This is a genomic window from Anaerobacillus sp. 1_MG-2023, assembly GCF_030547345.1.
Classification (GTDB): domain Bacteria; phylum Bacillota; class Bacilli; order Bacillales; family Guptibacillaceae; genus Guptibacillus; species Guptibacillus hwajinpoensis_B.
On record NZ_JAUORD010000011.1, the window covers coordinates 115344 to 171889 of the forward strand.

Below are 56546 nucleotides of genomic sequence, written 5' to 3' on the forward strand. Positions count from 1 at the left end.
TTATTTTTGCGAACGATCAATTAGCTTCGCTTGAGAAGCAAATCGAGTTAAGTAAGGAGCAGGAGAAAACGATCGCTCATTTGCAGGAAGAGTTGAATTTATTAGAAAAAGAGCTTGAAAACCAGGCAAAAGAGCATGTGCTTATTAAGGAAGAAGTAGAAGAGAAGAAAAGTATTGGGCAAGATGATGTAAGGATACAAGGATATGAAAACCTTCTTGCAGAGATGCAAATAGAGATCAATGAAAAAGACAAGCGGCTTCAGCATTATCAAGGAAAAGTGAAAAACCTTGAGAAGCGGGCGCAGTATCAAAAGAACGAAGAAGTATCAGAGTCAGTCAAGGAAAGAGATGAAATAGCTGAGACTTACGCTGTGAGCTACTTCAATACTTCTATAATTATTAGCGATAAGCAGACGGTTATGATTCGTGGAGATTTACAAATTGAAAATTGCGGAACAACGAAATTGCGTAATCCTCTTGTTTGCTTCCGCTTTTTGCCGAGAGAAGCAGCTACCTTAAAAGGGCGTATTTATTCCATTGATGATGTAGAAACAAAAGGTGTTGATGCAAGCGATCGAATTCAGTGGGTATTTCCTGATCATGATTGGTTAGAGAAATCAAAAGAGAAGGGGGAAATTTGGGTTTCTCCGTTACACCCAGTGATATTGAAGCCTGGAGATAAGATCGGGATCGAAAGTTTTCAAATCCCAATTAAATCTGAATTTAAAGAGCCTGTTATTATTGAAGGGTTTGTTTATTTTCAAAAAGAGAATTATAAAATAAAAGTTTCAAATCAAATAGCCTTGAGCTACTAATATAGATGGCGCCCATACCCACTATCCTCCTTTTGCATAGGATAATGTGAAGTAAGAGGATAAGAGGGGGAGGATTTAGTATGTCTGAGAAGAAGAGAAAACCACAGATCATTCATGTAGATCGTGTTATCATTAAAGCGAATGAAGTCATTATTAAAGAAGATCGAGATGATCATGAGTATCAGACTGATGATAACCGGAGTAATCGTCGTGATCCGTGGGGGTTTTTCTCATCAAACGAAACTGGTGGAGAAAATGAACGTAGAAAAGAAGAAAGAGATAATGACGATGATAACAAGGGATTTTCTTGGTTTTAAGAGCAGCTCTTTCTGCTCTTTTTTTTATGTTTTTACTTTTTGTAGAAAAATCCCCTCGTCTTGCTTCCATTCTAAAAGCAGTACTTCATGGTAGTGATCAATGTGTTCCTCTTCCAATGTCTTTTGAAGCCAATCCTCATTAAGACCAGCTTCCTTTAAATTTCCCCAATCCACTTCTCCATCAGAAATAATGGAGTAAGCAAGATAGCCTCGTCCCGTTTTAAGATTAAAATCTTGCTTAGTGGGTTCTTGATAGTTTGATTTCTTCAAAACACTAATACTTCCATTTGTTTCAAGAATAGCAAATTCAACCTCTTTCATCGAGAAAACATCTTTTTGTCGCAATAAATTTTGCAATTGATTAATATCAAGCTTGTTCTTCTTTAATTGCACACGGTTAATCTGGCCGTTATGAATGACGATCGATGGACTTCCTTCGAGGAAAGAACGCGTCCCGCGAAATTTTTGAGTAATCCATTCAACAACGTAGATCAATATGCCCCAAAGAAAAACGGAATACATGATGGAAAAAATATTTACATGCTTATCATATATTGCATTCCCCACTAGCTCTCCAAGGACTAAAGAAGAAATAAAATCAAATGGGGTTATTTGAGTTATTTGAGTTTTTCCTAGTGCTTTCGTTAAAATCAATAATGCAAGAAAACCGACCAGTAGTTCCAGCGTAATTGATCCAACATTCAAAGGATCACCTTCTCCATATTGTTTTGCCTTCTTAGGATGTACGAAAAAGGAAAAAATAAATGAAAAAGGGAAGGTAAAATTTATTTTGTATTTGAATACCCGGTGCATAGTTGTTTGAGAGGAGTAGGATGACAATAAAAAAGACACTGGTGAGCACCAGTGTCAAAAGTTTTTTGTCATTGTAACGTGTGGAATACCGGCATCCATAAATTCTTCCGAAACCGTATGGTATCCAAGCCTTTCATAAAAACCTACAGCTGTTAATTGTGCGTTTAGCTTCATTCCTTTAAGATTCATCTCACTTGCATGCTTCTCAATTGATTGCATAAGTTGTTGGCCCATTCCCGTTTTGCGATATGCGATCAGAACGCATATACGCTCTACTTTAGCCAATTGATCCTTAATACGATAACGGCCAGCGGCTACGGGGGAAATCTTGTCATATGCCACAAAGTGAGTAGCTTCCGCTTCAAACTCGTCTATTTCTAGTTCAGCTGGAACGTTTTGTTCTTCAACAAATACCTCATATCTTACTTTAAAGGCATCATCTTTTTCTTTAGCAGTTTCAACAACTTTTACTTCCATTAGCGAACTTTGCCAAGATGGAACGTTTCATAAACGGTCCACATACCATTTTCTAATTGATAAAGAAGCTGGAAGCGATCAATTGTTTCTTCGTGATTAACATCTTTCATTTGCAAACTACCATAGACATCAGAATGTTCATCATCTGAAAGGTTCTGTGCGATCGTAATGTGAGGGACAAAGTTGTAGTCACGTTCCGAAAGTGCCTCTTCAGGATTTAGCTTTCTATGCAAATCATCAAGAACTTCATTGTCTTTTACTTTAAAATAAATCACGTTGTTAACAGGATTAAAAGATCCTACTTTATAAACATGCATTGAAAAAGGTTTAGACTCATCAGAGATTTTGTGTAGCACAGGTGTTAATTTCTGAATTTCTTCTTCCGTTGCATCAAAGCCCTCGCGTAAAGTCAAATGTGGTGGAATGAGCGCATAGTGCGGATCATAACGTTTTCGAAAGGAGTTAGCAACGTCTGCTAGTTTTTTCGATGGGAAAATTGCAATGCCGTATTTCATATTCCATTCCCTCCTGGTTGATATACTCGATTGCCATTAATAGACAAGTCATATAATGTTCCATTTATAATTATACCAAAAATTCGAAAATAAGAAACGATTGACTCACTTAGAGTTTAAACATGTGTAAAAGAGAGCGTTTCATATCCGGTTGCCAGTTCTTCCAAAGGTGACCGCCTTCGAATTCATCATAGAAATAATCAAATTCTTTTTCCTTTATAATTTTATTTAATTTACGGTTCGGATTAATAAAATTTTTGGTTTTCCCATCTGTTGTAGGTACTTCTGTTTCTTCTGTTCCAATAATATGGTATAGAGATAGCAGCTCAGGTTCAGCAAAGTCCTCTACCTTATTCATGATTGCCTCATCTACATATGGTGAATGAAGGATAGCCCTACCAAACGTTCTTGGATAGTCAAGAGAAGCGCGCAAAGCGACTGTAGCTGCTAAAGAGTCACCAATTAATCCTCGACCATAGCCAAGATGGTAGGTAGCATACTGTTCATCTAAATAAGGAACAAGTTCATTCGCAAGAAAACGAAGGTAATCATCTGACTGTTCTCCGTCTGGGTGATATTTTCTCCAGCGATCTTCCACACTTTTATAGGGAATCCCTACAATAATGAGCTCTTCAATTTCGTCATTTTCAATTAGTTCATCGGCTGTGCGGCCAAGTCTTCCTAATTTAAAATAATCGCTCCCATCATTAGCGATAAGAAAAGAGTATTTGTATAGTGGTGAATAATTATATGGTAAATAAACTTGGAAAGGAATTTCTTCTTTTAAATAGTGACTATAGATGCTTTCATCTTTGTATGTACCTCGATTCATTGCAGTGCCTCCCGTAAAATTGTTGAAATAGTTTGATTGTTTGACAATATAAAAAACATTAGTGATATAATGATTCTAACATATAATTATTTATCGTTTACAGAGAGGGGTCTTATTATGAAGAAACGCATCCATAGTAGAGAAACAGAAGCAGCAGCAAAAGCCCTAATAAAAGAACGTGGCGTTACAATTGAGGATATTGCAGAAATTGTTTACGAAATGCAATCCCCTTATGTAGATGACCTTTCCATGGAGGACTGTGTCGAAAGTGTTGAGGCTGTTCTCACAAAGCGAGAAATTCAGCATGCGGTTCTAGTTGGAATTGAACTAGATAAGCTAGCGGAACAAGGGAAGCTTTCTGAACCACTTCAATCCATTGTTGAGACGGATGAAGGGTTATTTGGTGTTGATGAAACAATCGCACTTGGTGCTGTATTCGGCTACGGTAGTATAGCTGTTACGACATTCGGTCACCTTGATAAACAAAAATTTGGTATCATCGAAAAGCTTGATACAAAAGTAGGGGAAAGTGTTCATACCTTCCTTGATGATCTCATCGCAAGCATTGCGGCAAATGCATCTAGTCGCCTAGCGCATCGTCTGCGTGATCGAGAGGAATCCCTTGATAAAGAAGAGCGTGAAAAGCGAGATAAAGAAGAACGAATCGGATAAATGAAAGGGCATCGTTTCGGTGCCCTTTTTTCTAATATTTTCCCATGAAAGGATTGACAGTTCTTTAGATCTTCATGTATATTTATAAATGTCCTAATTGATCCGTTAGCTCAGTTGGGAGAGCGCTACCTTGACAGGGTAGAGGTCGTTGGTTCGAGCCCAATACGGATCACCATACATCAAACATTCCAAGCGACACCTCAACTTCATTGAGGTGTCGCTTTTTTGCATTGGTTCAAGAAGGGAATGGAGGAGTGAGATCGGACATCCTTAAAATTCTGGTAAATGATCGAAATTATTTTCTTTCGTACCATCAGGCTCACTTCGAATAATTTCTCTACCATACTTTTGAAATACATCTACTCCCGAAAGTTGACCATTCTTTGCAGCGTCTAAAGCCTGGACATAATCTAGCTCTTCTCCCGTGTTTGTTTTAAAAGCAATTAAATCTCCATCCTCATTTTTGCGGACGGCCGTAATATGGGTGGAATTTGCCTCTGGTGGAGTATAATATGCCTCACTATTTTTAACATACTCTTCATAAGCTTGTTCAAAACGATCCATTTATGCCACTCCTTGTTAGTCTTTTGAAATTTCGAGTAATTTTGGTATTTCGAGTTGCCATTTGTTTGTGATCGGATCTTGTCGTGCAGTGAAATCAATCGTTGTTGTAATAACACCAGCATCTTTTATATAAATTTCGACTCTGGTTTTGACTTGTTGTTCAGCTTTGATCACTTCCCATTTTGTAAACGACAAGCGAGAGAGGTCGATTAATTCGTTCTCAGATAAAGGTGTAGAAACAATTCTTCTTAATAAAGAAGCATCTGTGTTATTGATCGCTAGCATAAGAACATCAACGAGCTGTTCAGGGGTCCGCTTCATTAAGTAGCGATCTAACTGTCCTCCTGCTTTTAGAATCATTAAGTGATGCGCGGGATCTGGTGTAGGGGTGCGATGAGTCGTGCTATTTAAGAAGTGAAGGCAAAAGTGTCCGTTAAATCCATTATCTAATGCGCCAGCTCCATGAGGCATTCCATTCATGGAAGCCGCAATCATTTTCCCTTCGTATAGCACAATGACAGCCCTTCGCTTCCAACTCCATTCTTCATAAATCGCTTTTAGAACCTTTGTGTCTTCTCGCGTTAACGGTTGTATATCTGCGTGCTTACTACCAGCTCTCCGTTGAACTTGAAACGACTTCCCGCTTTCAATATCAATCATTGTAAAAATCGATTTCCGAGGGAGGAGCTCATCTGCTTTTTCCCATGGCAGAAGTTTGATTTCACTATCGATAGGGAGAAGGTGATCAAAAGGTTCGGCAGCTATAGCGCGTGTAGGAATGACTAGCGTACATAATAAAATGAAACAAGTGAATAAACGCTTCATTAGCTCCCCCCTTGTGTATAGTCATCATAGTTATTTTGCTCAAGCGATTCTGATGTATGCTATTTTATTAATCCCTAAAATGAAGCATACTACGATCGAGTTCAGAAGGGGGAATGGTAAAGATGCATTTATTTCTAGCTTTGACTATAGCGTTTTCAGCGCTTTCAAACCATCACATAACGATTCACCACAAAGGAGCAGAGACTTATCAGATTAAGAAAGAAGAGTTGTTTTCAAAAGACCTTGGTTATCCTTTTTATGAAGCAGATCGGGTGGAAGAATTAATGGATGAAGTAGATGTAACTATCTCAAAGTCTCCAGTAAATGCCTTCATTGATAACCAAGGAGCTATTGTCGATGGAGTCAATGGATACACGTTACATCGAGACGCTTTTCGAGAGAATTTGCTTCATAGTCTATACCGCAATAGTTCAACTTGGCTTCAACCAGATCTCACCATTCTTTATCCAAAAGTAAACGCAGAGCTTTTATCATTCATTAGAAAAAAACAAGTGGGAGGTTTTGTTACTTATTTTAAGAAAGGAAATCTGGAGCGAACGAAGAACATTATGTTAGCGGCTGAGGCGATTAACAATACTGTAGTATTTCCAGGGGAAACGTTTTCTTTCAACCAGACAGTTGGAAAAAGAACAAAAGAGAAGGGCTATTTGCCAGCTCCAATCATTGTAAGAGGTGAGTTATCTGAAGGAATTGGTGGGGGAATTTGTCAAGTGTCATCTACTCTTTTTAATGCAGTAGACCAGGCGGGCGTCCATATTTTAGAACGCTATTCCCATAGTAGAAGTGTTCCATATGTGAAACCTGGTAGAGATGCCACCGTGAGTTGGTACGGACCAGATTTTTCCTTTCGAAATGAACTTAATCAGCCGATTCTTATAAGGGCGAAAGTGATCGAAGGTTCAGTAGTCATTCATGTCTATTCATCTGAAGATATGTAAATGGCAGAGTTTTACAAGATAAAGGAAAAGGTTATTTAATTCGTCTAGTAAAATGATGAGTCTAGGAGTTAAATACTATGTTCAATGCCCCGAGATGGTATAATGAGACTATTACACATAAAAGGAGACCGCGTATGGAATATAAAAAAACGAATCAGCAAACATTTTCCATGCTTGAAGCCGGCTCTGAAATGGAAAAGAATGATCTTCACCTCGAATTGATTGAAAAAAGTCGAAAGCTTGATCACATTTTCAATCATTCTAGAGACGGCATGACGCTTTCGAATCAAGAGGGAAACTTGATTGAAATCAACCAAGCATGCTGTGATATTTTTGAAATTGATATGGAATCGATTCAATCTATGAAACTTGGACATCATGTTGCACCTCAGGGGCTTGAAACATTGGAAGAAATGAGAAAGAATTTGATTGAAAAGGGGTATGTAGTGGAAAAGCTTCCTGTTCTCCTTATGAATGGCAAACGGAAATCCATTGAATTATCGATAACATATAAAGCTTATCGAGATTACAATTTATCAATTATTCGCGATGTTACCGAAGAGCAGGTATTGTTTGACCAGTTGATGGAGAGCAAAGATAAATTCACGAACATTTTTGAAAATGCGCTAGATGGTATTTTAATTTGGGACAAAGATCGGATGATCGTAGACGCGAATCCTGCTGCTTGTCAGATCTTTAAGGTCAGTTTAAATGAAATGAAAACGTATAATTTGTTTGATTTTCTTGAAGGCGTTGATATTAAGGCGGGAAAATCGTTTCAAAAAACGTTAGAAGAACAAGGTGAGATTAGAGGCGATCTTCAATTCACAATGCTCGGCGGAGAAAAGAAACAGCTTGAGTTTACAACGAAGAAAAGCGGATATGGAGATTTGTATTTAACCATATACCGTGATATTACAGAGAGAAAACAAATGTTCTCAGAACTAAAGCGAAGTGAAGAGCGGTTTCGTCAATTGTTTGAAAGAGCTCTAGATGGTATGGCTATCCTAAATGAAAAAGGAATTATTGTAAAAGTTAATGGTGCATTTTGCGACCTATTTCAATTAAAGGAGAATGAGGTCGTTGATAAGCATTATTCTTCATTAGAAAAAGAATGTGATATTGTGTGGGATCATCCTGCTGAATTAGGTAGAAGCGGTGAAGGAAAAATAATGAACGAGCAAACAGGTGTCGTTCAAACATTTAGTTTTACATTAAGCTACCACATCTATCCTCAGCATCACCTTGTCATTATTCGAGATGTGACTCAGATTAAGGATGCGGAAGAACATCTGCGTAAGACGGAAACAAGCCACGTTCTTGGAGATCTTGCGGCAGGGGTAGCACATGAAATTAGAAACCCGCTATCAACAGTGAAAGGTTTTCTTCAAATGCTTGATGGAAATGAAGCAGTTAATCAAGAACTTCTTAAAGTAGTTGGGGAGGAAATGGAACAGCTAGAGGAGACGATAAATGAATTTCTTCTTCTATCCAAAAGAGAGTTTGTTTCGTACGAAACGGTTCATATGAATCAACTAATGAGAGATTTAATTGAGCGCCTATCTAAAAAGGCTGCTGAGTATAGTATTGATATAATTGAAGTTTATAGTCATACGGATATTCAGTGCGTTTGTATCAGCTCACACATAAAGCAGGTCATTACGAACATTATGAATAATGGCATTGAAGCCATGCCACATGGCGGTCAACTTAGAATCAGTCTTTTAGAAAATAAGGAAAAAGAAGTAATTGTGGAAGTGGAAGATCAAGGCGTGGGAATACCTAAGCATTTGATTAATCGGCTGGGTGAACCTTACTATCAAACTTCAGAAAAAGGAACTGGGCTAGGATTAATGGTAAGCTATAAAGTAATTAAGGAACACGGCGGTCGCATTGAGGTTACTAGCCATGAGGGCGAAGGAACTGTTTTTCGAATTATCTTACCTTCAAGTCAAAAGTTAGGTAGTAATCAAGAGAATCAAGAAGTAAAGAGCGGGAGGAACGAAATTGATTGAAGTGCAGCAAATTCATCATGTTAGTTTGGCGGTAACAGACCTTGAACGGGCAAAAAAGTTTTATAAAGATATATTATGCTTGAAAGAAATAAAACGCCCAAATTTTGACTTTCCAGGCGCCTGGTTTCAAATCGGTCAACAACAGCTTCATTTAATTGTATACCCTGATGCTAATACGCTTCGGGGTTCAACATCATTGTCATCGAGGGAAGGGCATTTCGCTTTTCGTGTTAATAGTTATGATAATACGTTGAAATGGCTGCGTGAAAAAAAGATAGAAGTTTATGAGAATCCAACGAGTAAAAGTGGTTTTGCTCAAATTTTTGTTTCTGATCCTGATGGCAATCTGATTGAATTGAATACAGAACAATAACAAAAGGACGCCTTCCAATTGGAAGGCGTCCTTTTGTTATTATTTCGATGAGAATTCGTTGTGTTCTCTTTGTGGATTGGCGCTTTTTTGTGCTTCCTTCACAACTTTTTTGGCTTTCTCGGCACGGCGCTGATCTTCTTTAGCCTTTTCTTCAATTTGTTTAATATCTTTTCGAGAGTGATCCATGATAATGCTCCTCCTTATATTTTAATTTTGATAATAAGTACCTGTCTGATGAAAAAGATGTTTTTCGTAACATAACCTAGTTAGAAAAAAGAATCAAGTAATATCTGTTTATTCTAACATTTTAGTGCATTTACCATCATAAAATGGAAAGAACCGCTTAGGGGGGATTCGATGGTAGCTGTACTATTATCATTAGTCGCTTTATTTCTTGGACTTGCTTTATTTATGATAGTTGTGTGGAATGCTATTAAGACAGATTCTTCTAAGTCTGATCTTGAAACGTTCTGGAAAAAGTATGAAGAGATCATTCGTAAAGAAGATGTGCTTTAGCCCTAGTGAATGGGCTTTTTTTTATGCTGAATTATTGTTGGACATGCGTCTAAACAGGATAATTGAAAAACTTTTCGTGTTTTCAATTTATTAAATTAGGGTATTTTAGAAGAGAATTGAGGTGGAATCAAATGAGGATTCGTACAAAACTTAGAAGAAATCGAACTCAAAAAAAGGGAATGCCCCCAGGCTCGCTTGTTTATATAGGAGATAAGCAAACGGAGGAAGTCACTGTTTCAGCTATCGCATTTGACTCTAATGGAATGGAAGAGTTTGAAGATGTTTCGATAGATAAAATAAAGACATTGATTGACTCTGATCAAGTAGCTTGGATTAATGTAAATGGCGTACATAATGTTCAGTTGGTAGATCAGATTAGTAAGAAATTAGGACTTCATCCTTTAACGACAGAGGATATTTTAAATACGGATCACCGACCGAAAATAGACTTTTTTGAAGATCACTTACTTTCGATTGTAAAGATGCTTGATTTATCACCTGAAAGTACTGATCTTGACATCGAACAGGTGAGTTTTATTTTGATGGAAAACACAGTCGTCACTTTTCAGGAAAAGCGCGGCGACTTATTCGATCCAGTTCGTTTACAACTGCAGGAAAGCAAAGGAAGAATTCGAAAGAGCGGGGCGGATTTTCTTTACTATTCCTTACTTGATGTAATCTTTGATCAATATCTGATCATTATGGATGAAATGGACGATCGTATAGCTGAGTTAGAAGGGATGATCATGGAGGATCCTGATAATCATTCATTGCAAGATATTAATCAATATAAGAATACTATTCTTCAGCTTAAGAAAACGGTTTGGCCAGTTAGAGAAGTCGTAAACAAATTAATTAATCGAAAAGTCCCTTACATAAAAGAAGACATTTCCTTTTATTTGCAGGATATTCACGATCATATTGTACAAGCAAATGATATGGTCGAAACTTCTCGAGGACAACTTTACGGTTTATTAGATGTGTACTATTCCAGCTTAAGTATGAAAATGAACGAGATTATGAAAGTATTAACGATTGTTTCGACAATTTTTATTCCGTTAACATTCATAGCAGGAATTTATGGAATGAATTTCACAAACATGCCGGAACTTAGTTGGGAATGGAGTTATCCAGCCGTTTGGATTGTCATGATTATCATAACTGGATTAATGCTCGTTTATTTCAAACGTAAAAACTGGTTTTAGGAGGTTATTTGATGCAAAAAGTCGTTGTAGTAACAGGTGCTGGACATGGGATCGGTAGGGGAGTTGCGATTGCTTATGCCGATAAAGGCTATCGTGTTGTTCTTGCCGATGTGAATGAAGAAGGTTGCAAAGAAACAGAAAAATTAATGCATGGAGGTTATGGTGACACTATCTTAACAGATGTAAGTAAACCAGAATCCATTAAACAGCTTTTTCATAAAGTTGAAGAGAAGTATGGGCGACTAGATATCTTAATCAACAATGCTGGTCTAACAGCATTTAAACATATGGATGAACTAGGTGTAGAAGAGTGGGATAATGTCATCAACACCAATTTACGAAGCGTATTTCTAGGGTCTCGTGCCGCAGCTCATCTTATGAGAAGAAATAACGGTGGCTCAATCGTCAACATTGCCTCAACGAGAGCGACGATGTCAGAACCGAACAGTGAAGCATATGCTGCTACTAAGGGAGGAATCGTAGCGCTTTCTCATGCGCTAGCAGTGTCCCTTGCAGATGATCATATTACTGTCAATTCAATTAGCCCGGGTTGGATTGAAGTAGAAGACTATGAGGCTTTACGTGACGTGGATCATGAGCAGCATCCATCCCAAAGAGTTGGAAAGCCATCAGATATTGGACGTGCCTGTCTCTTCCTAACGAATGAAGAAAATGATTTTGTCACAGGTGAGAATTTAGTTGTTGATGGAGGTATGACTCGAAAAATGATTTATGAACATTAATCGAGTAACAGTTAACGGACAATCCCCATTCATGTTACTATAATAAGAGACCTTCATTAGAGAATAATTACAGGGCGAATCATGCTTGAGGGGACGTTTTAAATGGCAAAACATATGGAATTACCTAATTTGTATGAAACAGGAATTGAAGATCTTGTGATTTCAGCAGAAAAAGTAGCACATGTACAGCTGACGAATCCTTTGGAGCACGCGATGCTTATTTTGATTAAATCAGGCTATTCATCTATCCCAGTATTAGATACTGAATATCGTCTAAAGGGATTAATTAGTCAGCCGCTCATCCTTGATTCGATTCTAGGCATCGAGCGAATTGAATTCGAGAAATTAAGTGAATTAGTTGTTGAAGAAGTTATGAATACAGAAATACCTTGTATTAATGAAAAGGACGGCTTTTTCAAAGGGTTAAAGCTAGCAATTGATCATCCGTTTCTTTGTGTAGTCGATGATGAGAATATTTTTAATGGCATTCTAACAAGAAGAGCGCTTCTTAAGTTTGTTAATCGTTATTTGCATGAGTCATCAGTTAGACAGTCTTAAGCATTTATCCCGGTACTATTACCGGGATTTTTACATATGGGGATGAATAAAATGAAATCGCTAACAAATCAAATCACATTAAGTATTCAAAACAAGGAGACCAATCGACCATTCGTACTTGGAGCCATTATTATTGGAATGTTCATGGCCGCGATCGAAGGAACAATCGTTTCAACAGCGATGCCTGGTATTGTGAGCGACCTTGGCGGATTCTCGACGTTTAGCTGGGTTTTCTCAGCTTATTTATTAATGTCTGCGATTACGGTCCTTATCTTCGGTAAACTTTCAGATCTCTTTGGTAGGAAGCCGATCTATTCGATCGGTATTGTCATTTTTTTAATAGGATCTTTATTGTGTGGATTTGCGGAATCGATGGAGGCACTTATCCTTTTCAGGCTTATTCAAGGTATTGGAGCAGGAGCCGTACAACCAATAGCGCTTACGATTGTAGGCGATATGTATTCGATGGAGGAGCGGGCAAAGATTCAAGGGTATCTTGCTAGCGTGTGGGGAATATCTGCAATTGCAGGCCCGGCTCTAGGCGGTATTTTTGTTCAGTACATTGATTGGTCATGGGTATTTTGGATGAACATTCCTCTCGGAGTTCTATCGTTAGTTGGCATTGTTCTCTTGCTTCATGAATCGATTGATAAAGAACGAAAATCGATTGATTACTCTGGGGCCATCCTTTTGCTTGTTTCGATCAGTGCATTGATGGTCGTCTTGATCGAAGGAGGCGTTCACTGGAAGTGGACTTCCTTACCTATCCTCACCCTTCTAAGTACATCATTCGTAGCTATGGCGATCTTTTTTAGAGTCGAACTTAAAGCGAAAGAGCCGCTAATGCCTCTTGGTATATGGCGCGATCCGGTTATCGCCATATCGAATTCAGTAACGTTTACGACGGGCATGATTTTGATTGGGGTTTCTAGCTTTCTTCCAACTTTTGTTCAGGGAGTAATGGAGAAATCTCCTATTGTAGCAGGATTTACGCTTACGACGATGTCGATCGGATGGCCGATTGCGTCTACTATAGCAGGGAAACTCGTCATAAAAATCGGATTTAGGATTACATCAGTCCTTGGAGGAATTTCACTTATTAGCGGTTCAGTGATCTATCTGTTGATGACGCCAGCATTAGGACCCATCTTTGCAGGTTTTGGTTCATTCCTTATTGGTGTTGGAATGGGGTTAACGTCTACAACATTTATTGTTGCCATCCAAAGCTCAGTTTCCTGGAAGCAGCGAGGAATTGCGACAGCTTCAAATATGTTTATGCGAACGCTTGGAAGTGCAGTCGGTGCTGCGCTACTTGGCGGTATTTTAAACAGCCGCCTTCAACAATATTTAACGAACCGCTCTTCGGGAGAAGGTGTGAATCTTAATACAGCCAATCAATTACTTGATGAAACAAAGCGTAACAGTCTTGATCCTTCTGTTCTTGATTTGTTGCAGAACGGACTCACAACCTCTTTAAAATGGGTGTATGGAGGAGTTGCAGTCATGGCACTCTTAAGCTTTCTGCTAGTACTCTTTATTCCAAAGCCTGATAAGAAACAAAGCCCGGCTCGCTCATAAGCCGGGTTTTCCTATACGTGAAATGAATTCAATCCGGTTTTGAAAAGGATCATAAAAGCTAAAACGCTGGTATCCTTCAATTGGTTTCTCCTTCTGTATCGGGATGTGGTGTTTTTCTAAATGTGCCTTCGCTTCTAATAGATTATGAATTTCAAAAGCAGGATGTCTTTTCCCTGGAGCAATAGTACTTTCGGTCCCAACGTGTAATTCGATGTCTGCAGCCCTTAACCAGAAGCCGCCGTTTTTTCTTAAAACAGCCGGTTTTTCGATTTCTTCAAAGCCAAGTATCCCTATATAGAAATTCCTCGCAATTTCCTCCTGGTCGATGGGTATACAAATTTGAATATGGTGGAGACGAATATAATCGATAACCATGTTAATCACTCCTAAAATTGTGTTTTAAATAAGCTGTAGCATACTTGTAAAATCAACAAAATGGTCATGGAGCGAAGCAACCAGTTTATTTGCACAAGAGAAAGTTTATTGGCCATTCGAACAGAAATTTGTGCTCCAGTGATAGAGCCAGCCGCAAGTGGGAGCGCGATCGCCATGTTAAGGTGACCACTAAGTGAATAGACCATGACAGCCCCTGTACAACTTAAGAAGGTATTAAATCGTGTTAGACCTATTGAAGCAAGGTAGGAGATGCCGCTGTGACGAAATAAGTGCATTTGAAGTGTCGCCTGTCCAGGGCCGAACGTACCATCATACCATCCAATTAGACCAACGAACGGGAGTGCTTTGGTAGGAACCTTAAGTGATAAATGAATGGATTCCTTCTTTTTCATAAATGATAATGTTAAGGCAACAAGAAGCATACCTCCGGCGAATAGTTGAAGTGCTTGTTGTGATAGTGACGAGGCAAATAATCCACCGAGGACGCCGCCAGTTAAAGCGATAGGTCCTGTTTTCAGTGCTTCTTTCATAGAGAGTTCTTTCCTCTTTAATAAAACAAAAAAGCTAGAAAATGAACTAAGCATATTTGAAAACTTGTTTGCTGAAATAATTGAATGAATGGGAAGACCGAGTAACATCATCGAGGGAAAGTTAATAAGTCCTCCGCTGCCAGACAAGGTGCCAACAAATGTGGCAATAAGACCAATGCCAAATAAGAAAAGCCATTCCATATGATCATCTCCATCAAAAATATCTCATGTCATAGTATAGTCTTCTTTAATCCATAATGAAATTAGATTATAATGATGAATTACAATAAGATTTCCTTATGATGAAATGAAGAGTTATAAGAAAAGGGGGCCATTTAATGAGCTCAGAATATCAGGTTCTTTCGATCTTAGCAGAGGAAGCGAATATGCGAAGAGCGGCTGAGCGACTTTATGTATCTCAGCCGGCGCTAAGTCAACGCCTTCAATCGATCGAAAAGGCATGGGGGGTACCGATTTTCCTTCGTTCTCAAAAAGGATTAACGATTACACCTGCGGGTGAACGGATTATCGCTTTTGCTAATGATACGATTCGTAGAGAAGAAAAAGTATTTGAAGCATTAACAGCGCTAAGCTCAGAAGTTCATGGAACGCTGAAACTAGCGGTAGCATCTATTATCGGACAATACTGGCTTCCAGCGGTGCTAAAGAAATTTGTTGAGCACTATCCCAGTGTCAAAATATCCCTAGTTACAGGATGGAGTAGTGACATATTACGGTACTTGTACGAAGATGATATTCATATTGGAATTATTCGTGGGAAGCCCGATTGGAGAGGGAGAAGTCAGTATTTGATTTCAGATGAGCTCTATTTGGTCGATACGTCCATTAAATCAATGGAAGAATTGCGAGAAACAGAAAAACCATTTATTCAATTTAAAAGTGACTCTACTTATTTTCAAGAAATACAGGAGTGGTGGCAAACCCAATCATTTGCGCCTCCAAAGAAAACAATTGTCGTTGATCAAATCGAAACGTGTAAACAAATGGCGCTAAATGGGATTGGCTACGCTATCTTACCTTCCATCAGCATTACGGAGAATGATAAAGAATATTTTCGGATTCCACTTAAGGACGGTGAAGGGTTGCCATTAAAGCGTGATACGTGGTTATTAACAAATGATACCGCGATGCAATTGAAGCAGGTTCAGAAGTTTGTAGAATTGTTAAGTGAATAGCCTGTAAGATTAGACTTCACGTGATCGATCATGTACGATAAAATGAGTAACATGCTGTGCTTGTATGAGCATGATGAACAAAGGAGGAAATACACCATGAAAATGATGGATGCAAACGAAATTATTAGCTTTATTCAAAACAGTGAGAAATCTACTCCTGTGAAAGTACATATTAAGGGGAACCTTGAGGGAATCGACTTTGGTAGTAACACGAAGTCATTCATTACAGGGAACACTGGTGTTCTTTTTGGTGAGTGGAAAGACATTAAGAAAGCACTTGAGTCTGAAGCTTCCAATATTGAAGATTATGTAGTAGAAAATGATCGTCGTAATTCAGCTATTCCAATGCTTGACCTTAAAGGAATTCAAGCGCGAATCGAGCCGGGCGCTGTTATTCGTGATCAAGTTGAAATTGGCAATAATGCTGTTATTATGATGGGTGCGATGATCAATATCGGATCTGTTGTAGGGGAAGGAACTATGATCGACATGAACGTTGTTCTGGGTGGACGTGCAACTGTCGGTAAGAACTGTCATATTGGCGCAGGTTCTGTTCTTGCAGGCGTTATTGAGCCACCTTCTGCTAGCCCTGTTGTCATTGAAGACGACGTTGTGATTGGTGCGAACGCAGTCGTTCTAGAAGGCGTGAAAGTAGGAAAAGGATCTGTTGTAGCGGCTGGCGCTATTGTGACCGAAGATGTTCCTGAGTACACACTAGTTGCAGGAACTCCAGCACGTGTTCTTAAGAAAATTGATGATCAAACTCGTTCAAAAACAGAAATCAAAAAAGAGCTTCGTCAGCTTCAAAACGATTAATTCTAATGGATATCAAAACCGTACGAAGGGACCTGCATCGCATTCCTGAAATTGGCTTTCAGGAAGTGAAAACGCAAGGTTTTCTTCTTCAGTTTATAGAAAAACTCCCACAGGACCGTCTCCAGGTGAAAACCTGGAGAACGGGTATCCTTGTATTTGTAAATGGAGAAAGTCCTTCAAAAACAATTGGATATCGGACAGATATCGATGGTTTACCGATCAAAGAAGAGACCGGGTATGATTTTCAGTCTGAGCATGAAGGGTTCATGCATGCATGCGGACACGATCTTCATATGACGATTGCTCTTTCCGTTCTTGAGTACTATTCAACTCATTCCGTAAAAGACAATTTGCTGTTTGTCTTCCAACCTGCAGAAGAAGGTCCTGGTGGCGCTTTACCAATGCTTCAAAGTGATGAATTCAAAGCATGGAAGCCGGATCAAATGATTGCGTTACATATTGCACCTGAGTACCCCGTAGGTACAATTGCCACACGCCCAGGATTGCTCTTTGCTAATACTTCTGAGTTATTCATTGATTTAGAAGGAAAGGGTGGTCACGCGGCGTATCCTCACCATACACGTGATATGGTTGTTGCCGCTAGCCATCTCGTTACTCAGTTCCAATCTATTGTAGCGAGAAATGTAGATCCTCTTGATTCAGCTGTGGTAACGGTAGGAAAAATTGACGGAGGCACGAAGCAAAACATCATTGCCGAAAAGGCCAGGTTAGAAGGTACAATCCGTACTTTATCTGCCGATTCTATGTCTCAAGTTAAGCACCGTATTGAAGCTATAGTAAAAGGCATCGAGGCATCATTTGAATGTGTTGCTTCTATTGATTATGGCTCTAATTATTACCAGGTGACGAACAATGCAAAGTTAGTACAATCTTTCATGGAAGAAACGAGAAAACTCCAAGATGTCAACGTAGTTGAATGTCGAGAAGCGATGACTGGTGAGGATTTCGGGTACTTTCTAAAAGAGATTCCTGGATTTATGTTCTGGCTTGGAGTGAATTCTCCATCCGGTTTGCATACATCTACACTGAAACCTGATGAGTCTGCGATTGAAACGGCGTATCTTGCGCTAACTTCTTATTTAAATAAGGTTGCAAACTAAAAAACAATAGCCCTCAGGCATATGCCTGAGGGCTATTGTTTTTTAGTTTGATATATTACCTGAGTTTTTCTCTTATGAATGCTAGACGTATAATTCATAAAACGGTGGTCAAAATAATAGAGTTAGAAACTACATATTAATAAGGAGCGAGTGAAATGAAACGAATTGCTGTAGAAGATACGCTATCTGATGTAGCTCAAGCTTTGCAAGCGAAAGGGTATGAGGTTGTATCCTTGAAACAAGAAAGTGATGCAAATGGTTGTGACTGTTGTGTTGTATCTGGTCAAGATCAAAATGTGATGGGCATGCAAAATGCAAGCACGAATGGGGCGGTTATAAACGCAGATGGGATGACAGCTGATCAAGTATGTCAGCAGGTGGATAGTCGTTATCAATAAAAAAATGAACCTCTACCTAGGTAGAGGTTCATTTTTTTTAGCTATTGTTATTCTTTTTGACCCAGTTTCCATTATCATTCTTTTCGTATTTTTCTTCCACAGCGCTCCAAGCTACTTTAAAAGCCGTTTTCTCAGAATCATATTGATCAGATGCGGAGTTGAATGCTTCTTTAAAGATATCCTGTGCGTGTGAAGGCAAGTTGTCTTTTACTTGATCTGGCAACTCGCTTTTAGAATTGTAAGGCAATATGATCACACTCCTTTGAAAGGTCTGTGATATCTTTACCCAATAAAAGGAAGGGACAAACGCTTATTGTTCTTTCTTTTCAATGAATACTTGATGCGGGAATGGGATTTCAATGCCATTTGCATCAAGAGCTTCTTTAATTTCTTTCCGAAGCTGACGCTCAACGCCCCATTGTTCCATGTTCTGAGTGCGGCATAGAACGCGAAGAACGACATCTGAAGAACCAAGACCTTGAACGCCTAGAACATCTGGTCCTTCGACGACAGCTTCATTTGTAGCCGCAACGTTGTCACACACTTTCTGAATCACGCGGATCGCTTCGTCAATATTGTCATCATAAGAAATACCAATATCAACAAGAGCGCGCATATTACCACGTGAATGGTTGCTTAATGAGCTAATTTCGCGGTTTGGTACATAATTCAATGTCCCATCAAACGAACGAATGTGGGTTGTGCGAAGGCCAACTTCTTCTACGATTCCTCCAAAGCCGCCAGCAGTTACGTAATCGCCAACGTCCATTTGTTTTTCTAGAAGGATAAAGAAGCCTGTCACCACATCACTTACGAGACCCTGGGCTCCAAAGCCGACAGCGAGACCAATAATACCTGCACCAGCGATTAGCGCTTTAATATCAAAGCCAAAGGTTTCAAAGATGATCGCAACAACCATGAAGAGTAGAATGTACGTATAAATACTTTTTGATAAATTTTTTAACGTATTTGCTCTCCCTGGACTCATGTTCTGCTTCTCTGATACTTGAGTAAAGGTTCTTTCGATGAAACGATTTCCGATTGCTTTTACAATTGCATAAATGATTAGGATAGCGATTAGCTTAAGGATAATTAAGCCAGTATCCATTAAGAAACCTTCCCAATTAATGTTGTCAACAAAGTTCAATAGACTTCCTCCTTTAATTCTCACTACATTATGTAGGATTAGCACTCGGTCAAATTATAGCGAAAATTGTCATGATAATTCAAGTGAAGTGTTAAGACGAGACGAATGAAATGATTTTCGCTATACTAAAGTTACCCTGTTTAGTGAGGGGTAAACGTGGGTACGATAGTGGAGGAAGGTCATTAACCCACATTAAATTAATTATTATTTAACATTGACTAAAAATAACTCATGTACTATAATGTCATTTGTGGGCGAAAGCCGCAGGATATTTTCTAGGAGGGATTTACACATGGTAGAACGCATGGTAGGAAAACAAGCACCTCGCTTCGAAATGGAAGCAGTTATGACAAACAAAGAATTTGGCAAAGTAAGCCTTGAAGAAAATATGAAGAACGATAAATGGACAGTCCTTTTCTTTTATCCAATGGACTTCACATTCGTATGCCCAACTGAAATTACAGCACTAAGCGATCGTTTCGAAGAATTCGACGATCTTGATGCAGAAGTAATCGGAGTATCTACTGATACAATCCATACACACCTTGCATGGATCAACACAGACCGCAACGACAATGGTCTTGGTGACCTTAACTATGCACTTGCTGCAGATACAAATCACAAAGTTTCTAAAGACTACGGCGTATTTATTGAAGATGAAGGTGTTGCACTTCGCGGCCTATTCATCATCAATCCTGAAGGCGAACTTCAGTACTCTGTTGTTAACCACAATAACATTGGCCGTGACGTAGATGAAACACTACGTGTACTTCAAGCATTACAAACTGGTGGACTTTGCCCGGCTAACTGGAAGCCAGGTCAAGAAACACTTAAATAAGATAAAAACAACCTACCCCAGGGAGCACTGCTCTCTGGGGTTTTTTGTATGGTTTATTTTAGCTAATCACTCGAATGTTCCCTACGAATTTAAGTTGTGTGCTTGAAAAGATTGCTGCAAGAACTGTTCAGCAGAATGATAGCAAATATTTTCTCGATCTAAGGAGGAATACCCCCTATTTAAATAATTCCGAATTTTAGGCCTAATAGGTGGTTATTTATTTCGAATTCCGATATATTATGTATATTGTCACTATTTTTTTAATGACTATTTACTGGCTGAAGGTGGTGTTGGAATGGAAACGTTTAAAAGATTGAAAGATTTTTATTGGCCATACAAAAAGCTTTTTCTATGGTCCGTATTTTCCCTTATTTTTGTCACGGGTATCACAGTCCTTTATCCTATGCTTCTTCAATTTACAATTGATGATGTCATTCTAAAGCAAGAATACAAATGGGTACCATATCTTGCATTTGGTTTCATAGGAATCATGATTGTAAAAGGGACTGCTACGTTTTTCCAACAATATCTAGGGGACTTGTTCGGAGTCACAGCAGTGTATCGACTTCGAGAGGAGCTTTACAAAAAACTTCAATATTTACCTTTTCGTTATTATGATAACGCGAAAACAGGGGATCTAATGTCACGCTTAACGGCTGACGTGGAAGGGTTCCGGTTTTTCTTATCATTTGGATTCGCACAAGTGATCAACTTTGTTCTTATCGTAAGTTTTAGTTTGATCGTGATGTTTGGATACTCTATTCCGCTTGCGTTAGTTACGCTTGGAATGCTCCCATTTCTCGCGATTGTAGTTTATCGATTCGATAAGAGAGTTCACCCTGCGTTTAGAGGAATTCGTAAATCAATGGCGCGGTTGAATACGAAAGTTCAAGAGAATATTAGTGGCATTAATACGGTGAAGTCATTATCAAGAGAAGATTTTGAAATCAATAAGTTTGTTGATAGCAATACGGACTATCGTGATAACTACTTAACAACATCGTACATTTGGGCTAAATTTTTCCCGCTCATGGAGTTTATCGGGAATTTATGTGTTGTTTTCTTGCTTTCATATGGCGGATATCTTGTGTTTCAAAACCAGCTTAAACCTGGTGAATTAGTGGCTTTCTTTAGTCTTGTCTGGTATATAATCTGGCCAATCATGAATCTTGGATTCGTCATCAACACGTTTTCTCAATCCAAAGCATCTGGAGAACGTTTACTTGAAATTTTAGATGAACCTGAAGATATTTATGATCGGGATGGCGCGTTGGACGTTGAACGTCTTGAAGGAAACGTATCATTTAAGAATGTCACACACAAGTATGCTTCTGATGATGACGAAGCATTAAAGAATATTTCGTTTAATGCTCCAAAAGGCACAACGATTGGTTTACTTGGGGCTACGGGAGCAGGTAAAACAACGATCACCCAATTGATTGCAAGATTTTATGAACCTAACGAAGGCGAAGTAGTAATCGATGGACGGAATATTAAAGAGTATACAGTGAAATCGCTTCGAAAAAATATTGGTGTGGTACTGCAGGAGACGTTTTTGTTCTCGTCTACTATACGAGATAATATTGCTTATGGTGATCCCGATATCTCTTTTGAAGCCATACAGGATGCGGCAAAAAGAGCGCAGGCGCATGAATTTATCATGGAAATGAGAGATGGATATGACACCGTACTAGGCGAACGTGGAATGGGGCTATCTGGCGGGCAAAAGCAGCGTATTGCCATTGCTCGAGCCATCCTAACAGATCCTAGTATTCTAATCCTTGACGATGCTACAAGCGCAGTTGATATGCAAACGGAAGTGAAAATCCAAAAAGCATTTGAAGAGGTTATGAAAGGAAGAACAACGTTCATTATTGCACACAGAATTTCTTCATTGAAACATGCAGATGAAATAATCGTGTTAAATGAGGGTGAGGTTGTAGAACGAGGAAAACATCAAGAACTCATTGATCAAAACGGCTATTACCGAAATATTTATGATATACAATATCAAGATCGCAAAGAGATCATGGCCAGACAAACTGGTTGAAGTGGGGTGAAGGGTTGAAACAAAATCGTAGAGAAAGGTTCCATTACTCTCAAGATACGGCAATTGAAAAACAGTTCAATTGGAAACAAATGTCGCGCTTGCTTGAATACATGGAGCCTTACAAGAAGAGTTTGTTGCCAAAAGCAATCATTTCAATGTTGTTGGCAACGGCTGTTAGATTAATTGTACCCATATTTATTGGGGTATTACTATTTGACCATGCGATCAAAAATCGTGATCAAACATTACTTATTCAATTAATTATTGGCATAGCTGGATTGTATTTGATTTCTTGGATTGCCAATTCATATCGAATAAAATGGACAAATGAGCTTGGACAATACATTATTTACGACATTAGACAAGGGTTGTTTAAGCATATTCAGCGCTTGTCGCATGGATTTTTTGATAAACGATCGGCAGGTTCTATTCTTGTCAGGGTAATTAATGATGTGAATTCTATGCAGGAGTTATTTACGAATGGCGTTATTAATCTCCTCATGGATATTGTTCTATTGTTAGGAATCCTTGTCATTATGTTTGTCTTAAGTCCTCAGTTAACACTTGCTATTATGATTATTTTACCGCTCATGTTTCTCATTTCTACGAGCTTGCGAAAACGCATTCGTCGTTCCTGGCAACAAGTTCGTATTAAACAAGCCAAGCTGAATTCCCATTTGAATGAAAGTATTCAAGGAATTCGAGTGACTCAATCGTATACGCAGGAAAAAGGAAATATGGAATTTTTTCAGGGCGTTAATCATGAAAACTATGCTAGTTGGAAAGACGCGACTCAGAAGAGTGCAATTTTCAGACCTTTTGTTGAAATGTCTAATGCCATTGGTACAGCCATATTAATTTGGTTCGGGGTTTACCTTATTCAAAATGGAATGGACTACGGAGTATTTGTTACGTTTGCTTTCTACTTAGGAATGTTCTGGGAACCAATCTCTCGACTTGGTCAAGTGTATAATCAGCTTCTCGTCGCGATGGCTTCGTCTGAGAGAATCTTCGAATTTCTTGATGAACAACCGAATGTACCAGAAAAGGAAAATGCGAAAGAGCTTAAGGAAATGAAGGGCGAAATCACATTTGAAAATGTTGAATTCTCATATGATGAAAGCCGCAAAGCTCTGCATGAAATGAGCTTAACAATGAAAGCTGGTGACACCGTTGCGCTTGTAGGTCATACTGGATCAGGGAAATCAACAATCGCTAATCTGATAAGCCGATTCTATGATCCTACAAGTGGAACAGTTCGAATTGATGGAACGGACCTTAAAGACGTTAAACTCGATAGCTTACGTGAGAAAGTCAGTGTCGTTTTGCAAGATACGTTCATTTTTTCAGGTACCATTATTGAAAACATTCGATTTGGACGTCCGGACGCTAGCGATGAAGAAGTGAAGGAAGCAGCTAAAGCAGTAGGAGCTGATCCTTTTATACAGCGCTTGAGTGACGGCTATGAAACAGAGGTAGAAGAAAGAGGTAACGTTCTATCAGTAGGTGAAAGGCAACTATTATCGTTTGCGAGAGCACTTCTTGCGGATCCTCGAATATTGATTTTAGATGAGGCAACAGCAAGTATAGATACAGAGACAGAGCTGAAAATACAGAAGGCGCTAAATGTTGTATTGGAAGGCCGGACGGCAATCATGATCGCTCACAGGCTTTCAACGATTCGTGAGGCAGATAATATTATTGTTCTCGACCACGGACGCATATTGGAACAAGGAAATCATACTGAGCTTATGCGTAAAGGTGGAACGTATTATGAGCTTGTTAAATCACAATTCAATATGATGGACGCTGTATAGAAAGAAGCCAAGTAGGCTTCTTTTTTTTGCCCATTAATATCAATCAGACATTTAATGGAGGTAAAACGAAAAAAATACAGAAGTTAATCTAAATGTGAACAGAATATTAACAAGAAAAAAAGTTTCGGAATTATACAGTTTGTGATACTTGTCACAATCTCATGAATGAGCCATAATAAAAGTGTAATTCAAAGGTACAATCGTTTTTATTGTGAATGATAAGGGAAGTTGAGTAACAGATGATATGAAATTGGAACAAAGGGGATGAATAATTTGGAACTAGATTCAGCGACTCTAAGTCGTCTATTAACAAGTCTAACGTTAGGTTTTCATATTATTTTTGCTACGTTAGGTGTTGGTGTCCCATTATTAATTAGCCTTGCTGAATGGATAGGGATTAAACGGAACGACCCTTATTACACATTGCTAGCGCGCCGCTGGGCTAGAGGGTTCGTCGTTACCGTTGCTGTCGGTGTTGTAACTGGTACAGCGATAGGTCTGCAATTATCACTTTTATGGCCGAATTTCATGCAGTTAGCAGGACAGGTCATTAGTTTACCGTTATTCCTTGAAACGTTCGCTTTCTTCTTTGAAGCTATTTTTCTTGGAATTTATCTTTATACGTGGGATCGATTCAAAAAACCGATCTATCACTGGTTTATATCGATTCCAGTTGTGATTGGCTCTACACTGTCTGCTTTCTTTATTTCCACTGTAAATGCTTTTATGAACTCTCCGCAGGGATTTGATATAGTTGATGGTGTATTAACAAATATTGAACCACTCGCAGCGATGTTCAACCCAGCAACACCAACGAAAGTAGGCCACGTGGTCATGTCCGCATACCTCACTTCTGCTATTGTACTAGCTGCTATAACGGCATTTAAAATGCTTAAGGGTAAGCGTAGTACTTATTATAGGAAAGCTCTAAAGCTTACTATGACCGCAGGATTTATCTTTGCGATTGGGACGGCCGTGATTGGTGACTTTTCTGGTAAATTTTTAGCTGAATATCAACCAAGTAAGCTTGCAGCCGCAGAATGGCACTTTGAAACATCAGAAAATGCAGATCTTGTCGTGGGCGGATTTCTAGATAAAGAAACGGATGAAGTAAAATATGGGCTAGTATTACCGAACTTCTTAAGTATCCTTGCTCATGGTAATCCAAATGCGGAAGTAATGGGACTTGATCAAGTACCTGAAGATGAAGTGCCACCATTATTCATTCATTACCTTTTTGACGGGATGGTCGGAATCGGAATGTTTCTCGCTGCTTTAACCTTTTTCTACGTGATTGCGCTAAGGTTAAAACGATTTAACACGGAAAATAAATGGTTTTTACGGTTAATTGTTTTGGCGGGGCCACTCTCAGTCCTTGCGATTGAATTTGGATGGATTTTCTCAGAAGTAGGTCGCCAGCCATGGATCTTATGGGATATTCTCAGAACAGGACAAGCTGCAACAACTGCGGACAGCGTCGGATGGATGTTTATCTTATTCCTTCTTCTTTACATTGTTCTTGGAACGCTTACTGTTACTGTCCTTAAGAAAATGTTCAATACTAATCCAGCTGAAAATGAACTTGAGGAAATCGCTAAATTGAAATAATTGCTTCGATTGAGAGGGGTGAAATAATGGACATTCAGTTAGTAGGAATAACGGTGTTATGGGTTTTTCTATATGGGTATTTGATCACAGCCTCCATAGATTTCGGGGCAGGATTCTTTGCCTATTATGGAGAACTCTCAGGAAAAGATCATATTATAAATAAAATTATTAGTCGTTATTTATCCCCAGTGTGGGAAGTGACGAATGTGTTCTTTGTTTTCTTTTTTGTTGGTTTAGTAGGTTTTTTCCCTGATACTGCCTATTATTATGGAACCGCGTTGCTTGTTCCAGGTAGTATCGCGATCATACTACTAGCCATCCGAGGCTCGTTCTATGCCTTTGGAAATTACGGCGCCAAGAAAAGCAGAGTCTATACTTTTTTATATGGAGTGACAGGATTACTAATACCTGCTTCTCTGTCCACAGCGTTAACTCTATCAGAAGGTGGATTTATTGAAGAGGTGAACGGTGAAGTTAAGTTTTTGGCAGGGGAATTATTTTCAAGCTTTTATTCTTGGTCAGTCGTGCTCTTAGCGATCGTGTCGGTTCTATTTATTAGCGCCGCCTTTCTAACCTATTATGCTAGTCGAGCGAATGACCAACCTGCACTTGAGCTTTTAAGAAAATATGCACTGTTCTGGAGCGCTCCAACCATTTTATCTAGTATTCTTGTGTTCGTAGCTCTTCAGCAGCATAATCCAGTTCACTTTGAGCGAATTCTTGATTATGCCTGGTTCTTTATCGCATCTCTTTTCTGTTTCCTAGTGGCAACATATCTCATTTTCAATCGGAAAAGATATGGTACGGCTTTTATCTTTGTTATGTTGCAATTCTTCTTCGCATTCTTTGGATACGGCGTATCACATTTACCGTGGATTTTATATGACTATATTACAATCTATTCAGGGTATACGAATGAAACGACGGGGATCTACCTAGTCTTCGCTTTTATTGCAGGACTTTTTCTCCTAGTTCCTTCTTTAATATTGCTGATGAGACTCTTTTTATTTGATGCAGAGTATGTCAAAGGGAATAAGAATAATAAGTCTTAGAGAGAATATTGACACTGATGATAAGAGTGGTAGGATAGTATTGATAGTGCGTCAGCATATTTGCTGGCGCGCGTTTCTTTCTGAATGAGTAGGAGGAGTGTGCGTTGAAAAAGCAGTTTGCCGTAATTGGACTCGGCCGTTTTGGAGGAAGCATTTGTAAGTCATTAAGTCAGCAGGGGATGGAAGTCCTCGCAATTGATATGGATGAAGATAAAGTGAATGAATTTTCTTCAGTGGCTACACATGCTGTGATCGCAGATTCAACAGATGAGAGTGTTCTAAAGAACCTCGGTATTCGAAACTTTGATCACGTTATCGTAGCGATCGGGGATAACATTCAATCAAGTATTTTAACAACTTTAATTCTAAAAGAGCTTGGCGTTAGCAAAATTACGGTTAAAGCACAAAATGATTATCACGAGAAGGTTTTGAATAAAATCGGTGCTGATAAGATTGTTCACCCGGAACGTGATATGGGTGTCCGAATTGCACACAGTATGGTCTCAAATAGCGTTTTAGACTATTTAGAGCTATCTGATGAACACAGCATTGTTGAGCTTATTGCTAATTCTAGAATGGATAATAAGACGATTATTGAACTTGATATTCGGGCGAAGTATGGTGCCAATATTGTCGCTATTAAAAAAGGTGATGAGATTATTGTATCTCCTCAAGCTGATCAGAAGATCTCCAAAGGAGACATTCTTATTGTAATAGGATCAGATCAGGACATTAATCGTCTTGAACGCCAAATTTTGAACCGAGATTAATGAATAACAAAAAAGAGCCTGTCGCAAAAGCGACAGGCTCTTTTGTATAATTAAATTTCCATAATGATCGGAAGGATCATAGGGCGACGTTTCGTTTTCTCGTAAAGGAATGGTGCAAGAGTATCTGTAATTTCATTTTTAATTTCAGACCATTGACTTGTACGCTTTTCCATGACGCCATTAAGATGTTTCGATAATAGCTCTTGAGCATCATTAATCAAATCACCAGATTCTCTCATATAAACAAATCCTCGTGAAATAATATCTGGACCTGAAAGAATCTTAAACTCTTTCATGTTAATGGAGACAACGACAATAACTAGACCTTCTTCAGAGAGAATTTTACGGTCTCTAAGAACAATGTTTCCAATATCCCCGATCCCTTTACCATCTACATAAACAGAGCCAGATGGAATCTTACCGCTAATCGAAGCTTCGTTCTCGCTAAGAGCAAGAACTTCACCATTATCCATAATAAAGGAATGGTCTTGTGGAATTCCGCAATCCTGAGCAAGCTTCGTATGCATCTTAAGCATGCGATACTCACCGTGAATTGGCATAAAGAATTTTGGCTTAATGAGACGAAGCATAAGCTTCTGCTCATCTTGACCACCGTGACCAGATGTGTGAATGTCACTTAGTTTATGGTGAATCACGTCAGCGCCTGCGCGAGAAAGCTGGTTAATGATTCTTGATACACTTACCTGGTTACCAGGGATAGGTGAAGAAGAGAAGACAACTGTATCTCCAGGAATGATTTGAATTTGACGATGCGTCGCATTCGCAATTCGAGATAGAGCAGCCATTGGCTCACCCTGACTTCCTGTACAAAGAATCGTCACTTTGTTTTCAGGTAGTCGATTAATTTGATTGGCATCAATGAACGTATCTTTAGGTGCATTAATATAGCCAAGTTCTTGTCCAATTGTAATGTTGGACTCCATACTACGACCAAATACAGCTACTTTACGTCCATTTTCGACAGCTGCTTCAACCACTTGCTGTAGGCGGTGAATATTGGATGCGAATGTTGCGAAAATAACGCGTCCGTCTACTTTTCTAAAGATATCTTGAATGGTTTCACCAACGCGACGCTCGGACATTGTGAATCCAGGAACTTCACTGTTTGTGCTGTCAGAAAGAAGAGCTAGAACGCCTTCTTTACCAATCTCAGCCATTTTTGTTAAGTTTGCTGGTTCACCGACTGGTGTGAAATCAAACTTAAAGTCTCCTGTATGAACAATGTTACCTGGAGGTGTTTTAACAACAACCCCAAAGGAATCCGGAATACTGTGTGTTGTTCTAAAGAACATAACAGAAGTCTTTCTAAATTTAATAATATCTTCTTCTGTAATTTCATTTAGGGATGCCCCACGTAGAAGGCCGTGCTCTTCAAGCTTATTTCTAATAAACCCTAAAGCAAGCTTTCCTCCGTAAATAGGAACATTGATTTCACGAAGTAAGTAGGGGATGCCGCCTATATGATCTTCGTGACCGTGCGTAATAAAGAGACCTTTAATCTTATCCTGATTTTTTACGAGATAAGAATAATCAGGAATTACGTAGTCAATTCCTAATAGTTCTTCCTCAGGAAACTTAATCCCCGCATCAACAAGAATAATCTCGTCTTGAAACTGAATACCGTACATGTTTTTACCGATTTCTCCGAGTCCACCTAAAGCGAAAACGGCGGTTTGATGATTTTTAACAAATTTCATAGTCTATACATTCTCCAATTCAAAGTGCTCTGATTTTTGCTCAAACTCTAAGAAGTCATCTTCCACGGTTTGAATAAATTCGATATTAATGTCACGTTCCTTAAGCTTGTAGCGAACTTCCCGTTCAGAAGCAGCCTCTACGTATAGGCTCATTGTTCGCTCTCTTACAGGAACCTCCTTTTTAGTGCCTTGATAAAATACCTTATAAATCATTCTAAATCTCTCCTTAACTCAGACAATTTGTGTGCATCTTCGTTTATTATATAGGAAATTGGTTTCTTTTTCATGTTTCTAACCACATTTCCATAAGAAATAGGAGAATTCGCATGAATTTATGTGCAATTTACGTTAATCAATGGAATACTTCGGTTGTGGAAATAGCACATTTCTCCAGGTTTTAATTAGTTTACGTTTCATTTTACGATACATTATGCTCACCCTTCCTTTTTTTGATAACTAAGCCTAGTATTTATCAACGCTGATTGAATTAATTTGGGAAAAGGTGGATGTCATAACCGAAGACACTTGATGCCATTTAATGTAACATAAGATAGTGGTATAGCATAAGGGATGATTAGCTTTACGTAAAACTATAAATACATAGGGCTATTTATACAAAATTACATACACAAAGGGGGTACCAATGAGACTTTATGCCGCACTTATTTCACTCAGCTTAATATGGGGCATGTCCTTCATGTTCATAAAATTAATAGTACCTATTGTAGGACCATGGGGAGTAGTGTTCTTTAGATGTTTGCTAGGTGCACTAGCTTTATTCATGTACTTACTGATCAGAAGGCGCCTTCAATGGATAAGAAAGGATCTACCCTGGGCGAGCCTTATCACGATTGGGGTAATGAATGCGCTCATTCCCTGGGGAATGATTGCATTAAGCGAAGAGCGAATTACAAGCAGTCTTGCTGCTACTCTTAATGCAACGACACCCCTTTTTACAAGCGTAATTGGTGCGCTTTTCTTCGGTAGAATTCTATTTCAAAAGCAATGGTCAGGAATTATCGTAGGGTTTATTGGAATTATCTTTCTCATTGATCTGGATATTCAGGAATTAGTGCAGGGAGATGTGTGGGGGATCTTACCTATGCTTATTGCAACAGGGTGCTATGGCTTTGCTTCCCAATTCACGAAAAAGAATTTGAAAGATGTGCCAGTTGATGTTTTGTCATTTATCACGCTTACGATTGGGGCAGTAGGCGGGGGGCTATTAATGGTCCTGTTTGGAGACGGAGGCATTGAGTTTACCTTCTTGCTACAACGTGATATTCTAATATCGCTTATTGGTCTAGGCGTGTTTGGCTCAGGTCTCGCTTATTTACTTTTCTATTATATGATTCAGAAGGGGAGTGCAGAGTTTGCCACTCTTGTAACATACCTTGTGCCAGTGACAGCTTTGATTTGGGGTAGTGTTTATTTAAATGAAGTAATTACGTTCCCTATGATCATTGGGCTGCTTTGTATTTTTATTGGTGTCTACATGTCAGGTAGGAAAGCAAATCGCGAAGTGAATTCTATAAAGAAGTCAGCTTGATTACTCGCATATTAAGGTTAGTGCTCATAGAAAAACTAGTGAAGATAGGTGAAAATAATGCACAATGAGAAAATTGTATTTTTTGATATCGATGGGACGCTTCTTGATCATAATAAACAAATCCCATCTTCAACACGAGAGTCCTTAAAAGCTTTAACCGAAAAAGGTGTCCATGTAGCGATTGCTACCGGAAGAGCTCCTTTTATGTTTGCAGATCTAAGAGAGAACCTTGGGATAGATACGTTTATTAGTTTTAATGGTCAGTATGTGAAACATCAAGAAAAGGTTGTTTTAACGAACCCTCTTAGTCGTGAAGAAATCTCTGTACTTGAAGAAGAAGCAAGGAGAAAGGGTCATCCAATGGTCTTTCTCGATCATGAAGCAATGATGAGTAATCACGATGAGCATCCACATATTATGAAAAGTATGGATGATCTTAAAATGCACTATCCTGGGTATGATCCTTCTTATTATCATTCGAGAGATATTTATCAGGCGCTATTGTTCTGTGAGAGTAAAGAAGAGAATGGATATCGCGATGCATATGGTAACCTTGATTTTATTCGCTGGCATGATTATTCAATGGATGTAATTCCTCCTGGTGGTTCAAAGGCAAGAGGCATTGAAGCTATGATCGACCATCTCGGTTTTAAACGTGAAAATACGTATGCTTTTGGAGATGCGTTGAACGATATAGAAATGTTGAAATTTGCAGGGACGGGTATAGCGATGGGAAATGGATATGATGAAGTGAAGGCAGTGGCTGATATAGTGACTGATGCAGTTGACCAAGATGGTATTCAACAAGGTCTTAAAAAAGTAGGACTACTATAATAGAAAGGGATCGCAATGATAATTGCGATCCCTTTATTAATACTTATTAAATTAGCTACCTAATGGAGAAAGTTCATTTGCCTCTTCATTATTAATTCGATCATAAAACATAACCCCGTCAAGATGGTCGATTTCATGTTGGACAACAATGGCAGGTAGTCCTTTTAATCTAAGCTTAAGAGGATTTCCTTCAGCGTCCACACCCTTTACGGTAATGCGTGCATAACGCGGTACTGCACCAGGAACTTCACGATCCACAGATAAGCACCCTTCGCCACCATCTAAATAGGTTTTTTCAACTGAATGGCTTATGATTTTAGGATTCAAAATTCCATAGCTGTATAAAGTGCCTCTTTGATCAGACACATGGACAGCAATCATCCGCTTACTAATGCCAATTTGTGGCGCTGCAATACCAATACCTGAGCGCAGTTCATATTCAAGTGCAGTTTCAGGATCCTGACTATTCTTAAGAAACTCAAGCATTTCTCTTAAAGTTTGTTTATCGTCTTCTGATGCAGGAAGATCAATCTCTTTCGCTTCTTTCTCAAGAATTGGATCTCCTTCTCTGCGAATATCTTTCATGGTTAACATATCATCATTCACTCCTATTCAAAAACGGTCATTCTAATATTAATTATATTCAACTTTATGAAGGGAATAAAGAAATTGCTCTGATTTAAGCAAACTTTTTGGAAAAGTTGATTTCCTTATTTCATCACCATTAAAATCTTACAATAGTGATAGTTTAGCACAACCCAACATAACTGAAAATCCTTTAAAATGGCAAGTCTTACTAACCTTAAATAATAAAGAAGATGAGCTAACAAGAAAGCATAGAGGAGCAGGCCCCTAACATAAAAGTCTAAAGCGATAAGTGTATTAACGGAAAGGGGTTCTGATAATTTTGGGGTGTTGTAAAAATGGAGTATTCTATTGAGAACTGTCTTGTGGTATAGTAATCAGTGATGTGAAATCAATTGGTATGAATTGGATATGTGGGGGGACTTTTTTTGCTACGTAAATATCGCTTGGGAATTATTTCTCTTTTTTTCTGTTTTCTTTTAATTGGTTTAGCGGGTTGTCAATTCGGTGGTAGTACAGAAGAAAAAATGTATGATCATTTAGAAGAAGCGGTCGCGCTTGAAGATCAGTTTAGGGAACAACAAGAACCGTTAGCTAAAGCAGAAAAAAAGGAACAAGAAATTTATGATGACATTGTTGCACTAAGTATGGATGAGTTCGATGAAGTCGAAAAGCTTTCAAAGGAAGCAGAAGAAAATACGGATAAAAGACTTGAGTACTTAAAAAAGGAAAAAGAAAGTATAGATGAAGCGTACAAAGAATTTGAAGAAATTAAAGATCTAACAGAAGACCTTGAAGGTGACGCTGCTAAAAAGGACGCTAAGATTCTTATTGAGACAATGGATAAGCGATATGAAGCTTATGAAAAGCTCAATAAAGAATATGAAGAAGCAGTGAAACAAGATAAGAAGCTCTACAGTTCACTTCAAGATAAAGAACTTACATTAGATCAGCTTCAGGAACAAATTAAGATTGTAAATGATCAGTACAGTAAAGTGTCTGAGCATAAAGAAGAGTTCAATAAATATACAACTGAGTTTAATGAAGCGAAAAAAGCATTTTACCAATCAGCTGAATTAGACGTAAACTACACAGAATAACCTAAGAACCGCTCAACTTGAGCGGTTCTTTTTGATCTTCTCCATTTCCTTAGTTTATAGCTCGATAAGGATAAATTAAGTTGAATGATCGTCCAACAACAAGGAAAAAAGGTAAATCGTTAGCAAAATGGACGACTTTAAATATAATCCCCCTAAATATTTACACTAGTACAGTGTGGGATTATGTAATGTAACAGTTTGGTTTTCATCTTTTAACACGCAATTATTAAATCAATTAATTGACTTGAAACTTACTGTATTGTAAACTTAAAAACGAACTTACTCATGAAGAGAAGCACTTCCTTAATCTTACTGATACAGACTATTATTCGCAGTAATACATAGCGCTAGGGATTATTTCTTCAGGATTAAGGGTATGACATTGAGTGTTGTCTTAAGTAATGCAATTTAATGAATGCTATTTGTCATTTAATAACGTTGAAATGGACATGCTAGTTATGTCTGTAAACTGAACGACCCACTCATAATTGCACTATTGCAATTCAATAATCTATCTCTTTATGAATGAAAGGATGAGGTGAAAGGTATGGGAACAAAAACCATCGAAAACATTGAAGGCCAATTCGAAATGTTCCAGATTCTAAATGAAAATGGCGAAATCGTGAACAAAGAAGCAATGCCTGAACTATCAGATGAGCAGCTTCAAGAACTAATGCGCCGCATGGTGTACACACGTATTCTTGATCAGCGTTCAATTTCTTTGAACCGTCAAGGACGTCTTGGCTTCTACGCACCAACTGCAGGACAAGAAGCTTCACAACTAGGAAGTCAGTTTGCACTTGATAAAGAGGACTGGATTCTTCCAGGTTACCGTGATGTTCCACAGATCATCTGGCACGGTCTTCCATTATATAAAGCATTCTTATTCTCTCGTGGTCACTTTGTAGGGAACCAGGCTGATGGCCTGAACGTGTTGAGCCCACAAATCATCATCGGTGCTCAAATTACACAAACTGCTGGTGTTGCACTTGGACTTAAGAAAAAAGGCAAGAAAAACGTAGCGATCACTTACACTGGTGACGGTGGTGCTTCACAAGGTGATTTCTATGAAGGAATGAACTTTGCAGGTGCATATGCTGCCCCAGCTATCTTTGTTGTGCAAAACAACCGTTTTGCAATCTCTGTTCCAGTTGAAAAGCAATCTGCAGCGAAAACAATCGCTCAAAAAGCAGTTGCGGCTGGTATCCAGGGTGTTCAAGTAGACGGCATGGACGTTCTTGCTGTTTATAAAGCAGTTACTGACGCTCGTGAACGCGCAATTAATGGCGAAGGTCCAACTCTAATTGAGACAATGACTTACCGCTATGGTCCACATACAATGGCTGGTGACGATCCAACTCGTTACCGCTCTGAAGATCTAGATAGCGAGTGGGAAAAGAAAGATCCAATCGTTCGTTTCCGCAAGTATCTTGAGAGCAAAAACCTTTGGTCTGAAGAGAAAGAAAACGAAGTAGTCGATAAAGCGAAGGAAGAAATCAAAGCTGCTATTAAAAAAGCAGATGGCACTCCTAAGCAAAAAGTGACGGATCTTATTTCTAACATGTACGAAGAGCTTCCACAGAACCTTCGTGAACAATACGAACAATATAGTGCAAAGGAGTCGAAGTAAGCTATGGCGCAAATGACAATGATTCAAGCAATCACTGATGCGATGCGTACGGAGTTGAAAAATGACGAGAACGTACTCGTATTCGGTGAGGACGTAGGTCAAAACGGCGGCGTTTTCCGTGCGACAGAAGGACTTCAAAAGGAATTTGGCGAAGATCGCGTATTCGATACTCCGCTTGCTGAATCAGGTATCGGTGGCATGTCTATCGGACTTGCACTTACTGGATTCCGTCCAGTGCCAGAAGTTCAGTTCTTTGGATTTGTATACGAAGTAATGGATGCTATTTCCGGTCAAATGGCTCGCCTTCGTTATCGTTCAGGCGGTTCTTTCCACGCGCCGATTACTGTTCGTTCACCATTTGGTGGCGGCGTTAAAACACCAGAACTTCACGCGGATAGCCTTGAAGGTCTAATGGCGCAACAGCCAGGGCTAAAAGTTGTTATCCCTTCAAACCCTTATGATGCAAAAGGACTTCTTATTTCTGCGATTCGTGATAACGATCCAGTTATTTTCCTTGAGCACATGAAGCTTTATCGTTCTTTCCGTCAGGAAGTTCCTGAAGAAGAATACACAATTGAAATTGGTAAAGCTGAAGTAAAACGTGAAGGTACTGACATCACAATCGTAACTTACGGTGCGATGGTTCAGGCTTCTCTTAAAGCTGCTGAAGAGCTTGAAAAGAACGACATTAGTGCAGAAGTAATCGACCTTCGTACGGTTAGCCCGCTCGATATCGATACAATTATTGCCTCTGTTGAAAAAACAAATCGTGCAATTGTTGTTCAAGAAGCTCAAAAGCAAGCAGGAATTGCAGCTAACGTTGTAGCAGAAATCAACGACCGCGCAATCCTAAGCCTTGAAGCACCAGTGCTTCGCGTAGCTGCACCTGATACTGTATTCGCATTCTCAGCTGCTGAAGATGTATGGCTTCCTGATCACACTGACATCATCGAAAAAGCTACACAAGTAGTTAATTTCTAATTAACTTTTTATAAAAAAACATGAAGTGAAGCCGCATTATGCGCTTCGCTTCAGATCTTATATGAGCAAAATTTTTCTACAATTAGGAGGCGAAGTCCCGTGGCATTTCAATTTAAGATGCCGGATATCGGTGAAGGTATCCATGAAGGCGAAATCGTAAAATGGTTTGTTAAATCCGGAGATGAAGTAAAAGAAGACGATATTCTTGCAGAAGTACAAAACGACAAAGCTGTTGTTGAAATCCCTTCTCCAGTAGACGGAACAGTTAAAGAAGTTCACGCTGAAGAAGGTGCAACTGTTATTGTTGGAGATGTAGTCATCACTTTCGACGCAGAAGGTTATGAAGATGCAGAAGAAGAACCAGCAGCTGAACAGCCGCAAGCTGAAGAAGAAGCTCCTAAAGCAGAAGCTAAATCAGAAGCGAAAGAAGACAGCGCTGGATCAAAACCACTTCCTGAAGACGACGAAGAAACAGACCCTACTAAACGCGTTATCGCTATGCCAGCAGTACGTAAGTATGCTCGTGAAAACGGCGTAAGCATTTCTAAAGTATCTGGTTCTGGTAAGAATGGTCGCGTTGTGAAAGAAGATATCGACACTCACTTGAATGGTGGAGGCGAAGCAGCTTCTGAAGCTCCAGCAGCGACAGAAGAAAAAGCTGAAGCGAAGCAAGAAGCTTCTACTACATCTGCACAGCCACAAGCATCTGCACAACCAGAAACTCGTGAGAAGATGAAAGGTATGCGTAAAGCAATTGCTAAAGCAATGGTTAACTCGAAGCATACTGCTCCACACGTAACTCACATGGATGAAATTGTTGTAACAGATCTTGTTGCTCACCGTAAGAAGTTCAAACAATATGCTGCAGACAAAGATGTGAAGCTAACTTACCTTCCATACGTTGTAAAAGCACTTGTTTCTGCACTTCGCGAATTCCCAATGTTGAATGCATCTATTGATGATTCTACTGACGAAATCGTACACAAGCATTACTACAACATCGGTATCGCTGCTAACACTGACGCTGGACTAGTTGTTCCAGTTGTGAAAGAAGCAGACCGTAAGCCACTTCTTAATGTTTCATCTGAAATTAATGAGTTGGCTAAAAAAGCTCGCGATGGTAAACTATCAGGGGACGATATGAAAGGTAGCACATGTACTATTTCTAACTTGGGTTCTGCTGGTGGTCAATGGTTTACCCCAATCATCAACAACCCGGATGCTGCTATTCTTGGTATTGGTCGTATTGAGGAGAAGCCAGTTGTTATCGACGGAGAAATCGTTGCTGCACCTGTTCTTGCTCTATCGATCAGCTACGACCACAGACTTATTGATGGCGTAACAGCACAACTTGCTCTTAACCACATCAAGCGTCTGTTGAACGATCCACAACTCTTAATGATGGAGGCGTAATAATATGGTAGTAGGAGATTTTCCAATCGAATTAGACACACTTGTAGTAGGAGCTGGACCAGGTGGATATGTTGCTGCAATCCGTGCAGCACAGCTTGGTCAGAAAGTTGCCATTGCTGACAAAGGAACTCTAGGCGGAGTTTGCTTAAACGTCGGCTGTATTCCTTCAAAAGCAATGATTAATGCATCTCATAAATATGAGTCTGCAAAGCATTCCGATGATATCGGAATCACTGCTGAGAACGTGAGCGTTGACATGAAGAAAGTTCAGGAGTGGAAGTCTTCTGTTGTTGACAAGCTTACTGGTGGCGTAGCAGGACTTATGAAATCAAATAAAGTTGATGTTATCAGTGGTGAAGTTTATTTCGTCGATAAGAACACAGTTCGTATCATGGACGAAAAGAACTCTCAAACGTATACATTCAACAACTGCATCATCGCAACAGGATCTCGCCCAATCGAACTTCCAAGCTTCAAATGGAGCAAGCGCGTTATTTCTTCAACTGGTGCACTTGCACTTGACGAAGTTCCTAAGAAAATGGTTGTTATCGGCGGAGGATACATCGGTATCGAACTTGGTACTGTGTACGCAAACTTTGGTACTGAAGTAACAATCCTTGAAGGTACGAAGCAAATTCTACCTGGATTCGAAAAACAAATGAGCTCTCTTGTTTCTCGTCGTCTTAAGAAGAAAGGTAATGTAGAAATCATTACTCAAGCTCTTGCACAAGGCGTTGAAGAAACAGAAGACGGCGTAACAGTAACAGCAGAAATCAAAGGTGAAACGCAGACGTTTGACGCTGATTATGTACTAGTTACAGTTGGTCGTAAGCCTAATACAAATGAAATCGGTCTTGAAGAACTTGGCGTTGAAATGACGGACAAAGGTCTTGTGAAGATTGATAAGCAGTGTCGTACAAACTTCGATAACATCTATGCTATTGGTGATATCGTAGAAGGTCCTGCACTTGCTCATAAAGCTTCTTACGAAGGTAAAGTAGCTGCAGAAGCGATCAGTGGTGAAAACTCTGTGATTGACTATCTTGCAATTCCTGCGGTTGTTTTCTCTGACCCAGAACTCGCTTCAGTTGGTTACACTGAACAAGAAGCAAAAGATCAAGGATTCGATGTGAAAGCATCTAAATTCCCATTCGGCGCTAACGGCCGTGCATTGTCTCTTAACGACAGTGAAGGATTCATGAAGCTTATCACTCGTAAAGAAGATGGCCTAGTGATCGGCGCTCAAATTGCTGGTCCTAACGCTTCTGATATGATTGCTGAGCTTGGTCTTGCAATCGAAGCTGGTATGACAGCTGAAGACATTGCGCTTACAATTCATGCTCACCCAACACTTGGAGAAATTACTATGGAAGCTGCTGAAGTAGCTCTAGGTACTCCAATTCACATTGGTTAATAATTAATATAAAAACTCCAGAGACAATAGTCTCTGGAGTTTTTATATGGAGAATGAGCAGACCGCTCATGATAATTTTATAATTCATTCAAGTTGATTCAATTGCTCTGATTAGTTAATAGAGGTTGGAAATGCACCACATTCATAAATATAACCGAATGGATTAGGTATGTTTAGTTTTCTTTATTTATTGGAAACTAAATATAGAAATGAAGCGATTAGGAGATGTACTTACACATACATTTGAGAATAGGACACTGTATCATACGGAGGTGCCGTTCCATGTATGGAAAAGTTATTTGCATTCAGCTTTTGATCTGGTTTGCTTTTTTTCAACTTGTTTATTATTCTCCTAGAGATCATATTGGATTTAAGATTATATTATTTTTAGTTTTTCTTTATCTTATTTGTACCATTTCTGTTCAAATGGTTAGAATAGGTAGAGAGCTTATCTATTTGATTACTTTTTCTTCTACTCTGGCATTCATTATTATCTATCTATACCATTTGATTTGATGGACGTATCTATTTAAAGATTAGGCTTTCTACGGTTGGTTATAGATTATAAACTAATTTCGATAACGTTCATTAATATAATAGTTAGAAGGTAAATGAAAAAGCGTCCTACCAAGAGGGTAGGACGCTTTTTGTGGTTTATGATTTTGGATCATCTTTCTTAGGTGGTCTAGGAGGTATTTTCTCTTGTTTGAAGGCTTTAATGAGAGAAATGACCATTCCTATTATAATGATAGCAAACGGGAATGCAGCGATGATAGAAGCCGTTTGAAGGGCTCCTAATCCTCCAGACCAAAGCAGAACTGCAGCAGCAGATGACTGAATCACACCCCAAGTTAATTTCACTTTGGTGGAAGGATTCATGCTACCGTTCGTCGTTTGCATTCCAAGGACGAATGTTGCTGAGTCAGCTGAAGTAATAAAGAATGTGCTGATTAGTAAAATGGCAATAATCGACATGGTTGTTCCAAGTGGATATTGCTCAAGTACAGCGAATAGCGCAACTTCCATACCTTGGTTATTGATAATGTCGTAAATACCTGTTCCTGCCATATCAAGTGAAATAGCTGACCCTCCAAATACGGAGAACCATAATCCACCAAAGATTGTCGGAACTAAAAGGACACCAAGAACAAATTCTCTGATCGTTCGACCTTTTGATACACGAGCAATAAATGTTCCAACGAATGGAGCCCAAGCAATCCACCATGCCCAATAGAAGATTGTCCAGCTCTGGATCCAAGACGACCCTTCAAAAGGTCTCATACGGAGACTCATACTTGGTAGGTTTTGAATGTAAGATCCAAGTGTAGATGTGAAGAGGTCCATAATAAAGTTTGTAGGTCCTGCGAATAACAGGAAGAACATGAGCAAGATCGCTAGCACAATGTTTGTATTACTTAAATACTTAATCCCTCTTGAAATCCCCGTTGAAGCAGAGATCATATAGAGGACAGTTACAATAAGAATAATGATTAACTGTGTTGTAAATGAATTTTCAATGCCTGTTAAATAGGAAATTCCTCCGCCTATTTGAGAAGCACCAAAGCCAAGTGACGTCGCGACACCAAATACAGTTGCAATGACAGCAATAACGTCGATAAGTTTACCAATTGGTCCATTTACACGTTCTCCAAGAATTGGATAGAAAATCGCACTGATTAAGCCTGGTGCACCTTTTCTAAATTTAAAGAATGCAAGTGCGAGAGCAACGACTGTGTAAATTCCCCACGGGTGAAGTCCCCAGTGGAAGAAGCTGTATTGAAAGGCTAGTCGCGCTGCTTCATCTGACTGACCAGCTGCCCCAGCTGGAGGATCATAGTAGTGGAACATCGGCTCTGCTACACCCCAGAATACAAGTCCAATCCCCATTCCGGCTGAAAAAAGCATAGCAAACCATGTAATTAGGTTATATTCAGGTACATCGGTTTCTTTACCAAGTCGAAGTCTTCCATACTTCGAAAAGATAAGATAAATAGCAAAAATAAGAAAGCCTGACGCTGCTAATAAATAAAACCATCCAAACTTCACTTGAAGAAAGCTTTGAAGGGAGCTTGTAGTCGAATCTAATGACTCAGGAGAAATCGTTCCCCAAGAAATAAAGATTAGAGACAGAAGTACAGAGATAATAAAGACTGCTGTAAGCTTATTCAAATTTCATCATCACCTTTCTAAATTAATTCCAAAAAATAGTACTGTCATCTGAAAGCACTTTTATACACAGGAAATAAAATGTATGTGTACTCAATGTTACCTGTCGTTACCAAAACTATGCAGGTAAGCGCCCTATTCCCTTTTATTAACAGGCTTCAGGACAAGTCAAGCAAAAGACACGTTGTCTAGTATATTTGTTGTTATAAACGTTGTAAAGGAAAAAACCATGTCAGAAAGGAAGTCGGAATAGTTGAAAAATAGATGGGTGGATAGTTGGTTATTTGTTACAATTTCCTCTTTATACTGTTCATTAATTCGTTTATGATGAAATGAGACTAGATAAGGGGAGAGAGAAATGACAAACACATTGAAATGGATGACATTAGCGCTTTTGCTTTTTGTAGCAGCGTGTTCTACAAATGCTGGTTCACAAGAAAATTCAGAAGCATCAACGAATGAAGCAAACAATAGTGAAGTTTCAAATGAGCAAGAGACAAACGAAGAAACAAATAAAGAAGAAACAGATTCAGACGCGACAAATAATGCTGAATCAGAGGATCAGAAAGAAGAAGAAGCTACTGCAGAAGTAGTAGAGCCTGAATATCGACTTAACGAAGCTTTTTGGGGTTTTGAACCGATAAATGATGCTCCTGCTGAAGCGGTTCTACTTACAATTGACGATGCTCCAGACACGAATGCAGTAGAAATGGCAAAAACATTAAAAGAACTAGATGCTCCTGCCATTTTCTTTATTAATGGTCATTTTATTGATACAGATGAAGAAAAAGCAAGGTTAAAAGAAATTTATGATATGGGCTTTGAAATAGGAAACCATACGATGACGCATGCTGATCTCAAAACATTATCAGAAGAAGAGCAAAAAGAAGAGATATTGAAGGTAAATGAAATGATCGAAGAAGTAATTGGAGAAAAGCCGAAATTCTTTAGAGCACCATTTGGATCTAATACTGACTTTTCGAAGTCATTAGCCGAAGAAGAAGGCATGCTCGTGATGAATTGGACATATGGGTATGACTGGGTGAAGGAATATCAAAGTGAAGATGCAATCAAAGACATTATGGTAAATTCACCGCTACTTCAAAATGGGGCAAACTTACTTATGCATGACCGTGATTGGACAGCTGCTGCCTTAGGAGATATTGTGAAAGGATTAAGAGATAAAGATTATAACTTAATTGACCCTGAAGAAATTGAACCTTTACAAAAATAAACAGCCATTTGGCTGTTTATTTTTTTACGTAATACATTGTTCTACCGTTAAAAAGAGTAAGATCGGCCTGTAATTTATTTGCAAGAAATTTACACAATTCATTCGCTTTCGCTTTATCACCGTGAGTGGATTGATCCGGTAGAACAATCTGAAGTTTGCTGTCTACTAAACCGATGATAATCATCCGATAATCACTATGTTTTCCTTTTAAATAAAACCAAATGTCTCTATCCACTTGTTCAATCATAGTGTAGGGGAAAGCAGACTCACTATAGGACCAAGAAAGTTGCTCTCCAGTTTTGGATGTTATGTCCGTGTAGTAGGAAAGTAAGCTTTTAATATGCTCAAGTGATAGTTCATCTTCCGTTTTTGGTTTTAAGTAAGCACTTTGAGGCATGATCATTCCTCCCATCGTCATATAATAAAGTGTACAGTGTAAATTGTATTCTGACAATTGGTCGTTCATCCACACATATTGGACACAAAAAGAATATAATGTGATATACAATATAGTGTTGACAAATCAATTGTGACACACTATTATGAAGTTAAGCGAAACGGAAGCGTTTTCAAAACTAACTTAAGGGGTGTTGAGAATGGGTATTATCATTTGCCAAACTTGCGAAAAAACAATTGATCACGTACATGAAGAGAAGGTAAGTACACTTTATAGCAGATGCCCGGAATGCAATAAAAAAGATAAAAAATAACGTATATAGCAAAGAAAGAGGCGGCCAATTGGCCGCCTCTTATTTAATGGCTTTATATTCTTTAATGACCCGAATGTGAACTAATTCGTCGTCTTCAGGCCCCTGAACCGGTAGTCCAGCTTCAATGTTTTCTTCGATATATGTTAAGTTTTCTTCTGTAATGATTTCACCTGGGATGAAGATTGGAATTCCGGGTGGATAAACCATCACAAATTCTGCAATGACCCGACCAGCCGATTCTTTAAATGGAATTACCTCTGTTTCAGAATAAAAAGCATCTCGAGGTGAAACAGCTAGAATCGGGATATCTGGAGCGTGAACATCAAACTTTTTAGTGATTGAACCTTCTGTCTCTTTGAAGGCTTCTACCATGTCTTTTAGAGCATGAACAAGAGCGCTGGTTGTTTCCTCGGTATCGCCAGGAGTTACAATACATAATAAGTTATACAAATCAGAAAGCTCTACTTCAAGGTTTGCTTCTTTTCGAAGCCAAACTTCAGCTTCATAGCCAGTAATTCCAAGGTCATGAACAGAAATGATTAATTTCGTAGGATCATAATCGTAAGTAGCGTTCGTTCCAAGGATTTCTTGCCCGACACAATATAGAGGAGAAATATCATTTATTTGCTTTCTCGCTTCTTCTGCAAGTTGTATGGAGCGTTCAATTAAATCATATCCATCCATGACCAATCTTTTTCTTGCAACGTCAAGAGAAGCAAGAAGGATATACGAAGTGGAAGTAGTTGTTAGCATGCTAATTATGGTTTGGACACGTTTTGCAGAAACAAGCCCTTCTTTTACATTAAGGACGGAACTTTGAGTCATTGATCCCCCCAATTTATGCACACTTGTAGCTGCCATATCTGCACCAGCTTGCATGGCTGAAACGGGCAGGCGCTCGTGGAAATGAATATGAACACCGTGAGCTTCATCAACTAATACTGGAACGTCATACTCATGAGAAATCGTGACGATCTCCTCAAGATTAGCGGATATACCAAAATAAGTGGGGTTTATCACAAGTACCCCTTTGGCGTCAGGATGCTGCTCTAATGCTTTTTTTACGGCTATGGGAGTAATGCCGTGTGAAATGCCAAGCTTAGGGTCAATTTCTGGGTGAATGAATACTGGTGTTGCACCTGAGAAAATGATTGCTGACATGACAGATTTATGAACATTTCTCGGTACAATTATTTTATCTCCAGGTGAACATACAGTCATAACCATTGTCATGATTGCTCCGCTTGTTCCTTGAATAGAGAAAAAGGTTGCGTCAGCGCCAAAAGCTTCAGCAGCTAGATCCTGTGCTTGCTTAATCATACCGTGTGGATGATGGAGGTCATCAAGTGGTTGAATGTTAATTAAATCAATTGACAGGGCGTTTTCGCCTATGAAAGAACGAAATTCAGGATCTATGCCAGCGCCCTTTTTGTGGCCAGGTATATGAAATTGAATAGGGTTTTTGTTAGCGTGGTTTACTAAACCAGTGAACAATGGTGTTTCGCGTTGTTGCAAATCCAGCACCTCTTTATTTATACTTTGGTTAAATGAATAACGATGTAGATCGTCTGCTCTTTTATACCGAATGAGCCGAAAATCTTGAAATCAGTAATATAGCTTATACGTTACTAGATAAAGCCCTCCACAGTAGTTAGTGGAAAGCGGGTTTAGTCTAAGTGAACTTTTTGTATAGCCAGATATGGCACTTAAAAGAAGAACATTGGTTATAGGACTTCTTTCTGCCTTAAACAAACTGAGTATAATCACATGAGGGATAATTTGCAAGTTTTATTTTAAACCCATGCTTATAGATCAACTATATAAGGAAGCATCGTTCCTAGAACAGAAAAGAGGAGATCACTTCTAACTCTCGAAATGGGTTATCATAAGGAGAGGATTCATGATGAAGTGGAATACGCGAATTACTCAGTTATTAGGTATTGAAAGACCAATCGTTCAAGGGGGTCTCGCCTATCTTGCATATCACGAATTAGCTTCTGCTGTTAGCAACGCAGGAGGATTAGGGCAGCTCACAGCTATGTCTATGGAGTCAGCAACACTGCTTAAAGAAGAAATCGCCCTTACTAAAAGTCTCACCGATAAGCCATTTGGAGTGAACTTTGCGATTGGTCAACACGGAAGACCCTTTGAGCATATGCTTGAAGCAGCCATTCACGAAGGGGTGGAGATCATTTCGGTTACCGGTGGAAACCCTAAGCCGGTATTTGATATGGTAAAAGGAACGAATGTGAAAGTTCTTGTTTTGACTGCTAGTAAAAGACAAGCAGTAAAAGCAGAAGAGTTAGGAGCTACTGCAGTAATGGTTGTCGGGCAAGAGGGGGGAGGACATCTTGGAAAGGATGATATTGGTACGATGGTACTCGTTCCTCAAGTAGTTGATGCTGTGTCTATTCCGGTTATTGCTTCAGGAGGAATAGGTGATGGACGAGCGCTAATGGCTTCTCTCGCACTTGGCGCTGAGGGAATTGAAATGGGTACACGATTTATTGCTACAAAAGAATGTACCCATGCTCATGATGTTTACAAGCGTCGTTTGCTTCAAGGGTCTGAAACGGATACTATGATTATTAAGCGTAGTATTGGAGCACCTGCAAGAGTTATTAGGAATGTGTTTGCTCAAGAGATTTCACAAATTGAAGCAAATCAGGGAGGATATGACCTTCTTAAAGAATACATAAGCGGTGAAGCAAACAGGAAATTTATATATGATGGAAAAGAAGAGGAAGGCTTTGCTTGGGCAGGTCAGGTTATGGGAGCGATCAATGATGTTCCTTCAGTAGCGGAGTTATTTGATCGTATGGATAAAGAAGCAAACGAAATTCGATTAAAATGGTAAAGTGAGAAAGGAGATTGAAAATGGAAGTGCAATATCCTATTTCAATTGATTGGAGTAAAGAAGAAGTCATCAAAGTTGTGAACTTTTTTCAATTAATTGAGCAAACATATGACAGAGGGGTTCATAAGGGCGAATTGATTAGTAGCTATCATGCATTTAAAGATGTCGTTCCCTCTAAATCAGAGGAAAAGCAGATATTTAGACAGTTCGATAAAGAGACAGGATTTTCAACTTATCATGTAGTTAAAGAAGCAAGAGAAACAGAACGCGATAAAGTAAAAATGAATAAATAAAAACCAGGGGATTATTCCCCTGGTTTATTTTGTTGCTTGAAGTGAAAGTTGATAGATAGGCATTAGGGTCTCAAAAGTTTGTTTGACCTCTTCAATAAATTTCTCTCCATCATTCAATAAAGGGTCGTCACTGGCAAAATGACGACCAACTAGAAATTCGCCCTTCTTTACATCTCTAAAGCGGGTGAGTACTTTATCCAGATCACTATCCTTGATGGGGTGACTTGCTTTTTTCTTAGTGTGGTCAGTAGAGATCCAATATGAAGTTGGAATATCTTTCTTTAGTTCATTTAAGTGATCTAAAAATAAGGAAGCCATTTGTGGCTTTCCTGGAAGCTCGTAAATGTATGCAAGCCATACAAAGACATGATCATCAAAAAGCCCGATTTGAAAGTGAGGATGCATTTTGTACCCGCGTTTGTTATGCGAAAACGCCATCCACGTATCAACGGGAGGATTCTTCGTTCGTCTTGCATGACGAGCAATGTGAAGGTGCATCTCATTTCCAGCAAGAATCTCAAGATCGCTTTTAACTTCCTCGCTAATGGCAGTGAATTTTGGTTGAATACGCTCTTGTATGGCTTCCATTCGAGCCTCAAGTCCATCAATTTCGAATGATTGAAAATCAGTTTGAGTAAATCCTTTAAAAGACATATTATCCTCCAATACGACAAAAAATTTATATTCTTATAGTAACATAGACCGAACATTTACATATAAAATGACGATTGGTGTGTCATGATAGGTTTGAAATGTGCGAAAAAGAGGAAAAATAGAAACAAATAAAGAGGTTGCATAGTCGACAGGTAAAGCATAAGATATATTAATCAAAGCAGAAATATCAGAATATTCCGTCTTATAGCCGGATCTGATGACTATGACTGCTTAATCGAATTTGAGAGGGGTGTAGGTTACCATGAAACAAGTGATTCAGTCATTGCAAAGAAACGAGGCAGAGAAGCGGATCCCGGTGCTGAGAATGGAAATTGACTATGAGCTGGCAACACTACACGATGCAATGACGGCTAGTGATCAGGATGAAATGAAGAGATGTAAAGTGAAGCTAGAGGAGCTTCGAAAAGAAATGGTCAGATTAGAAGCTTAATGAAGCGAACCTTGCAAAAAGGTTCGTTTTTTCTTCTTTTCCTGTCATAATAAGAGGTAGAAAGAAAATTAAGGCAAAAGGAGATCGAACCATGACACAGCACACAAACTGGGACAATGTATATGAAGATGCAATCAGATGGATACGAGAAGCGGGTCAAGAGATCATGGCTTCCTTCACAACTTCCTTTAAGATTGATACTAAAAGCAATCCAAACGATCTCGTAACGGATATTGATAAACAAACGGAGAAGTTTTTTATTGAGAAAATTAAGGGAGCTTACCCAAGTCATCGAATCATGGGCGAAGAAGGTTTTGGTGATAATATAGAACAGTTGAACGGCATTATTTGGTTTTTAGATCCTATTGATGGAACGATGAATTTCGTTCATCAACAAACGAATTTCGCTATATCGATCGGGATATACGAAGAGGGAGTAGGGAAACTGGCGTTTATTTATGATGTAACGAAGGACGAGTTGTATCATTGTAAAAAAGGTTCAGGAGTTTATTTAAATGATGAGAAAATCAAACCGTTGAAAACGACTAACCTTTCAGAATCCCTTCTTGCTATTAACGCGACCTGGGTAACAGAAAATCATCGAATAGACCCTCGCACGTTCTCACCTCTTCTAAAAAAAATCCGTGGAACACGTTCTTATGGTAGTGCAGCTATTGAATTAGCGTACGTAGCAGCGGGTCGACTTGATGGGTATGTTTCCCTGCGACTTGCTCCGTGGGATTTTGCTGCTGGTAAAATGTTAATCGAGGAAGGCGGAGGGATATGTACAACAGTTGATAACAAAGAGATTGATTTACTTGATAAGAATACAATTTTTGCTGGTACTGAATTATTCCATACTGAGGTCCAAAAAGAATACATTCAGCCTGCGCTTGATCAAAATTATTACTTAAGAACTCCTTCTTCAAGATGAGGTTGTTTACAGCTCCTGAATCTCAAGAAAATATTGCTGAGCTTCTTTTTGAGTGGACGCAAGAAGACGAAACATGGCTTCTTGAAGAATTTGGTCGAATCCCATTATTCGAAGATATGGTTTCATACATACAAACATATGAAGGAATGGGCTGCGAGTTTAATGTATGGTTCTACGGCGATCTACCGGTAGCGATTACGGCCGTTCTTGACGATGCACCGTCTAATCAAAAATCATGGTTAGGGACAATTGTTGTTCATCCTATGAAGCGAAGGTCGGGCATTGGTCGTAGCGTTATTCTCACCCTCTTAAGTAAAAAAAACAATGTTGTTTTTTCAGGTATTCCTTATGATCTGAACGAATGGAGTCTTTTTTTAGGTAAGTGTGGATTCGAGCAATACGGAATTGAAGAAGAGGGAAAGAAATATTTGATTTTGGTCCACCCAAATGGGTGAAAGGTAAATAGATAAAAGAGCTGTTCTATTTGAACAGCTCTTTTCATGTGATCTTATAGTTCTGCTTTACGTTTAATACGAAAGCCCATTCCCATAAAGAAACCTACTCCGATAAATGAAAGAAGCCCGCCGATCCAGCTTTGTTCAGCTATAGATACGCCGATTGCACACATGCTTGCAACCGCTAGAATGGCCATTAAGAGTAAAAGGAAATTATGCTTGTTCATGTAGAAAGCCCCCTTTATAGTACTAGTGTACAATAACCGTGTGGCTGGTGAAAGAAGAGAAATTTCGCGTATAGCGATATCTGTGTTATAATGGTCTAGTTATTGAGTTTATCGTCAGAAATAAGGCGAGAATACGAGGAGAGAATAATTAATGGCAATAAGAGAAGATATTCGTAACATCGCAATCATTGCCCACGTTGACCACGGCAAAACGACGTTGGTAGACCAAATGCTACACCAGTCTGGAACGTTTCGTGATAACGAGCAAGTAAGCGAACGTGCGATGGATTCGAACGACCTTGAGAGAGAACGCGGGATCACGATCCTTGCTAAAAATACGGCAATTAACTATGAAGACAAACGAATCAACATCATGGATACACCTGGACATGCCGATTTCGGTGGTGAAGTTGAACGTATCATGAAAATGGTAGATGGCGTTCTTCTAGTTGTTGACGCTTATGAAGGGTGTATGCCACAGACACGTTTCGTGCTTAAGAAGGCTCTTGAGCAGAAGCTTACACCAATTGTAGTTCTTAACAAAATTGACCGTCCTGCAGCACGTCCTGAAGAAGTTGTGGATGAAGTAGTTGATTTATTTATTGATCTTGGCGCGGACGAAGATCAGCTGGACTTCCCAGTAGTTTATGCTTCAGCAATCAACGGTACAGCTAGTCTTGATCCTGAAGTACAGGATGACGATATGAAAGTTCTTATGAACACAATTATTGATAACATTCCTGCACCTCTAGATAACAGTGACGAGCCTCTTCAATTCCAGATTACACTTCTTGATTACAACGACTATCTTGGAAGAATTGGAATTGGTCGTGTGTTCAGAGGAACAATGAAAGTTGGCCAACAGGTAGCCCTGATGAAGGTCGATGGAACAGTGAAGCAATTCAGAGTGACTAAGCTCTTTGGTTTCATTGGATTGAAGCGTACTGAGATCGAAGAAGCGAAAGCTGGCGACCTTGTAGCGGTTTCTGGTATGGAAGAAATCAACGTAGGTGAAACAGTTTGTCCTTACGATCATCAGGAAGCACTTCCTATCCTTCGTATTGACGAGCCTACTCTTCAGATGACGTTCCTTGTAAACAATAGTCCTTTTGCTGGTAAAGAAGGTAAATACATTACAAGTCGTAAAATTGAAGAGCGTCTTAGAGCTCAGCTTGAAACTGACGTAAGTCTTCGCGTTGAAAATACAGATTCTCCAGATGCATGGGTTGTCTCAGGACGTGGTGAACTTCACCTTTCAATCCTAATTGAGAACATGCGTCGTGAAGGATATGAGCTTCAAGTTTCAAAACCTGAAGTTATCGTTCGTGAAGTAGACGGCGTTGCAAGTGAGCCTGTTGAACGCGTTCAAATCGACGTACCTGAAGACTACACTGGTTCTGTAATGGAATCACTTGGTGAGCGTAAAGGTGAAATGGTTAACATGGTAAACAACGGTTCAGGTCAAGTTCGCCTTGAATTCATGGTTCCTGCTCGTGGTTTGATTGGTTACTCAACTGAGTTCCTAACACAAACACGTGGATATGGTATTATTAACCATACATTTGAAACATATATGCCTCTTATTAGCGGTCGAGTAGGTGGACGTCGTGCTGGTGTTCTTGTTTCAATGGAAAAAGGAAAAGCATCAGAATACGGTATTATGGGTGTTGAAGACCGCGGTACAATCTTCGTAGCTCCAGGTACTGAAGTTTACGAAGGAATGATCGTTGGGGAACACACTCGTGAGAATGACATCACGGTTAACATCGTTAAAGTGAAGCAGATGACGAATATGCGTTCTGCCAACAAAGACCAAACGGTTTCCATGAAGAAGCCTCGCGTTCTAACTCTTGAAGAAGCACTTGAGTATTTGAACGATGATGAGTATTGCGAAGTAACACCGGATTCAATCCGTCTTCGTAAGAAAATCCTTGATAAGAACGAACGTGAAAAGAACGCTAAAAAGAAAAAAACAGCCCAATAAGGGTGTCTAATGCGATTCAAAAGGGGCATCCCTTTTGGATCGTTTTTTTTATTGTTTAGCAATTTTCCCTCTTATGTATGGGTTTTTTAAAAGCTATGTTAGGTTTTCCTGTTGATTCTTGATTTTGGGCTCACTTGAGTGAAACCTTTATTAACATAGCTTTTTTTTTAAAAAAAAGAGAAGAAATCGTTTACTTTTATTTATGGTTTGTTTTATTATGCTTTTATACCGGGGGTGAATAAATGAATACGGAACCTACCATTGCATCGGAAGATTTATCATTTTTCGCTAAGTTGGTTGGCATTGAAGATAATATGACCCTGGGGTTTTATTTGCTATATGCGATCATCGTTATCCTTTGTATTGTTGTCTATCGTCTTGGCTTTGCTAAAAAACTTCCTCTGCTAAAAAACGTCATCGTTTACGCTGTTCTTGTTATTGGATGTTTTCCGCTAACCTTTTTTGGAATCGGTTTGCCGGTTGCTGAAGGATTAGTAGCTTCTGCTGTCGTATTAATTATTTATAAGGTGCGACTCAATCAAGCGAAGAAAAAAGAAGCGTAATGTCATAAGGTGGAGGGACACTTTGAATCTTCAGGATACGATGTATAATTGGCTTAGTATTAAAGTTGTCGCTGATCATCGAAAGGATGATCAGGCAGCGCAAGATACGTGCAGTTTTTTTATGGACATCTTAACAGAAGATCATTATGTGGAGGACTTATCTGTGGAAGTGACTGAGGAATACTACGTCGTTTATTATGTGAAGGATGGAAAAAGCGATTCGAAGAAATTTCCATCTGAATTAATTGAAGCGCTGTTATCCTCGATTGAAAATGAACCAAAGTATAATCAATGAATGAGAAAAGACGTGCTGAAAGCACGTCTTTCTTATCACAAGGCTATTTTTCATAAAGGGCATAAACACCAAACAAGATCGCTGCATAGATGAAGTGCCCTATTGTCCAGTATCCAATCGCGACGAGGTCAAAGAGATCCGGAGTGGGCTTAATAGCAAAGTATGTTAAAGGGAAATAGAGAAAAACGGTTGGTAGAGTTAATACGTAAGCAAAGATCGCCTGATATACTTTCTTATTAGAGAAAAATCTTGAGCTCCCTAAACTGAAAACAACACCGATGATAAGGGAGATAATAAGATGAAAAACAAATTCAATAAGTTCTGGCCAGTTTATGTTCCCAATAATCGGTATGAAATCAATGTTTAGAAGGAGTGTATAAACGAGTTTGCCAGTAGTGATTTGAATAACTTTTAATATTAGTCCGAGGGCAATCCCAGAAATCGTTCCAGCCAGTAGACCAAGCTTTATTTTACCACTCATCGTTCGATTCATCCTGGTGGAATAATTTGAACTCCCCAGTATCTTTACGTTCTTTTGTTCGCGTCTCAATTCGTTCATTGCATGTGTCACACATATAGGTATGAATCGGTCTATTGCGTAGTTTTTTAGCAAGCGGACTCCCGCTATCGATTTTTTCGATTTTATCACATAATACACATTTTACTCGCATCTTTTACACCTCTCATTCCATGTTGCTAGTATATCATGAATAACGGTATCCTTTGCAGTATAATGCGTTAGATAACAGGTAATAAAATGGAGGGAATATCATGCCAAATAAAGTAGACCAAACTTTAACGAATGATCTTTTAACGTTACTTAAGAGAGAACAATATGCGCTTCTTTCAACGATTGATCATGAAACAACAGGACCAAATATTAGCGCTATCTCCTGGTTATACGCTGTCAATCGTGAAACAATCGTGTTCGCTGTGGATCAGAAATCGAGAATTGTGACAAATATTCAGACCAATGATCATGTTTCGATTACGCTAATTGGAAATGAAAGTACCTATGCAATCACCGGTAGGGCTTCATTAGCGGAGGAGAGGATGCAGGACGTTCCGCTGAAGCTTACAATGTTTAAGCTTCAGATTAAAGAAGTGCGAGATGTGATGTTTTATGGTGCGAAAATGTCGGTTGAACCTGTCTATGAAAAAACGTATGATCCTGAAGCAGCTGCAAAATTAGATCGCTCCGTCATGGCTCAATTAAAAAAAACCACCGAAACAAACTAACTGACCCGTTGGGGTCGGTTAGTTTGTTTTAGTAGAGATCTGTAAAAGCCGAAGAATTACTTATCTAAGTCTTGTTTCTCCTGCTGCTGTTTCAATTGTTTTTCTTCTTTTGCGGGTATTTGTTTGTCATTTGAGCGAACAGGATCAGGTTCGGATTTGTTCGTTTTACTTGGCACTTCAGGCATTAGTCTTCCGACAATATCAGCAAGCTCTTCCATTACACCTCCGATTGGATGCCCTCGTTTAATTTCGGTCGCCATTTGCTTCAATCGATAAGTAGTGTCGGCATCAGCTGTAATCACTGCATTTGCTCCATATGGATCTTTTTGAAGTGCTTCGGCTACTGTATATTTGATGGAGCTAACTCGAGAACGATCGAGCTTTTGGTTTACATCAATACCGACTACTGCATATTTTCCAGTAACAATAGCTGTAGCATCGTTCACATCAGGTACTTGTTTAGCGATTGTAACAAGATTTTCCGCAATATCTGTAGCTGATAAGTTTTTATCCTCTGGTGTTTTGACGGACTGTTTGACATATTGAACTCGCTCCGTTTTTTCCTTATTTGTAGCAACAGGATCATCATTTGCCTGACATGCAGCAAGTAGACAAATCACGATGAGACTCCATCGAATCTTAATCATATCGATTACCTCCGTAATAAGCGATTTATAATAAATTCCTACAGTTTGTTAATTATTTTCTGAATAACCGTCTAACTTTATACACTAGTTCATAGATTATAGAAAACGTAGATAGTCCCAACTGTTTTTCGTACCTGTTAGAGCAACTTAAATTTGGTCAGGAGGCGAAGTGTTGGATAAGGTTTACGTCCTAGATACTAACGTGTTACTCCAGGATCCAAATGCGATTTATTCGTTTGAGACGAATGAAATTGTCATTCCAGCTGTGGTGTTAGAAGAAGTGGATTCAAAAAAAAGGTATATGGATGAAATAGGCAGGAACGCAAGGCAAGTATCACGCATGATTGATGGTTTTCGAGAACGCGGAAAGCTTCATGAGTCGATTCCTCTTGAAAACGGTGGTACGCTTCGAATCGAACTGAACCATCGATCTTTTCAATACTTACAAGATAAATTTGTTGAGAAAACGAACGATAACAGAATTCTGGCAGTCGCATTGAATTTGTTTTTAGAAGAAGGAAAATTAAAGTCTGGTCGAACAGTGATTCTTGTTAGTAAAGATGCTTTGGTTCGTGTTAAAGCGGATGCAATGGGCATACAAGCGGAGGATTTTTTAAGCGACAGAGTTGTTGAATTTAATCAGATTTATACAGGATATGAAGAACGGTACGTTGATTCAGAGGTGCTAAATCAGTTTTTTGAGAAGCATTATATTGACGCCAAAATGTTAAAAGGAAGACCGCTTTATCCCAATCAATACGTCATCTTAAAAGATCCAGTTCAAGCCTCGTCATCTGGAATTGGAAAAGTGGATAAGAATTGTAAAAAAGTTGAAAAGACAGCGATGGAAACGGAATATATGTGGGGAATAGGGCCGAGGAATGTACAGCAAAGAATGGCGTTAGATTTACTTGTTCGGAGCGATATTCCTCTTGTTACACTTGTAGGTAAAGCAGGAACAGGAAAAACGCTTTTAGCAATGGCGGCTGGATTAATGCAAACAGAAGATTTAAATCGCTACAAAAAACTTTTTATTGCGCGGCCGATTGTTCCAGTTGGAAAAGATATTGGATTTCTGCCAGGGGAGAAAGAAGAAAAGTTACGTCCGTGGATGCAGCCTATATTTGATAATCTAGAATATCTGTTTAATGTTAAAAAGACGGGGGAGCTTGAAAAGATCCTCTCGGGAATCGGTTCCATTCAAGTAGAAGCATTAACGTACATTCGTGGAAGAAGTTTACCTGATCAATATATAATAATAGATGAAGCACAAAATTTAACCAAGCATGAAGTGAAAACGATCTTAACAAGAGTTGGTGAGGGAAGTAAAATTGTTCTCCTCGGTGATCCACAGCAAATTGATCATCCTTATCTTGATGAATACACGAATGGACTCACCTATGTAGTCGAAAAATTTAAAGACCAGCCGCTTAGCGGACATGTTAAGCTCGAGAAAGGTGAACGTTCTCTGCTTGCCCGCATTGCAGCTGATCTACTTTAGATAACAGTTATACCTGAAACGTATTTAAATGGTTCGGAAGCGTTTGAGCCATCCCCGAAATAGAAATGGGTAGGGCCATCTTCCCTGAGCGGCTTTCCATCTTGTGAAAAGCGAAGAAAGCCGTTCATGGCTTCATCCAATGTCATACTCTGCTTAGAGCCATCTTTGAAATCGAGCTGAACCTTCTCGCTATCGTTAGTAGGATCAGCATTAGATAAAAAAGGTTTAAGGGGAATAACGAAACTTCCTGTTAGAATGCGTTCTTTCTCAAACCTTTTGATACTTTTGTTAACAGGAGGTTTAATTCCTGTAAGCTCTCTTTCAAAGCGTTCAGCCTGAGTACGTATGTAATCGTTCTCATTCTTTTCGCTTGAACCATCAAATTTCAAAAATTCCTCTAATTCAATCTTACGATCATCAAATATCCATACGCTTGCGTCTAAAGTAATGGAATAATTGACTTTCCCCTTAATAGGTAGAATCGTCTCCATCTTGTACACCCCACAATCAAAATCTTTTGCAAAACAAGTATACCGGTTATGCTTGCATTTGTCACATTTGGGGAACAGTATGGTGAGAGTCAATTTGTTCCGAGCGGGAGGATTTAAGATGAGATGTCGTACAGAAGAAGAATTAATGGAACTAGTTAGGAAAAGCAAGCCCTATACGAAAGATGGAAAAGTGGCAGATTATATTCCAGCCCTTGCAAAATCCGATCCAGATAAGCTAGCAATCGCAATCTACTCCAAGGAAGACGGATGTTTATCAGCCGGAGATGTAGGCGAAACGTTTACCCTTCAAAGTATTTCTAAAGTTCTAACACTAGCCTTAGCAATCATGGACGCAGGAGAGCAGCATGTTTTCTCAAGGGTAGGAATGGAGCCTACGGGAGATCCATTTAATTCAATTGCCAAACTTGAGACGATGGTACCCTCAAAACCACTTAATCCAATGATTAATGCGGGGGCATTAGTTGTTACAAATATAATTCATGGTAGTTCAGTAGAGGAAAAAGTTGGACGCATACTGCAATTAATACATGATATGACGAACAACTCTAGCATTGGAATTAATACCGAAGTCGCGGATTCGGAATATGAATCGGCGAATTTAAACCGAGCATTAAGTTATTTTATGAAGCAGCACGGCATTATTGATGATAATGTAGAAATGCTTCTTGAAGCCTATACAAAACAGTGTGCAATCGAAGTGAACTGTAAAGATCTTGCTAGAATAGGGATGGTTCTAGCCAATGAAGGAAAAGACCCTGAAACGGAAAGAAGGATTATACCAAGATATATAGCGAGAATCGTGAAAACGTTTATGGTCACATGCGGCATGTACAATGCATCTGGTGAGTTTGCGATTAACGTGGCCATCCCTGCAAAAAGTGGTGTCTCAGGTGGGATTTTAAGCCTTGTTCCAAATGAAATGGGAATTGGTGTTTATAGTCCACCACTTGATGCAAAAGGAAATAGCATTGCTGGAAACAAACTTCTTGAGAATCTTTCTTCACAATATGGACTAAGTATTTTCTAAATACATCCGCGTTTACCCTGCTTTTTCTTGCAATTTTGTGGTATTCCTTTTATGATA

64 protein-coding genes and 1 tRNA gene (1 of these 65 only partly in view) are annotated in these 56546 nt (G+C 39.1%); 42 read left to right on the plus strand and 23 right to left on the minus strand.

From position 1 onward, the window contains the following. Both Q4550_RS17295 and Q4550_RS17300 read left to right on the plus strand, forming a co-directional pair. On the plus strand, nucleotides 1-815 hold the 3' portion of the coding sequence (locus Q4550_RS17295) for a hypothetical protein (RefSeq protein WP_303534876.1). The gene continues 85 nt to the left of window position 1, outside the view; only the last 815 of its 900 coding nucleotides appear in the window; its start codon lies off the left edge, out of view; its stop codon occupies nucleotides 813-815. A gap of 80 nt (nucleotides 816-895) precedes the next feature. Then, nucleotides 896-1132: a hypothetical protein gene (locus Q4550_RS17300; protein ID WP_303534877.1), complete on the plus strand. Its 237-nt coding sequence runs from the start codon at nucleotides 896-898 to the stop codon at nucleotides 1130-1132. 24 nt (nucleotides 1133-1156) lie between these two features. Here the strand turns inward: Q4550_RS17300 and Q4550_RS17305 are convergent, their stop codons facing one another. From Q4550_RS17305 to Q4550_RS17320, 4 genes are all read right to left on the minus strand, one after another. Continuing rightward, on the minus strand, nucleotides 1157-1837 hold the full coding sequence (locus tag Q4550_RS17305; RefSeq protein ID WP_303534879.1) for a DUF421 domain-containing protein: 681 nt from the start codon (nucleotides 1835-1837) through the stop codon (nucleotides 1157-1159). A 162-nt stretch (nucleotides 1838-1999) separates the two neighbouring features. Continuing rightward, nucleotides 2000-2422, minus strand: a complete 423-nt coding sequence (locus Q4550_RS17310; RefSeq protein ID WP_303534881.1) for a GNAT family N-acetyltransferase — start codon at nucleotides 2420-2422, stop codon at nucleotides 2000-2002. Beyond that, on the minus strand, nucleotides 2422-2937 hold the full coding sequence (locus Q4550_RS17315; RefSeq protein WP_194221238.1) for a YjcG family protein: 516 nt from the start codon (nucleotides 2935-2937) through the stop codon (nucleotides 2422-2424). The genes Q4550_RS17310 and Q4550_RS17315 overlap by 1 nt, the downstream gene beginning before the upstream one ends. A gap of 109 nt (nucleotides 2938-3046) precedes the next feature. Continuing rightward, the gene (locus Q4550_RS17320; RefSeq protein WP_303534883.1) at nucleotides 3047-3769 is read right to left on the minus strand and encodes an alpha/beta hydrolase; all 723 of its coding nucleotides are present in this window, start codon (nucleotides 3767-3769) and stop codon (nucleotides 3047-3049) included. A gap of 117 nt (nucleotides 3770-3886) precedes the next feature. Here Q4550_RS17320 and Q4550_RS17325 point away from each other — a divergent pair, with 117 nt between their 5' ends. Both Q4550_RS17325 and Q4550_RS17330 read left to right on the plus strand, forming a co-directional pair. Continuing rightward, complete coding sequence (locus Q4550_RS17325; protein WP_194221240.1) at nucleotides 3887-4441, plus strand: phosphatidylglycerophosphatase A family protein; 555 nt, start codon at nucleotides 3887-3889, stop codon at nucleotides 4439-4441. 99 nt (nucleotides 4442-4540) lie between these two features. Next, nucleotides 4541-4616, plus strand: a tRNA-Val gene (locus Q4550_RS17330). Nucleotides 4617-4711: 95 nt separating this feature from the next. On the opposite strand, the gene Q4550_RS17335 is transcribed toward Q4550_RS17330, so the two are convergent. Continuing rightward, nucleotides 4712-5005: a DUF3892 domain-containing protein gene (locus Q4550_RS17335; RefSeq protein WP_303534885.1), complete on the minus strand. Its 294-nt coding sequence runs from the start codon at nucleotides 5003-5005 to the stop codon at nucleotides 4712-4714. 15 nt (nucleotides 5006-5020) lie between these two features. Beyond that, on the minus strand, nucleotides 5021-5830 hold the full coding sequence (locus tag Q4550_RS17340) for a hypothetical protein (protein ID WP_194221242.1): 810 nt from the start codon (nucleotides 5828-5830) through the stop codon (nucleotides 5021-5023). 122 nt (nucleotides 5831-5952) lie between these two features. Here Q4550_RS17340 and Q4550_RS17345 point away from each other — a divergent pair, with 122 nt between their 5' ends. From Q4550_RS17345 to Q4550_RS17355, 3 genes are all read left to right on the plus strand, one after another. After that, nucleotides 5953-6789 (plus strand): VanW family protein, encoded by an 837-nt coding sequence (locus tag Q4550_RS17345; protein ID WP_242057373.1) that lies wholly within the window; start codon nucleotides 5953-5955, stop codon nucleotides 6787-6789. Between the two features lie 134 nt (nucleotides 6790-6923). Beyond that, nucleotides 6924-8804 (plus strand): PAS domain-containing sensor histidine kinase, encoded by a 1881-nt coding sequence (locus Q4550_RS17350; RefSeq protein ID WP_194221244.1) that lies wholly within the window; start codon nucleotides 6924-6926, stop codon nucleotides 8802-8804. Nucleotide 8805: 1 nt separating this feature from the next. Then, nucleotides 8806-9177 carry a VOC family protein gene (locus tag Q4550_RS17355; protein ID WP_308809530.1) on the plus strand — a complete coding sequence of 124 codons (372 nt, stop codon included), beginning with the start codon at nucleotides 8806-8808 and terminating at the stop codon, nucleotides 9175-9177. 39 nt (nucleotides 9178-9216) lie between these two features. Here Q4550_RS17355 and Q4550_RS17360 read toward each other — a convergent pair whose 3' ends face one another. After that, nucleotides 9217-9363 (minus strand): hypothetical protein, encoded by a 147-nt coding sequence (locus Q4550_RS17360; RefSeq protein WP_194221246.1) that lies wholly within the window; start codon nucleotides 9361-9363, stop codon nucleotides 9217-9219. Between the two features lie 171 nt (nucleotides 9364-9534). Between Q4550_RS17360 and Q4550_RS17365 the strand changes: the two genes are divergently transcribed. The 5 genes from Q4550_RS17365 to Q4550_RS17385 all read left to right on the plus strand — a co-directional run bounded on the left by Q4550_RS17365 (nucleotide 9535) and on the right by Q4550_RS17385 (nucleotide 13777). Continuing rightward, entirely contained in the window at nucleotides 9535-9693 is a 159-nt protein-coding gene (locus tag Q4550_RS17365) for a hypothetical protein (RefSeq protein WP_303534889.1), read from the plus strand. 131 nt (nucleotides 9694-9824) lie between these two features. Continuing rightward, nucleotides 9825-10898, plus strand: a complete 1074-nt coding sequence (corA, locus tag Q4550_RS17370; protein ID WP_303534891.1) for a magnesium/cobalt transporter CorA — start codon at nucleotides 9825-9827, stop codon at nucleotides 10896-10898. Nucleotides 10899-10909: 11 nt separating this feature from the next. Beyond that, complete coding sequence (locus Q4550_RS17375) at nucleotides 10910-11641, plus strand: SDR family NAD(P)-dependent oxidoreductase (RefSeq protein WP_303534893.1); 732 nt, start codon at nucleotides 10910-10912, stop codon at nucleotides 11639-11641. A gap of 102 nt (nucleotides 11642-11743) precedes the next feature. Beyond that, nucleotides 11744-12199 carry a cyclic-di-AMP-binding protein CbpB gene (gene cbpB, locus Q4550_RS17380; RefSeq protein ID WP_303534895.1) on the plus strand — a complete coding sequence of 152 codons (456 nt, stop codon included), beginning with the start codon at nucleotides 11744-11746 and terminating at the stop codon, nucleotides 12197-12199. A 51-nt stretch (nucleotides 12200-12250) separates the two neighbouring features. Continuing rightward, a complete protein-coding gene (locus Q4550_RS17385; protein WP_303534897.1) occupies nucleotides 12251-13777 on the plus strand; it encodes an MDR family MFS transporter in 1527 nt (508 codons plus the stop codon). Here Q4550_RS17385 and Q4550_RS17390 read toward each other — a convergent pair. Continuing rightward, complete coding sequence (locus Q4550_RS17390) at nucleotides 13772-14152, minus strand: VOC family protein (RefSeq protein ID WP_303534899.1); 381 nt, start codon at nucleotides 14150-14152, stop codon at nucleotides 13772-13774. The genes Q4550_RS17385 and Q4550_RS17390 overlap by 6 nt on opposite strands. An 11-nt stretch (nucleotides 14153-14163) precedes the next feature. Further along, entirely contained in the window at nucleotides 14164-14904 is a 741-nt protein-coding gene (locus Q4550_RS17395) for a sulfite exporter TauE/SafE family protein (RefSeq protein ID WP_303534900.1), read from the minus strand. Nucleotides 14905-15041: 137 nt separating this feature from the next. On the opposite strand from Q4550_RS17395, the gene Q4550_RS17400 reads away from it, so the two are divergent. The 4 genes from Q4550_RS17400 (at nucleotide 15042) to Q4550_RS17415 (ending at nucleotide 18234) form a co-directional block, all read left to right on the plus strand. Further along, nucleotides 15042-15899 carry a transcriptional regulator CcpC gene (locus Q4550_RS17400; protein WP_194221254.1) on the plus strand — a complete coding sequence of 286 codons (858 nt, stop codon included), beginning with the start codon at nucleotides 15042-15044 and terminating at the stop codon, nucleotides 15897-15899. A 96-nt stretch (nucleotides 15900-15995) separates the two neighbouring features. Then, nucleotides 15996-16715, plus strand: a complete 720-nt coding sequence (gene dapD, locus Q4550_RS17405) for a 2,3,4,5-tetrahydropyridine-2,6-dicarboxylate N-acetyltransferase (protein WP_194221255.1) — start codon at nucleotides 15996-15998, stop codon at nucleotides 16713-16715. A 5-nt stretch (nucleotides 16716-16720) separates the two neighbouring features. Then, the gene (locus Q4550_RS17410; protein WP_194221256.1) at nucleotides 16721-17836 is read left to right on the plus strand and encodes an N-acetyldiaminopimelate deacetylase; all 1116 of its coding nucleotides are present in this window, start codon (nucleotides 16721-16723) and stop codon (nucleotides 17834-17836) included. 155 nt (nucleotides 17837-17991) lie between these two features. After that, the gene (locus Q4550_RS17415; protein ID WP_194221257.1) at nucleotides 17992-18234 is read left to right on the plus strand and encodes a YkuS family protein; all 243 of its coding nucleotides are present in this window, start codon (nucleotides 17992-17994) and stop codon (nucleotides 18232-18234) included. Nucleotides 18235-18271: 37 nt separating this feature from the next. Here the strand turns inward: Q4550_RS17415 and Q4550_RS17420 are convergent, their stop codons facing one another. Continuing rightward, on the minus strand, nucleotides 18272-18481 hold the full coding sequence (locus tag Q4550_RS17420) for a ChaB family protein (protein ID WP_194221258.1): 210 nt from the start codon (nucleotides 18479-18481) through the stop codon (nucleotides 18272-18274). Between the two features lie 63 nt (nucleotides 18482-18544). Next, nucleotides 18545-19342 (minus strand): mechanosensitive ion channel family protein, encoded by a 798-nt coding sequence (locus Q4550_RS17425; RefSeq protein WP_370314489.1) that lies wholly within the window; start codon nucleotides 19340-19342, stop codon nucleotides 18545-18547. A 331-nt stretch (nucleotides 19343-19673) separates the two neighbouring features. Here Q4550_RS17425 and Q4550_RS17430 point away from each other — a divergent pair, with 331 nt between their 5' ends. The 6 genes from Q4550_RS17430 (at nucleotide 19674) to Q4550_RS17455 (ending at nucleotide 27516) form a co-directional block, all read left to right on the plus strand. Then, nucleotides 19674-20219 (plus strand): peroxiredoxin, encoded by a 546-nt coding sequence (locus tag Q4550_RS17430; protein ID WP_303534901.1) that lies wholly within the window; start codon nucleotides 19674-19676, stop codon nucleotides 20217-20219. Between the two features lie 295 nt (nucleotides 20220-20514). Next, a complete protein-coding gene (locus Q4550_RS17435) occupies nucleotides 20515-22269 on the plus strand; it encodes an ABC transporter ATP-binding protein (protein WP_303534902.1) in 1755 nt (584 codons plus the stop codon). A gap of 14 nt (nucleotides 22270-22283) precedes the next feature. Beyond that, complete coding sequence (locus Q4550_RS17440) at nucleotides 22284-24086, plus strand: ABC transporter ATP-binding protein (RefSeq protein ID WP_242057375.1); 1803 nt, start codon at nucleotides 22284-22286, stop codon at nucleotides 24084-24086. Nucleotides 24087-24359: 273 nt separating this feature from the next. Then, nucleotides 24360-25694, plus strand: a complete 1335-nt coding sequence (locus tag Q4550_RS17445; protein ID WP_194221261.1) for a cytochrome ubiquinol oxidase subunit I — start codon at nucleotides 24360-24362, stop codon at nucleotides 25692-25694. A gap of 26 nt (nucleotides 25695-25720) precedes the next feature. After that, a complete protein-coding gene (locus Q4550_RS17450) occupies nucleotides 25721-26746 on the plus strand; it encodes a cytochrome d ubiquinol oxidase subunit II (RefSeq protein ID WP_303534903.1) in 1026 nt (341 codons plus the stop codon). Nucleotides 26747-26850: 104 nt separating this feature from the next. Further along, entirely contained in the window at nucleotides 26851-27516 is a 666-nt protein-coding gene (locus tag Q4550_RS17455) for a potassium channel family protein (RefSeq protein ID WP_194221263.1), read from the plus strand. Nucleotides 27517-27566: 50 nt separating this feature from the next. Here the strand turns inward: Q4550_RS17455 and rnjA are convergent, their stop codons facing one another. Then, the gene (rnjA, locus tag Q4550_RS17460) at nucleotides 27567-29234 is read right to left on the minus strand and encodes a ribonuclease J1 (protein ID WP_194221264.1); all 1668 of its coding nucleotides are present in this window, start codon (nucleotides 29232-29234) and stop codon (nucleotides 27567-27569) included. 3 nt (nucleotides 29235-29237) lie between these two features. Further along, a complete protein-coding gene (locus tag Q4550_RS17465) occupies nucleotides 29238-29447 on the minus strand; it encodes a DNA-dependent RNA polymerase subunit epsilon (protein WP_303534906.1) in 210 nt (69 codons plus the stop codon). 430 nt (nucleotides 29448-29877) lie between these two features. On the opposite strand from Q4550_RS17465, the gene Q4550_RS17470 reads away from it, so the two are divergent. Next, the gene (locus tag Q4550_RS17470) at nucleotides 29878-30783 is read left to right on the plus strand and encodes a DMT family transporter (RefSeq protein WP_303534907.1); all 906 of its coding nucleotides are present in this window, start codon (nucleotides 29878-29880) and stop codon (nucleotides 30781-30783) included. A gap of 57 nt (nucleotides 30784-30840) precedes the next feature. After that, nucleotides 30841-31617: a Cof-type HAD-IIB family hydrolase gene (locus Q4550_RS17475; protein WP_303534909.1), complete on the plus strand. Its 777-nt coding sequence runs from the start codon at nucleotides 30841-30843 to the stop codon at nucleotides 31615-31617. A 51-nt stretch (nucleotides 31618-31668) separates the two neighbouring features. Here Q4550_RS17475 and def read toward each other — a convergent pair whose 3' ends face one another. After that, on the minus strand, nucleotides 31669-32211 hold the full coding sequence (gene def / locus Q4550_RS17480; RefSeq protein WP_303534911.1) for a peptide deformylase: 543 nt from the start codon (nucleotides 32209-32211) through the stop codon (nucleotides 31669-31671). Nucleotides 32212-32630: 419 nt separating this feature from the next. On the opposite strand from def, the gene Q4550_RS17485 reads away from it, so the two are divergent. The 5 genes from Q4550_RS17485 (at nucleotide 32631) to lpdA (ending at nucleotide 38740) form a co-directional block, all read left to right on the plus strand. Then, on the plus strand, nucleotides 32631-33302 hold the full coding sequence (locus Q4550_RS17485) for a YkyA family protein (RefSeq protein ID WP_303534913.1): 672 nt from the start codon (nucleotides 32631-32633) through the stop codon (nucleotides 33300-33302). A gap of 547 nt (nucleotides 33303-33849) precedes the next feature. Next, nucleotides 33850-34932, plus strand: a complete 1083-nt coding sequence (gene pdhA, locus Q4550_RS17490) for a pyruvate dehydrogenase (acetyl-transferring) E1 component subunit alpha (protein WP_194221270.1) — start codon at nucleotides 33850-33852, stop codon at nucleotides 34930-34932. Between the two features lie 3 nt (nucleotides 34933-34935). After that, nucleotides 34936-35913: an alpha-ketoacid dehydrogenase subunit beta gene (locus tag Q4550_RS17495; RefSeq protein WP_159782242.1), complete on the plus strand. Its 978-nt coding sequence runs from the start codon at nucleotides 34936-34938 to the stop codon at nucleotides 35911-35913. Nucleotides 35914-36012: 99 nt separating this feature from the next. Then, nucleotides 36013-37326 (plus strand): dihydrolipoamide acetyltransferase family protein, encoded by a 1314-nt coding sequence (locus Q4550_RS17500; RefSeq protein ID WP_283152306.1) that lies wholly within the window; start codon nucleotides 36013-36015, stop codon nucleotides 37324-37326. Nucleotides 37327-37330: 4 nt separating this feature from the next. After that, nucleotides 37331-38740 carry a dihydrolipoyl dehydrogenase gene (lpdA, locus tag Q4550_RS17505; RefSeq protein ID WP_224879540.1) on the plus strand — a complete coding sequence of 470 codons (1410 nt, stop codon included), beginning with the start codon at nucleotides 37331-37333 and terminating at the stop codon, nucleotides 38738-38740. Between the two features lie 654 nt (nucleotides 38741-39394). Here lpdA and Q4550_RS17510 read toward each other — a convergent pair. After that, nucleotides 39395-40909 carry a glycine betaine uptake BCCT transporter gene (locus Q4550_RS17510; RefSeq protein WP_303534919.1) on the minus strand — a complete coding sequence of 505 codons (1515 nt, stop codon included), beginning with the start codon at nucleotides 40907-40909 and terminating at the stop codon, nucleotides 39395-39397. Nucleotides 40910-41264: 355 nt separating this feature from the next. Here Q4550_RS17510 and Q4550_RS17515 point away from each other — a divergent pair, with 355 nt between their 5' ends. Further along, nucleotides 41265-42140, plus strand: a complete 876-nt coding sequence (locus Q4550_RS17515) for a polysaccharide deacetylase family protein (protein WP_303534920.1) — start codon at nucleotides 41265-41267, stop codon at nucleotides 42138-42140. A 16-nt stretch (nucleotides 42141-42156) separates the two neighbouring features. On the opposite strand, the gene Q4550_RS17520 is transcribed toward Q4550_RS17515, so the two are convergent. Then, nucleotides 42157-42537 carry a DUF1885 family protein gene (locus Q4550_RS17520; RefSeq protein ID WP_303534921.1) on the minus strand — a complete coding sequence of 127 codons (381 nt, stop codon included), beginning with the start codon at nucleotides 42535-42537 and terminating at the stop codon, nucleotides 42157-42159. Nucleotides 42538-42736: 199 nt separating this feature from the next. On the opposite strand from Q4550_RS17520, the gene Q4550_RS17525 reads away from it, so the two are divergent. After that, nucleotides 42737-42850 (plus strand): GapA-binding peptide SR1P, encoded by a 114-nt coding sequence (locus Q4550_RS17525; RefSeq protein ID WP_098443236.1) that lies wholly within the window; start codon nucleotides 42737-42739, stop codon nucleotides 42848-42850. A 39-nt stretch (nucleotides 42851-42889) separates the two neighbouring features. Here Q4550_RS17525 and Q4550_RS17530 read toward each other — a convergent pair whose 3' ends face one another. Beyond that, nucleotides 42890-44365 (minus strand): aminotransferase class I/II-fold pyridoxal phosphate-dependent enzyme, encoded by a 1476-nt coding sequence (locus Q4550_RS17530; RefSeq protein WP_303534922.1) that lies wholly within the window; start codon nucleotides 44363-44365, stop codon nucleotides 42890-42892. Between the two features lie 388 nt (nucleotides 44366-44753). Here Q4550_RS17530 and Q4550_RS17535 point away from each other — a divergent pair, with 388 nt between their 5' ends. Further along, nucleotides 44754-45707, plus strand: a complete 954-nt coding sequence (locus tag Q4550_RS17535) for an NAD(P)H-dependent flavin oxidoreductase (RefSeq protein WP_303534955.1) — start codon at nucleotides 44754-44756, stop codon at nucleotides 45705-45707. Nucleotides 45708-45727: 20 nt separating this feature from the next. Beyond that, nucleotides 45728-46000, plus strand: coding sequence for a UPF0223 family protein (locus tag Q4550_RS17540; RefSeq protein WP_194221278.1), 273 nt, complete (start codon nucleotides 45728-45730; stop codon nucleotides 45998-46000). Between the two features lie 24 nt (nucleotides 46001-46024). Here the strand turns inward: Q4550_RS17540 and Q4550_RS17545 are convergent, their stop codons facing one another. Beyond that, complete coding sequence (locus tag Q4550_RS17545) at nucleotides 46025-46654, minus strand: YktB family protein (RefSeq protein ID WP_303534924.1); 630 nt, start codon at nucleotides 46652-46654, stop codon at nucleotides 46025-46027. A 262-nt stretch (nucleotides 46655-46916) separates the two neighbouring features. On the opposite strand from Q4550_RS17545, the gene Q4550_RS17550 reads away from it, so the two are divergent. The 3 genes from Q4550_RS17550 to Q4550_RS17560 all read left to right on the plus strand — a co-directional run bounded on the left by Q4550_RS17550 (nucleotide 46917) and on the right by Q4550_RS17560 (nucleotide 48494). Next, nucleotides 46917-47105, plus strand: a complete 189-nt coding sequence (locus Q4550_RS17550; RefSeq protein WP_194221280.1) for a hypothetical protein — start codon at nucleotides 46917-46919, stop codon at nucleotides 47103-47105. Between the two features lie 91 nt (nucleotides 47106-47196). Then, nucleotides 47197-48039: an inositol monophosphatase family protein gene (locus tag Q4550_RS17555; protein WP_303534927.1), complete on the plus strand. Its 843-nt coding sequence runs from the start codon at nucleotides 47197-47199 to the stop codon at nucleotides 48037-48039. Continuing rightward, nucleotides 48036-48494 carry a hypothetical protein gene (locus tag Q4550_RS17560; protein ID WP_303534928.1) on the plus strand — a complete coding sequence of 153 codons (459 nt, stop codon included), beginning with the start codon at nucleotides 48036-48038 and terminating at the stop codon, nucleotides 48492-48494. The genes Q4550_RS17555 and Q4550_RS17560 overlap by 4 nt, the downstream gene beginning before the upstream one ends. 53 nt (nucleotides 48495-48547) lie before the next feature. On the opposite strand, the gene Q4550_RS17565 is transcribed toward Q4550_RS17560, so the two are convergent. Further along, entirely contained in the window at nucleotides 48548-48721 is a 174-nt protein-coding gene (locus Q4550_RS17565; RefSeq protein ID WP_194221283.1) for a DUF5325 family protein, read from the minus strand. A 151-nt stretch (nucleotides 48722-48872) separates the two neighbouring features. Here Q4550_RS17565 and typA point away from each other — a divergent pair, with 151 nt between their 5' ends. From typA to Q4550_RS17580, 3 genes are all read left to right on the plus strand, one after another. Beyond that, nucleotides 48873-50705 (plus strand): translational GTPase TypA, encoded by a 1833-nt coding sequence (typA, locus tag Q4550_RS17570; RefSeq protein WP_194221284.1) that lies wholly within the window; start codon nucleotides 48873-48875, stop codon nucleotides 50703-50705. 242 nt (nucleotides 50706-50947) lie between these two features. Next, complete coding sequence (locus tag Q4550_RS17575; protein WP_194221285.1) at nucleotides 50948-51268, plus strand: YlaH-like family protein; 321 nt, start codon at nucleotides 50948-50950, stop codon at nucleotides 51266-51268. Between the two features lie 22 nt (nucleotides 51269-51290). Beyond that, nucleotides 51291-51563 carry a hypothetical protein gene (locus tag Q4550_RS17580; RefSeq protein ID WP_303534930.1) on the plus strand — a complete coding sequence of 91 codons (273 nt, stop codon included), beginning with the start codon at nucleotides 51291-51293 and terminating at the stop codon, nucleotides 51561-51563. A 43-nt stretch (nucleotides 51564-51606) separates the two neighbouring features. Here the strand turns inward: Q4550_RS17580 and Q4550_RS17585 are convergent, their stop codons facing one another. After that, complete coding sequence (locus Q4550_RS17585) at nucleotides 51607-52044, minus strand: hypothetical protein (RefSeq protein ID WP_303534931.1); 438 nt, start codon at nucleotides 52042-52044, stop codon at nucleotides 51607-51609. Continuing rightward, nucleotides 52034-52234 (minus strand): YlaI family protein, encoded by a 201-nt coding sequence (locus tag Q4550_RS17590; RefSeq protein ID WP_194221287.1) that lies wholly within the window; start codon nucleotides 52232-52234, stop codon nucleotides 52034-52036. Before Q4550_RS17590 ends, Q4550_RS17585 begins: the two co-directional genes overlap by 11 nt. Nucleotides 52235-52334: 100 nt before the next feature. Here Q4550_RS17590 and Q4550_RS17595 point away from each other — a divergent pair, with 100 nt between their 5' ends. After that, nucleotides 52335-52802 (plus strand): pyridoxamine 5'-phosphate oxidase family protein, encoded by a 468-nt coding sequence (locus Q4550_RS17595; RefSeq protein WP_303534933.1) that lies wholly within the window; start codon nucleotides 52335-52337, stop codon nucleotides 52800-52802. A 56-nt stretch (nucleotides 52803-52858) separates the two neighbouring features. On the opposite strand, the gene Q4550_RS17600 is transcribed toward Q4550_RS17595, so the two are convergent. After that, complete coding sequence (locus Q4550_RS17600; RefSeq protein WP_303534935.1) at nucleotides 52859-53449, minus strand: YhcN/YlaJ family sporulation lipoprotein; 591 nt, start codon at nucleotides 53447-53449, stop codon at nucleotides 52859-52861. Nucleotides 53450-53621: 172 nt separating this feature from the next. Here Q4550_RS17600 and Q4550_RS17605 point away from each other — a divergent pair, with 172 nt between their 5' ends. Continuing rightward, the gene (locus tag Q4550_RS17605) at nucleotides 53622-54950 is read left to right on the plus strand and encodes a PhoH family protein (RefSeq protein ID WP_303534937.1); all 1329 of its coding nucleotides are present in this window, start codon (nucleotides 53622-53624) and stop codon (nucleotides 54948-54950) included. On the opposite strand, the gene Q4550_RS17610 is transcribed toward Q4550_RS17605, so the two are convergent. Further along, complete coding sequence (locus Q4550_RS17610; protein ID WP_303534938.1) at nucleotides 54947-55441, minus strand: peptidyl-prolyl cis-trans isomerase; 495 nt, start codon at nucleotides 55439-55441, stop codon at nucleotides 54947-54949. The genes Q4550_RS17605 and Q4550_RS17610 overlap by 4 nt on opposite strands. A gap of 118 nt (nucleotides 55442-55559) precedes the next feature. Here Q4550_RS17610 and glsA point away from each other — a divergent pair, with 118 nt between their 5' ends. Next, the gene (gene glsA, locus Q4550_RS17615; RefSeq protein ID WP_303534939.1) at nucleotides 55560-56489 is read left to right on the plus strand and encodes a glutaminase A; all 930 of its coding nucleotides are present in this window, start codon (nucleotides 55560-55562) and stop codon (nucleotides 56487-56489) included. The last annotated feature ends 57 nt before the right edge of the window (nucleotides 56490-56546 follow it).

Coding starts and splice junctions, on each gene's coding strand:
- Q4550_RS17300 (WP_303534877.1), top strand. CDS start 896: ATGTCTGAGAAGAAGAGAAAACCACAGATCATTCATGTAGATCGTGTT.
- Q4550_RS17310 (WP_303534881.1), bottom strand. CDS start 2,422: ATGGAAGTAAAAGTTGTTGAAACTGCTAAAGAAAAAGATGATGCCTTT.
- Q4550_RS17315 (WP_194221238.1), bottom strand. CDS start 2,937: ATGAAATACGGCATTGCAATTTTCCCATCGAAAAAACTAGCAGACGTT.
- Q4550_RS17320 (WP_303534883.1), bottom strand. CDS start 3,769: ATGAATCGAGGTACATACAAAGATGAAAGCATCTATAGTCACTATTTA.
- Q4550_RS17325 (WP_194221240.1), top strand. CDS start 3,887: ATGAAGAAACGCATCCATAGTAGAGAAACAGAAGCAGCAGCAAAAGCC.
- Q4550_RS17335 (WP_303534885.1), bottom strand. CDS start 5,005: ATGGATCGTTTTGAACAAGCTTATGAAGAGTATGTTAAAAATAGTGAG.
- Q4550_RS17340 (WP_194221242.1), bottom strand. CDS start 5,830: ATGAAGCGTTTATTCACTTGTTTCATTTTATTATGTACGCTAGTCATT.
- Q4550_RS17345 (WP_242057373.1), top strand. CDS start 5,953: ATGCATTTATTTCTAGCTTTGACTATAGCGTTTTCAGCGCTTTCAAAC.
- Q4550_RS17350 (WP_194221244.1), top strand. CDS start 6,924: ATGGAATATAAAAAAACGAATCAGCAAACATTTTCCATGCTTGAAGCC.
- Q4550_RS17360 (WP_194221246.1), bottom strand. CDS start 9,363: ATGGATCACTCTCGAAAAGATATTAAACAAATTGAAGAAAAGGCTAAA.
- Q4550_RS17365 (WP_303534889.1), top strand. CDS start 9,535: ATGGTAGCTGTACTATTATCATTAGTCGCTTTATTTCTTGGACTTGCT.
- corA (WP_303534891.1), top strand. CDS start 9,825: ATGAGGATTCGTACAAAACTTAGAAGAAATCGAACTCAAAAAAAGGGA.
- Q4550_RS17375 (WP_303534893.1), top strand. CDS start 10,910: ATGCAAAAAGTCGTTGTAGTAACAGGTGCTGGACATGGGATCGGTAGG.
- cbpB (WP_303534895.1), top strand. CDS start 11,744: ATGGCAAAACATATGGAATTACCTAATTTGTATGAAACAGGAATTGAA.
- Q4550_RS17385 (WP_303534897.1), top strand. CDS start 12,251: ATGAAATCGCTAACAAATCAAATCACATTAAGTATTCAAAACAAGGAG.
- Q4550_RS17390 (WP_303534899.1), bottom strand. CDS start 14,152: ATGGTTATCGATTATATTCGTCTCCACCATATTCAAATTTGTATACCC.
- Q4550_RS17395 (WP_303534900.1), bottom strand. CDS start 14,904: ATGGAATGGCTTTTCTTATTTGGCATTGGTCTTATTGCCACATTTGTT.
- Q4550_RS17400 (WP_194221254.1), top strand. CDS start 15,042: ATGAGCTCAGAATATCAGGTTCTTTCGATCTTAGCAGAGGAAGCGAAT.
- dapD (WP_194221255.1), top strand. CDS start 15,996: ATGAAAATGATGGATGCAAACGAAATTATTAGCTTTATTCAAAACAGT.
- Q4550_RS17410 (WP_194221256.1), top strand. CDS start 16,721: ATGGATATCAAAACCGTACGAAGGGACCTGCATCGCATTCCTGAAATT.
- Q4550_RS17415 (WP_194221257.1), top strand. CDS start 17,992: ATGAAACGAATTGCTGTAGAAGATACGCTATCTGATGTAGCTCAAGCT.
- Q4550_RS17425 (WP_370314489.1), bottom strand. CDS start 19,342: ATGGATACTGGCTTAATTATCCTTAAGCTAATCGCTATCCTAATCATT.
- Q4550_RS17430 (WP_303534901.1), top strand. CDS start 19,674: ATGGTAGAACGCATGGTAGGAAAACAAGCACCTCGCTTCGAAATGGAA.
- Q4550_RS17435 (WP_303534902.1), top strand. CDS start 20,515: ATGGAAACGTTTAAAAGATTGAAAGATTTTTATTGGCCATACAAAAAG.
- Q4550_RS17450 (WP_303534903.1), top strand. CDS start 25,721: ATGGACATTCAGTTAGTAGGAATAACGGTGTTATGGGTTTTTCTATAT.
- rnjA (WP_194221264.1), bottom strand. CDS start 29,234: ATGAAATTTGTTAAAAATCATCAAACCGCCGTTTTCGCTTTAGGTGGA.
- Q4550_RS17465 (WP_303534906.1), bottom strand. CDS start 29,447: ATGATTTATAAGGTATTTTATCAAGGCACTAAAAAGGAGGTTCCTGTA.
- Q4550_RS17470 (WP_303534907.1), top strand. CDS start 29,878: ATGAGACTTTATGCCGCACTTATTTCACTCAGCTTAATATGGGGCATG.
- Q4550_RS17475 (WP_303534909.1), top strand. CDS start 30,841: ATGCACAATGAGAAAATTGTATTTTTTGATATCGATGGGACGCTTCTT.
- def (WP_303534911.1), bottom strand. CDS start 32,211: ATGTTAACCATGAAAGATATTCGCAGAGAAGGAGATCCAATTCTTGAG.
- pdhA (WP_194221270.1), top strand. CDS start 33,850: ATGGGAACAAAAACCATCGAAAACATTGAAGGCCAATTCGAAATGTTC.
- Q4550_RS17495 (WP_159782242.1), top strand. CDS start 34,936: ATGGCGCAAATGACAATGATTCAAGCAATCACTGATGCGATGCGTACG.
- lpdA (WP_224879540.1), top strand. CDS start 37,331: ATGGTAGTAGGAGATTTTCCAATCGAATTAGACACACTTGTAGTAGGA.
- Q4550_RS17515 (WP_303534920.1), top strand. CDS start 41,265: ATGACAAACACATTGAAATGGATGACATTAGCGCTTTTGCTTTTTGTA.
- Q4550_RS17520 (WP_303534921.1), bottom strand. CDS start 42,537: ATGCCTCAAAGTGCTTACTTAAAACCAAAAACGGAAGATGAACTATCA.
- Q4550_RS17525 (WP_098443236.1), top strand. CDS start 42,737: ATGGGTATTATCATTTGCCAAACTTGCGAAAAAACAATTGATCACGTA.
- Q4550_RS17535 (WP_303534955.1), top strand. CDS start 44,754: ATGAAGTGGAATACGCGAATTACTCAGTTATTAGGTATTGAAAGACCA.
- Q4550_RS17540 (WP_194221278.1), top strand. CDS start 45,728: ATGGAAGTGCAATATCCTATTTCAATTGATTGGAGTAAAGAAGAAGTC.
- Q4550_RS17545 (WP_303534924.1), bottom strand. CDS start 46,654: ATGTCTTTTAAAGGATTTACTCAAACTGATTTTCAATCATTCGAAATT.
- Q4550_RS17550 (WP_194221280.1), top strand. CDS start 46,917: ATGAAACAAGTGATTCAGTCATTGCAAAGAAACGAGGCAGAGAAGCGG.
- Q4550_RS17555 (WP_303534927.1), top strand. CDS start 47,197: ATGACACAGCACACAAACTGGGACAATGTATATGAAGATGCAATCAGA.
- Q4550_RS17560 (WP_303534928.1), top strand. CDS start 48,036: ATGAGGTTGTTTACAGCTCCTGAATCTCAAGAAAATATTGCTGAGCTT.
- Q4550_RS17565 (WP_194221283.1), bottom strand. CDS start 48,721: ATGAACAAGCATAATTTCCTTTTACTCTTAATGGCCATTCTAGCGGTT.
- typA (WP_194221284.1), top strand. CDS start 48,873: ATGGCAATAAGAGAAGATATTCGTAACATCGCAATCATTGCCCACGTT.
- Q4550_RS17575 (WP_194221285.1), top strand. CDS start 50,948: ATGAATACGGAACCTACCATTGCATCGGAAGATTTATCATTTTTCGCT.
- Q4550_RS17585 (WP_303534931.1), bottom strand. CDS start 52,044: ATGAGTGGTAAAATAAAGCTTGGTCTACTGGCTGGAACGATTTCTGGG.
- Q4550_RS17590 (WP_194221287.1), bottom strand. CDS start 52,234: ATGCGAGTAAAATGTGTATTATGTGATAAAATCGAAAAAATCGATAGC.
- Q4550_RS17595 (WP_303534933.1), top strand. CDS start 52,335: ATGCCAAATAAAGTAGACCAAACTTTAACGAATGATCTTTTAACGTTA.
- Q4550_RS17600 (WP_303534935.1), bottom strand. CDS start 53,449: ATGATTAAGATTCGATGGAGTCTCATCGTGATTTGTCTACTTGCTGCA.
- Q4550_RS17610 (WP_303534938.1), bottom strand. CDS start 55,441: ATGGAGACGATTCTACCTATTAAGGGGAAAGTCAATTATTCCATTACT.
- glsA (WP_303534939.1), top strand. CDS start 55,560: ATGAGATGTCGTACAGAAGAAGAATTAATGGAACTAGTTAGGAAAAGC.